Here is a 42,925-nt window from a genome sequence, read left to right as displayed (position 1 = left end):
GTTGGGGGGGCGGGGGAGTGGTGGGGGCCGTGGTCGGTGCCAGGTGGTGGTGAGCCGACATCGGGGTTCCAAACCTCCCCGTCGATGTGAACTCTTGGGGGAGATTAGCCTGTTATCCCCGGGGTAGCTTTTATCCGTTGATCTCCGGCTGGAAGACAAGCCAGCGCGTCGGGTCACTAGGCCCGCCTTTCGGCTCTCATTGCCCCTAGAAAAATCCAGGAGCAACGCTCTGAAAAATAACTTTCAGAGGCTTGGCTTGTAGGCCTCGCAGTTAAGCCGGCTTATGCCCTTGCACTAACTTCTGCGTTTCCATCGCAGAATAGCCGACCTTTGGACGCCTCCGTTACCTTTTAGGAGGCGGCCGCCCCAGCCAAACTACCCACCTGACACTGTCCCCCACCTTTGGCGGGGTTAGACTCACCAACCAAGAAGGGTGGTATTTCACTGGCGGCTCCCCCTCGCCCAGAAGCAAGGGATCATAACCTCCCACCTATGCTACGCATCTAAGTCGGAAAGTCAATATCAAGCTATAGTAAAGCTCCACGGGGTCTTTCCGTCCTGCCGCATGTAGCCGGCATCTTTACCGGCAATGCAATTTCACCGGGCCCCTCGAGGAGACAGTGCCCAAGTCGTTACGCCATTCGTGCGGGTCGTAACTTACACGACAAGGAATTTCGCTACCATAGGACGGTCACAGTTACCGCCGCCGTTTACCGGTGCTTCAAGCAAAGGCTTCCTTCCCCCGCCTTTGGCGGGAGAAAGTCACCCTCGCCCTTGACGAACCGGCACTGGGCAGGCGTCAGCCCCTATACCTTGCCTTGCGGCTTCGCAGGGACCTGTGTTTTTGGTAAACAGTCGCTTGGGCTCTTTCGCTGCGCCCCCGCCAAAGACGGGGGAGGCCTTATTCCGAGGTTACGGCCGCTTTCTTGCCGAGTTCCTTCTCGAGGGTTATCCCGTTCCCCTGAGGCTTCTCGCCTCACCCACCTGTGTCGGTTTGCGGTACGGTTTCCACGCTGCATAAGTTATGGAAGTTTTCCGGTCCCTGATTATCCTTGCAGCAGAACTCCAATACCTGCCACAAAGCATCTCAGAGCGTCCCTCCAAAACAACAGCGTGGAAGGGACGGAATATTAACCGTCTGCCCTTCCCTCGCCCCGCCAAAAGCAGAACGAGGTTAGGACCGCCTAACCCTCCGTTGACGAACATTGCGGAGGAAACCTTGGGTTTTTGGGGTCCGCGATTCTTGCGCGGATGTGCGCTACTCATGCCCACATTCTCACTTCTTGCCGCTCCACTCCGCCTCGCGACGAAACTTCGCTGCGACAAGAACGCTCGCCTACCACCTTCCTGCCAAAAGCAGGAGGTCCGCATCTTCGGGAGGAAGCTTAAGCCCCGTTACATTTTCGGCGCCTCTTCCCTCGAACAGTGAGCTATTACGCTTTCTTTAAAGGATGGCTGCTTCTAAGCCAACCTCCTGTCTGTCTGAGGAAAGAAACTACCTTTACCACTTAGCTTCCGTTTAGGGCCCTTAGATGGCAGTCTGGGCTGTTTCCCTCTCGAGCATAGAGCTTAGCCCCTATGCTCTGATTCTTCCGCCAGATCCCTTTAGTATTCGGAGTTTGATTGGAGCAGATAGGTCAACCCCACCTACTCCATCCAGAGCTCTACCCCCAAAGGGATTTTTACGGAAGACTAGCCCTAAAGCTATTTCGGCGAGAACCAGCTATTTCCGGGTTCGATAGGCATTTTACCCCTACCCCCAAGTCATCCCATCCGTTTGCCGCCGGATTGGGTTCGGGCCTCCCCCCCGCCAAAGGCGGGGGATCACCCTGCTCAGGGGTAGCTCACCCGGTTTCGGGTCTACCTCCAAGGACTTAACGCCCTATTCAGACTCGGTTTCCCTACGCCTCTCCCCACTCAGTGGGATTAAGCTTGCCCTTAAAGGTAACTCGTGGGCTCATTCTCCAAAAGGCACGTGGTCATCCCGCCTTGGCGGGACTCCCACTCCTTGTCAGCAGATGGTTTCAGGTTCTATTTCACTCCCCTCACCGGGGGACTTTTCACCTTTCCCTCACGGTACTAGTTCACTATTGGCAGCAAAAGTATTTAGCCTTAGGGCTTGTCCGCCCCTGATTCCTGCCGGATTTCTCGTGTCCGACAGTACTTGGGATACCTCCAGATTTAATCGCAAGATTTCGAGTACGGGGCTATCACCCTCTTTGGCAACTCTTTCCAGAGCTTTTCCCCTATCTTCGATTAAACCTTTTGAGGTCCCACAACCCCCCATCCCGCCAGAGGCGGGACGGAGTTTAGGCTCTTCCCTGTTCGCTCGCCGCTACTAAGGGAATCTCTTTTGATTTCTTTTCCTCCGGTTACTTGGATGTTTCCGTTCGCCGGGTTCTCCCCCCTGCTAAAAGCAGAGGTACTCTGCCTCAACAGCAGAGTGGGTTTCCCCATTCGGGAATCCTCGGATGAAAGTGTGTTTGGCCACTCCCCGAGGCTTATCGCAGCCTACCACGCCCTTCGTCGACTTTTGCTACCAAGGCATCCACCATCTGCCTTGCGCTTTGCCCTAAAGGAATTAGGGCAGGATCATCTACTCTCTTTTCAAAGTGCTTTCTGCTAAAAAAATCTGGCCCCAGAGAGACCAGACTTAGGCATACCTTCAAAAACTTAAAAATACACCTAAGTGGCCTCCTTAAATTTTACTTTTATCATAAAAACCTCTGTTAAAAATTCTACCCCCCTTTCTTTTTCCTGTCAAGAGATTATCCCTGAGAAAATTCTCTCTAAATGCACCCGGTGTTTTGCGTATCTTTTTTCTATTTCCCCAGAGTCTAAAGGTGACAAGAAACCAACCTTTATACCCTTCTTGTTGGCAACTCTTAGTTTTGGCAAAATTTGATATTTTTGGCAATAATAGGCATCTGTAAAAAAAAGATATCCTCTAAGTCCTAAAAACAAAGCCAGCAAAATAAAGTGAAAAGCTCCTCCCACAGCCTCTTTTTTAGAGGAGAGCTCCTGTACAAACACTCTCCATCCCACTTTATAAGGATTAACTATTTTTAACGAGGGAAGATCAATTTGAGCAAGAAGACGCCGATCTTCAAAAAACCTTCTCTCCCGCAAAGAAAAGAAAACAGCTCTTGATAAAGAAAAAGGTAGTGAGAGTAAAAACTTTTTCAAATCTTGTTTTTGTTTTTTCGACGGTTCTCCTGAGCGAAAACGCAAGTTCAAAGCAATACCCTTTTTGTTAACCGATCTATACTGCTTAAAAAATGGAACTCCTAGCCACAAATCATCTTCACCCAATTCTACCTTTGCCCCCCAAGAACGCAAAAGCGCAAAAGATTTTTTGTCTCTAACAATAATTTTATCAAACAAAAAAGCCATTCTTTTTGCCACCCAAATATCAAACCTGCTCCTGAAAGGACCCCACTGCATACCGCTACCTATAACTTTAAGCTTGAAATTAACTCTTTTGGCAAAAACAAGATTAAAGTACTCTAAATAAAGAAAAGAACGGCTAAAAGAATTCAAATAAGCTCCCCCTAAAAACCAAACTATATCTAAAGAACGGTAAAAACGAATCTCAGGAAAAGACCAAAAAGGAAACAACAACTTTAAACCTATTTTGAAAACTAAAACAATTTTTCTAAAACGCCTAAACCAAAAAGCGGATTGAGACAAACGTCTCTCTTCTTTCTCCCACTGGTGTACCAAAGAAGCTGCAGAAGAAAATAAAGGCAGAGTGTAAGGAAAGTTAAGCTTCCAAAAACTCTTTTGTCCTTTATGGATATAAACTTCAAGTTTTCTCTTTTCCTTTTTTTTCAATTCTTTTAAAAAACCTAAAGCCCCAAACAATAAAAGATCATCACCAAGATTAAAACTATTATATGCACCTCTAAGAAATATCTTGACCTTATTATTGCTGTTCATTTACAAACCTTTTTACAAGATTGGGGGGAGACAAACTCCCCCCAATCTATTCATTCTAATTTTTGCTTTAACTCTAAATCTCCTCATCTTCCTCTTCTTCTCTCTCTTCCTCTGTCATTTCTTTCTGAAAAACACCCAAAACTCTCTTGGCATAATCCTGTCCTCCAAATCCGAAAGAAAGACCAACAGCAATAGCCAAAGCGGCTACCAACCCTTGAAAGAGAATGAGCAAAAGCTCTTGAGCAATACCCAACTGGATCAAACCAGCAACAACAACAAAAACAACCACAGCCCAATAAGTAATACTGCTCAAAAGCTGTGCATGAGGAAGCTCTGAAGCATTCATCGCTGCCCTAACTGTGCCCCGCAAAAAATTAGCCAACACCAAACCAATCATTAAAATAACTAATGTGCCAACTACATTAGGCACATAAGCCAAAACCTGATTAAAGAGATCTGCCACACTGCTCAAACCAAGCACCTCAAAAGTAGCCAAAAAGACTACTGCCAAAACCACCCAGAAGACTAAGCGAGCCGCCAAAGCAGTTAGATCCAACTGAATTTTGGATTTCTTGCGCAAATCCTCAAGCTTAGTCACCTCCCAAACAGGATCAAGCACTCCTCTTAAAACAGGGTCTACCAACCGTTGCAACAACCAAGCCACCAACCAGCCAACAGCAAAAACAACTACAGCACCAAAAAGACGGGGAACAAAATCTCCCAAACGGACAAAAACCTCTTGATAAGCCTCTTGCAATGCTGAACTCCAAATACTTACCATTTTGCCTCCTTCTTAGTTTTTAAATCCTTCTTTGGCAAAAATCCCGTTTCTTAAAAACTCAAAACGGGATTGCTTAATTATTAGCATACAAAAATTCAAGACAACTGCCAATACAGAGATTGTGGAAAACTATTAATCAGAAGGATAAGAGCCGAAAGGATAAAAAACAAAATCCAAAGACCCTACCAAAGCTAAACAACCTAAAACAATTAGCGCCAAACCCAACAACTTCCAAAACCAATAAGTCCCCCCTCCTCCTAAATAACGCTCTGCTAGTTCATTGTGTCCAAAAAGGCGAACAAAATAATCACTTTTTACTACAAACAAAACTCCAACCAAAACAGCAAGACAGAAAAAAAGAAAACGCCAAACAATTATCATTTACTCTTCTTAAAAATTAAAACTCCCTTTTTGAGATCAACTTTTATTTTATCTCCTTTTTTAAACTTGCCCCTTAAAAGTTCCTCAGCCAGATGGTTCTCTATTTCTGTTTGAATCAACCTCCTTAAGGGACGGGCTCCAAAAGTGGAGTCATATCCTTTTTCAGCCAGATATTTTTTAGCTGCTCTGGAAATCTCAAGCTCTATTCTCTGACCTTTTAAAATCCTTTTAGTCGTCTCCAACTGCAAATCAACAATTTCCAAAATCTCTTTTTTGCCTAAAGGATGGAACAAGATAATTTCATCTAAACGATTAATAAATTCTGGACGGAAATAATTGGTGAGAATTTTATCAATTTTTGTTTTAGTTTCAGCAAAAACCCGCTTTTTTTCTGCTTCTGTTTTAGCAGCCACCTCTTTTTCAGTTTGGGTTTTAATAAGATCAGATCCTATATTAGAGGTCAGAATTATCAAAGTATTTTTAAAATCCACCTTTCTGCCTTGACCGTCAGTTAATTGACCAGAATCTAAAACCTGAAGGAGGATATTAAAAACTTCAGGATGAGCTTTTTCAATCTCATCAAAAAGGACTACTGAATAAGGCTTGCGTCTAACCTGCTCTGTTAATTGCCCCCCTTCTTCATACCCTACATAACCGGGTGGGGCACCAATCAAACGACTGACCGCATGTTTTTCCATATATTCAGACATATCCAAATGGATTAGGGCTTCTTCATTATCAAAAAGAACTTCAGCTAAGGTGCGTGCTAACTCAGTTTTACCTACTCCTGTAGGTCCCAAGAAAAGAAAGCTGCCAATTGGCCGCCGCCTGTCTTTTAGCCCTACCCTTGCCCTTCTGATAGCATTAGCCACTGCCTGCACAGCTTCTTTTTGATCAACTAAACGTTGGTGAATTTTTTCTTCTAAATTTAAAAGCTTCTTTTTTTCACTCTCCCTGAGTCGAGATACAGGAATACCTGTAGCTCTGGAAATAACCTCAGCAATCTCCTCAGCAGTAACTACCGGATAACCTGAAGCTTGATCAAGATTATGCTTTTTTTCTAACTTTTGCTTTTTCGCTCTCAATTCCTGAACTTCCTTTTTAAGACGAGCAGCTTCACGAAAATCCTGAGCTGAAACCGCCTGGTCTTTTTCCCTTTCTAAATCCTTAATCTGTTTATCAAGTTTTCTAATTTTTTCAGGCTCTATAGTCATCTTTAACCGCGTTCTTGCAGAAGCCTGATCCAAAAGATCAATAGCTTTGTCAGGCAGAAAACGGTTGCTTATATACCGATCTGAAAGTTCAGCTGCTGCTACTAAGGCACTATCAGTAATTTTAACCTTATGGTGGGCTTCATACTTTTCCCGCAAACCCTTAAGAATCTCTATTGTCTCACCCACTGAAGGCTCAGGCACCAAAATTGGCTGTAATCGTCTTTCCAGTGCCGCATCTTTTTCAATATATTTACGATACTCATCTAAAGTAGTAGCACCAATGAGATGCAGTTCTCCTCTGGCTAAAGCCGGTTTAAGCATATTAGCTGCATCAATAGCACCACTTTCTCCTGCAGCTCCAGCACCAACAATCATATGAAGTTCATCAATAAAAATAATTAAAGAATCAGAATTGGCCCTGATCTCTTCAATAATCTTTTTCATCCTTTCCTCAAACTGCCCCCTGTACTGAGTACCAGCTAAAATAGCGGAAACATCCAAAGCTACCACCCTTTTGCCTTGTAAAGTGGGAGGCACTTCCCCTTTAGCAATTTTAGTAGCCAAACCTTCAACAATAGCTGTTTTTCCTACGCCGGGCTCACCAATAAGAACAGGATTGTTTTTAGTGCGACGGGACAAGATCTCAATCGTAGTCTCAATCTCTTTTTCCCTGCCAATCACCGGGTCTAATTTACCCTCCTTTGCCTCCTGCGTCAGATCACGGGAAAACTCGTCTAAAGAAGGGGTGGGGCTTTTAACCGCCTCCTTATGCTCACCTTCGCCAATAAGGGAGCGAACTCGACGCAGTATTTTTTCATAACTCACTCCCAAATCAGATAGAATTTGGCCAGCCACGCCCTCTTTTTCACGCCCCAAAGCCAAAAGTAAATGCTCAGGACCAACATAGGAATGACCTAAATCATAAGCCTCTTTATAGGCCAATTCTAAAACCCTTGTAGATCGAGGAGCCAACTCTACCACCTCCTTTCTGCCTTTACCTCTGTGTTTTTTAATAAATCCTTTAATCTCCTCTTTGAGTTTCTTTTGGTCAACTATTTTGCTCAAAATCCTCTGAGCTACTTTATCTTCTAAAACAGCTAACAAAAGATGCTCTGTATCTGCTTGAGTTTGACCATTGTTGCCAGCTATTTTTTTCGCTCGCTCTAATACCTCTTTTAATCTTTCGGAAAAGAATCCTTCAATATCATACTCTTCTTTGCGGCTGGGAGAACCAAACGAACCGCCAAAACTGTCGCCAAAAAAATTAGAGAATAAATCTGAAAAATCAAAACCAAAATCAAAACCATTATTTCCCCTTATTTCCGCCGCGCAATCTTCACAAAGATACTCAGTCTTTACCTGACCATTAACAATACGAGTGATTTTGACTCGCGCCTCTTTTTTTCCGCAACGTTGACACTTCATAAAGGTTTTATTTTAACACATTTTACTCAGGCTTTATAGTTCTTGATTCTTGAGACTTGAGCTTAGGTAAAACAACCCTTAAGCGACCGTCTTTTAACTCTGCTTTGCTTTTGTCAGGATCTATTTCAGATGGCAAAGCTATTCTTCTGGAAACCTCTGCCGCTGTAGCTTCATTATAATACACACCTTTTGCCTTTTCTCTTTTCTCTTCTCTTCTCTTAGCTCTGACCAAAACTTCCCTGGGCATTACTTCTACCTCTGTTTCATCTTTTTTAAAGCCGGGAAGATCAACTAATAACTCCAAAAAACTCCCTTTATCAACTAAATTAACTCTAGCCACAAACCCCATCTTCTCCCACACTTCTGGCCAAGACAAAGCAAAGAAGTCTTTGAAATGAGGAAAGTGAAAATCAAAAAATTTTTCAAAATCCCTTCTTCGCATAAAACCCTCCTTATTATTTTGATTAGTTTGTTTTTTTATTGCTAAAGGATACTGGGAAGCAATATTGGGGAAAAGATCCCGCCAAGAAGTTTGAAAAAAATTTTCTATCTTGGCTAAAAGGACCAAAGAAGGCTTACACTTCCCTGTCTCTAAAGAATGCAATGTTTGTCTTGAAATACCCAACTTTCTTGCTAACTTCTCTTGAGCTAAATCCTTAGCTTGGCGTCTTTTTTTCAATTCATCAGCCATCAAATGCTATTGTAAAGTTTTCTTTACATTTTTGTCAAGAGAAAATCATCCCCTACTCTACAAAACCCCTTGACAAAATCTTGAGTACTGCCAAACAACTCTTACCTCCCAAACTTCTTAATCATCCACCCAAAGTATTTATTCAGAACTTTAAGGATAAGGTCATAGACTGATTCTTTGGGTTTGGCAGTAATAAAGACTAGGCTGTCAGAAAGGGATCTGTTGTTAGCTTTGTCTTTGGAGAAAAAATTTAAGACTACAAATCCTTTGTTCGAATCACAATTTTGGCACCAGCTTTGAGCTGACCCTGAATAATTTTTTGAGCCACTAATGATTCTATCTTTTCTCTAATCACCCTTTCTAGCTCTCTGGCGCCAAATTCAGGTTTAAAACCTGCTTTAGCTAATTTTTGCAACACTTCTGGTGCCACCTCTAGCTCAATCCTCTTGGAACGGTAAATCTCTTCCTTTAGCTTAGCCAATTTTAATTCAGCAATCTGGTAAATCTCTTTGGGACCGAGAGGTTTAAAAACTATCACTTTGTTAAAACGATTCAATAACTCTGCCCTAAAAACTCTCTCTTGAATTAAGTAATCAACGAGTTTCTTGCTAACTTCCTTATAATTCTTGTATTTTTTAAGCAACTCTACCAAATAGTTAGAACCAGCGCTTGAGGTAGCTATGATAATATGGTTGGTAAAATAAACCTTTTGGCCAAAAACATCAGTCAAAAAACCTTCATCTAAAACCTGTAAAAACAAATTCAAAATATCAGGATGTGCCTTCTCGAATTCATCTAAAAGTATTACTCCTGAAGGGTTTTGTTTCACTGCCTCTATCAACTCACCAGGAAAATTAGTCTCAAAATGGCCAATAAAGCGGTAAACATCTTTTTTGTTTTGAAATTCGCTCATATCAAATCTAACCATCGCCCCTTCAGAACCAAAATAAGCTTCAGTTATAGCTTTGGCGGTTTCAGTTTTGCCTACTCCTGTAGGCCCTAGAAAAAGAAAGCTTCCCATTGGCTTGCGTTCCTGCTTTATGCCTGCTCTCCTAATTCTGATAGCTTCAGCTAAAAGCTTTATTGCCTCTTTTTGGTCAACTATACGCTCGTGCAAAATCTCCTCTAAATGTAAAAGTATTGTTTTTTCTTCTTCCCTTACTTCACCTACTTTAATCTTAGTTATCTCTTCAAAAAACCTACTTACTGTTTCCTTGGTAATAAAAACAACACCCCTGCCAACAGCTTTTTGAGAAATCTTTTCTAAAAGATGGATAGATTTTATAGGAAAAGGCTCCTGCCAAAAATAACGCTCTGAAAGCTCTATTATTTGACGCAAAGCCAAATAGCTAAAAAAGAGCTGACTTTTACTCTCCAAAGTCAAAGCTGCCCCTTCCAATATCAAAAAATTCTCAATGTAATTTGGCTCCTTAATCTCAATAAAATTAAGACTCTCCATCAATGATTGGTTTTGGACAATATAATGCTCATAATCCCCAGGTGAAATAGAAGCAATTATTTGAAAAGCAGGGTGCTTAAGATAGGGCAAAATCAAATCTATTAGGTTGGCTTTACCCAAAGCTCTGCCGCCTCCGCAAAGAACAGAAAAATCATCAAAATAAAGAATTACATCACCGGCTCTAAAGACATCATTTAAAATTTCCCCAAATAAAGACCTGATGCCTGCCTCATCTTTACCTGAGGTCAAAACCTGTTCCATCTTAATCTCCAAAATACGCTTATAAGCTAAAGAAAAAGGACAGATCCCCTTTTTCAAATCTTGAGCCAAGGCAATCACTAAGGAACGTTTGCCAATTCCCGGCTTGCCCACTAAAAGCACATTCCCTTTTCGGCTCTGAATCAAAACATTTTCAAGCTCTTCTTTTAGCTCTCTGTGAGCTAAGGTTTCCCACTCAGCCGTCTTGAGATAAGCCAAATTTACAGCAAAACGATCCAGTATTGGCGAATAACCTATAGTCCAGTCACGGGCAATACCACCAGTAAATCTAACCTGAAAAATCTTTTTGCTTTTTTTATTTTTAAACCAACGATAAAGCAAAATCAAATCTTTTCTCTCTATTCTCTGACGATGTAGGATAGAAGCTGTCAAAGGGAAGATTTCTAAAAGAAGCAAAAAAACTATTAGCTCATCCACCCGTTTTTCTCCTAAAGAAAAAGCCAAAGCCAAACTCTCTTCTAAAAGATTTTTTAAAGCAAAGCGAGGCTCTTTCTCTTTGAGTAAAATCTCTTTTAGCCACGAAGGGGAAAGCTCCAAACGCTGCAAAAAAAGCAAAACCTTTTTTTCCTGCATCAGCCTTAACATCAACTCCGGCACTCTTATATTTTCAGATTCTTCTCTGAAGATACGATAGAGATTCAAATTAAGATAATCTACAAGATTAGCTGAATGAAAATGAACCTTTCCAATATAATTTTTCAAAAAGCCATAATAACCAAGATAACCCTCTAAAAGAACAAAAAACAAAAGGGCAAGCAAAGCTAAACCAAGATAAGTATCAGAAGGCCAAAAACAGATTCCTATTAAGAGATAAAAAATCCCCCCTGCTCCAATAAAAGTAAGAAGATAAATTAAAAATCTAAAAAGCGGTTTCTGGATCTGTTTCTCCACCTTGTCTAATAAGGAAAGGTAGGAACGATTAAAATTTATGTGGTTATCTTTAGGCAACATAAAGTCCTTTAGCTAAATAAAATAATGCGGCAACACCTAAGAATAAAACAATTAAAGGATAAAAGAGCCAAAAACAAAGAACACTGATTAGCGCCACAACCCACAAAACCATAACAACAACAAAACCTAAAAAAACAGCTGAACGCAAAAACGCCCCTATTAAGCGAGAAATCAAATTGCCCACCCAAACATATATCCGTATATTCAAGGGAGCATTTTCAACAAAAACTTCATCTCTTTTCCAAGGAGCAAAAAAAGTACGAATAATTATAGGAATAGAAAAGCTGTCTAAAAGCTTTAGGTAGAGAATTTTAAAATAAAAAACTATCTCTCTGGGAACAGTTTTATACCAAAAAAACCAAAATCCAAAGTAAGAAGTTTCCATTAATGCCCCTCAATATAAATTATAACACAAAAAAAGAAACTAAGAATATCAAAAAACCTAAAAGAGGGGTTGGAAAATTCTGAGATCCTTTAAAACTATCTATTTAGCCCTTTCTACCGCCTCTGGGCTCTCAACTAATCAACCCACAGCTTAGCTTTGAGCCAAAGTCAAGCTGTAAGGCTGACAACTTTCTTGGAAAAACCCAAGGTCGACTATCTAAAACTAAGGAGGAGGTCCAGCCGCAGATTCCCCTACGGCTACCTTGTTACGACTTCGTCCCAGTCACTTCGCTTGCCATGACCCCGCCACTTTTAGGGTCTAGAGAAAACTAAGACTTTGTACCATTCTTTTTGCAAGACTCAAGATCCTAAAAAACACCTAAACCCCAAAAGTGGCGGGGCTTCCGGCACTCGAAGCTTCCGTGACGTGACGGGCGGTGTGTGCAAGGCCCGAGAACGTATTCACCGTGACGTGGCTGATTCACGGTTACTAGCGATTCCAGCTTCACGGGGTCAGGTTGCAGACCCCGATCCGAACTGGGGCTGGCTTTAAAAGATTAGCTCCGCCTTACGGCTTCGCTGCCCTTTGTACCAACCATTGTAGCGCCTGTGTCGCCCAGGGCATAAGGGCCATGCTGATCTCTCGTCATCCCCTCCTTCCTCCTGCTTGCGCAGGCAGTTCCCTTAGACACGTATAACTAAGGGTGAGGGTTGCGCTCGTTCGAGGACTTAACCCAACACCTCACGGCACGAGCTGACGAGGACCATGCAGCACCTGTCCTGCCTGAAGGCTCCTCCCTTTCGGGAAGAACATACGGCAAGATTTCAAACCCTGGTAAGGTTCTTCGCTTGTCGTCGAATTAAACCAGGCGCTCCACCGCTTGTGCGGGCCCCCGCCAATTCCTTTGAGTTTTAGCCTTGCGGCCGTACTCCCCAGGCGGGACGCTTAACGGGTTACCTGCGCCACGAAGAGGGCCGACTCTCCCCGCAGCTAGCGTCCATTGTTTACGGCGTGGACTACCCGGGTATCTAATCCGGTTCGCTACCCACGCTTTCGCGCCTCAGCGTCAGAAACAGAATAGCAACCTGCTTTCGCTTTCGGCGTTCCTCGCGATATCAACGGATTTCACCCCTACACCGCGAGTTCCGGTTGCCTCTTCTGTCCTCTATCCTGCCAGTTTTTCCCGCTAACCCAAGGTTGAGCCTTGGTATTTAACAAGAAACTTGGCAGGACGCCTACGCGCCCTTTACGCCCAATAAATCCGGGTAGCGCTCGCCCTCCACGTATTACCGCGGCTGCTGGCACGTGGTTAGCCAGGGCTTTCGTCCGCAGCTCAAGATTTGCTTACGGACTAGTAAGGTTTACAACCCGAAGGCCTTCATCCCTTACGCGGCGTCACTGCGTCAGGCTTTCGCCCATTGCGCAATATTCCCTGCTGCTGCCTCCCGTAGGAGTCCGAACCGTGTCTCAGTTCCGATGTGGGGGAACAGCCTCTCAGCCCCCCTACCCGTCATTGCCTTGGTGAGCTATTACCTCACCAACAAGCTGATAGGACGCGGGCCTCTCCCTGTCCGACACGGAAAACCGCATCTTTAGTGAAGATTTTAACCTCCACACTATCGGCTATTAGCCCACCTTTCGGTGGGTTATGGCCGTGACAGGGGCAAGTTCCCACGCGTTACTCACCCGTCTGCCGCTACCCCGCCAAAGACGGGACCGCTCGACTTGCATGCATTAGGTACGCCGCCAGCGCTCACCCTGAGCCAGGATCAAACTCTTCTCAAATAGAAGAGACATCCTGGTACTTAAGGGGAAACCCTCACCTTAATCGGCAAAAAGGCGCTGGCGGCGACCGCCAGCCCTGTCTGCCGACAGGCCTGCCTACCGTCAGGCAGGCAGGGCTCACCCTGAGCCAGGATCAAACTCTTCTCAAATAGAGCCCAGAAGCGATAGAAAGAACTAAACAAAAACATTGCTGTTTATTTTTTAAAGGTACTTATTTAGAGAGCAATACTTATTGTAAACCAAAGAGAAACTCTGTCAAGAGAAAAATCTTCCATTCTCGGCAAGTTCTTAAGATAAACTATTTGCCTTGTTTTTGCCCCATTGCCCACAAAATTTTCTCTTTTAAAGATTTTTTCTTCTCCAATTTGTACCATTGGCGAAGATATCTTGGAGCTATTCTTCCTCCTGCTTGCGTTAAGGACCAAATAAAAGCTTTTTTTACCTTCACAGATGAGCCGGGATACAAACGAAGAAGCTTTTTTAATAAACTCTTTTGGTTATATTTCCCCAACAGCCAAATATACTCAGCTTTAATCTTTTCTGCATATTCTTTCTCCAATACAAATTGAAGCCGCGAAAGAGATTTGGGAGAAATCTCAGCCACAGCCCAAAGAATAATCTCTAAAACCAACTGAGAGCTTTCTCTTTTTAAAGCCTCAATCAATTCTCCAACGGCGCGACGAGACTTCACTTTCCCTAACACCCAAGCTGATTCTCTTCTCACAAAGAGAGAAGAATCTTCATGTAAAACCCTAATTAAATACTCCTCCCCTGCTTGCTTTAATCCTCCTAAAGCCCAAACCACCATCTGTCTGACTTTAACGTTCTCATCACTTAAAAGCGCTTCTTTTAAAGCTGATAAAGCTTCGGTATTGGCAATTTCCCCTAAAGCAAAAGCTGCTTCCTTTCTCACTTCCGCATCCGGATCAGTTAATAAAAGATTGCGCAAAGCCTCCAAAGCTGTTTTAGAAGAGTCAAAATGGGACATAACCCAAACTGCTTTTTTTCGCAAATCCGAATCTTGACACTGAAAAACAAAACGCGCTAATTCAGAAACAGCCTCCTTCTCTGGATAATGAACAAAGGCAGAAATTAACTCAGAAAGAACCTCTTTGTCGTCTTCAGCAAAGAGAGCCTTTTTTAAAAGAGGAAGCACTTTGGGATTTTTTATTTTTGCTAACTCCCAAGCTGCTGCCAGACGTTCTGATTTCTTAGAAGAGTTCAGTTTTTGCTTTAGTAAAGTAATAACTCTAGAACTAATTACTCCGCCTAAATCTTTAGGTTTAGGCTCCAGCCCCTTTTCTTCAGGCAAAAAGCCAAAATCTTCAAAAGGAGAAAGAAAATTAGACATTACAACTTTATTATAGCACCTTAATTTTATTATAGCACCTTAATTTTTGAGACAAAAGCGAAATTAAACAACCCTAATTTTTTGTCCTGAACGCAATGTCTTTAGAATCGCCCCTATTCGTTGGGGAGTAGTTTTGGTCCGACTTCCCTCTAAGAAAAGGGTCAACTTCCCTTCCTTAAAAACCACAATTAAAGCATCACTAATCCGAGAAAGAGCAAAAGCGCTTTGCTCTATTTTGTCTAAATAACGAGGGCCTGTTTGAGGCAAAACACAATTAACCGCTACTACCTCTTCACCCTCAACAATAACAGCCTTGCTTTTAAATAATGAATCAGGGGCAAAAAACTGGCTCAAAACTAAAGCATCAACTTTAGCCCTAATCAACTCCCCTGTTTCCTTAAAAGCCTTTAGGTCATCTTTACGTTTAAAAACCAGTATGCCACAAAGTTTATTGCGCAAAGCAAACTCCAAAAAATCTCCAATCTCTTTGGCAACAGAAGAGTAAAGAGGCGCGGAGCTGCTTTTTTTAAAAAAACGCCTTATCTCTTCCTGATAAATTAAAACTACTACCCAGATTTCTAAAACAAAAACGAGTAAAAAATAAATAAACATTGACTCAAAAAAAAGACCTGTCCAAATAGTAGCTCCAAAAAGAAAGACTGTAGCCCAAAAAAGGGATCTTTCTAATCCTAAAAATATCAACCAAAAAATTACCAATGCTCCCAAAATATAGATTTTAAACCAAAAAAATAACTCCATAATTTAGATTTTTTTCTCTATAGCGAAAGCTACAATTCTATCCCCTATTTTAACTGTTGTTTTACTTTCTAAACCTAAACCGAATTTGGCTCCTATCTCTTTTATCTCTTTTTTATCTTTAGTGAGAATTTTTAGAGATTTTACTTCACCCATCCCTATAGCTTTATTGTCTCTAAAAATTTTGACCTTATCACCAACTTTAATCAAACTTTTTTTGAGCTGCGCCCCTAAAATCTGAACCTTGCCTCCTTTAAAAAGCTTGATTACTTCCGCCTCACCGGTTTTGACTTCTTTTTCTTTAGGTGCAGAAATATCAGCAAGAATTTTTTCTAACTCATTAAGCAAATCGTAAATAACATCAAAAGTGAGAATTTTTACCTGCCGCTGTTCAGCCAGCCGCTGAGCAGCTAAATCAGATTTTACCCTAAAGCCCAAAATCAAAGCAGAGGAAGCCAAAGCTAAATAAATATCAGACTCTGAGATATTTCCTACCCCTGAATGAACAACCTTAACCTTAACTTTATCAGATTTAAGTTTTTCCAACGAAGACATTAAAGATTCAAGACTTCCCTGAACATCAGCCTTAAGAACAATAGGGAGAATTTTTTCTCCTCTAACTTTTGAGTAAAGACTCTGGGCAAAACCCCTTTCTCTCATCTCTCTTTCCCAAGCCTCAGCTCTATCTTTGGCTTCTTTTTCACCTTTTACCACTCTAACTTTGGAACCGGGCCGAGGAAGAGATTTAAAACCAAAAACCAAAGCCGGTTCTGAAGGCAAAAGCTTCTCCTTCACCTCTTTTCTCTCATTTTCTATACGTTTTATCCTACCCCAGGCACCTCCAGCCACAACAATATCTCCCTTTTTAAACTGGCCCTGTCGACAAATTATGCTTGCTACCGATCCTTTGCCACGCTCTATATGGGATTCAATCACCACTCCTTCTCCCATACCCTCGTATCGAGCCTGAATATCACTTAGATCAGCGGTTAAAACTATCAGCTCTAAAAGCTCATCAATATTTTTCCCTGTCTTAGCTGATATCTCTACCAATGGGGTTGTTCCTCCCCACTCCTCTGGTAAAAGCCCATTTTCTGCTAACTCTTTTTTTACTTTTTCGGGATCAGCTCCTTTTTTGTCAATTTTGTTTACAGCCACCACAATAGGAATCCCGGCTGATTTGGCATGATCAATTGCCTCAACAGTCTGAGGTTTGACCCCGTCATCAGCAGCGACAACCAAAACCGCCAGATCAGTTACTTTTGCCCCCAAAGAACGCAATTTAGAAAAAGCCTCATGACCCGGAGTATCAATAAAAGTAATCTGGCGCCTCTCTCCCTCTGAATCAATCTCTGCTTGGTAGCTGCCAATATGCTGGGTAATGCCTCCTGATTCCCTCTGAGCTACTTTGGTTTTGCGGATATAATCAAGCAAAGAAGTCTTTCCATGATCAACATGACCCAAAATCACTACAATGGGCGGCCGCGGCTCACCCCTTTCAACTACTTCCTCTTCTTCTTTTGCCTCATCTTCTAACAACCCAACCTTTTTACCAAAATCTTCAGCTATTAGCGAAGCAGTTTCAAAGTCTAAACTTTGGTTTAGATTAGCAGAAACACCTTCTTTTAAAAGCTTTTTTAAAAGATCAGTAACCGGAATCTTCAACAAACCAGCCAAATCCTTAACCCGAACAGAAGAAGGCAAAAGAACTTCTTCTTTGTCTTTTTTTGTCTTTTTTTCCCCTTCCATTTTTTTTACTTTTATAGGCGCCTTTTTCTTGGGAAGCAAAGCCTGAATAATTTCCTGAGCAACCTCCTTTTTAAAAAAGTCAGCTTTAGGGTCTAAGCCTTTAATTTCCAAATGCCGCAAAGCCCGACGGAGTCGGGGCCCTTCTATTTTTAACTTTTTAGCAATTACAGAAAAAGGAACAGCCATAAAAAAATTAGCTTTAGCAAAGCTTTACAAATTATAAGGGAAAAGAGAACAAATAACAAGTAAAAGCCCTCAACTAAAACCTGTCCTGATTTTACAGCCTATTCTAATCTTACCACTGCACTACTACCGGAGTACCTATATCTGCCCAATTATAAACCCAAACTGCGTTTTCGTCAGCCAAACGAATACAACCATGAGAGACCATTCTTCCTAAAGAACGAGTGCTCTCTTTGACTCCATTGATATAAGGAAGAGCATGGATGCCGTTTTCTGTATTTCCTGCATAATAAATACCTAACCAGTAAGGCATAGCCCAATACTGCCCATTGGCTCCACCATAGGCCATACGATATTTGTCCAAAACTTTAAAACTGCCGATTTTAGTAGGGGTAGAAGGTTTACCAGTAGAAGTAACAAACTTTTTAATTAACTCTTCCCCTTCGTAGCAATAAAACATCTGCTCTGAAACATCAATGACAATCTTTTTGGAGTTTAGAATCTCTATTTGAGGAAAAGTCTGATAAGCTAAAGCCTGCTTTTGGCTGTAGTATGTATTTTGCGCTGCAGTAGAAACTAGACCAAAGTCCAAAGAGCTATAGTTTTTTAAACTATCAGCTGACAAAACCTGAAAATAAACCAAAGAAAAAAAGGCAGCCAATATAACAGTTAGACCCAAACTCAAAAACAACCCTTTACGCCAAATAAGAGGATAAAAATGAACCAGAGCTCCAGAAACATCAGCTGTATCTGAAACCAAACCGCCCAAATTTCTCCCTCCTTTCTCTATCACAACTCCTATATTATAGCACAAAACAACCCAATAATCAAGCAGGACAAAAATAAAACTCTAAAACTCAAGGACAAATTCCCTGTCTAAATCTAAACTCTGCCAACCACCAATCCCCTCTCCTAACTTTTTGATTGGCTTATCTGATTCAATCTGGTATAAAAATTTAGTTGCTTTCTGGCCTGGTTGTTTTTGGAAAAGCACACCCCATTTTTTTTGAACTAATTGAGGCAAGGTATATTCAAAAACAAAATGCATTTTTTCTCCGGGATTAAAGTGAAATTTGAAAAAGAAAATAGTCTTGTCTCCCTCACTGCTCTCTTTAATCTGATTTGTAAACTCCTCCTTGCCTTTTAAAACACGTTTTAGCATTACTCCTTTAGGTAAAACTACTTCTACCAAATCTTCTACATCTCCCTCAATAAAACCACCATTTAATTCCTTCCATTCTCCCTCATGAGAAAAGGTGAGCTCCAAACGATTCTTGACCAATCCTGAAGAAAAAATATGTGAATAAAGAGCTAACTCACGTTTAATGCTTAAAGAACTTTTTCTGCCGTTAAGATTAGTATTATAAACCGCTATATAATCATAAGGATAGGAATTTAGGCGACCACCCCAATTATACTCTTCTACCAAATCCTGAAGCCCTTTTTCTTCAAAATATAAGAGAACCTGTTTTTTATTTAAGTTCTCCAAAAGAGCCTGCGCTATCTTAATTTTGGTTTGCAAATCAGCTTTCTTGAGTTTTTCTAAAAGTTTAGGAGCTAAATCTCTCAAAATCTGTTTGGGATCTTTAGTGCGATCCCCCCTTTTAAAAGGATTGTCTACCTCAACTTTATACTCAATAACCTCTCTAAAGTTGTCAGCGCTAACATTGACTCCATAATCAGGCATAGAAATAGGACCAACAATATCCAAAAAAGAAATAACTAAATCAGGAGTTAAAGCAATTAAACCATCTACTTGATTTTGCTTATGAATGTTTTCATACACCCATATTGCTCTTTGAGCATTAGTTTTAAAGTCTAAAGAAGTTGGGGTATTGCGCAAAACATACCAATCCCATTTTTTTTCAGGAAAAATTTTCTGGTCAGGATAAAGAGAAAGAGGTACAGAGTTGGCCAAAACCGGCTTTTTTAATTCACTATGCCCTCGCAATAGATAGTCTAAATAGTAAATATCTTTCACAAATAAAGAATAATCTTTTCCGTTTAGTTTAAGCTCGCCGTAAGTACCAGAAAAACCACCCCAATTTCTCGCCTCTTTGTTGTTGGGAAAAAGAAGCAAATAATGCCGTTCTTGATCTAATCCAAAAAACCAAGCCAAGCTATTAAAATGTCTGTTAGCAAACTCTAAAACCTCTTCTGCCTTTTCTATCCCTCCTCTTACTTTTCCCTTATAAGGAGCAATCTCTTGGGCTTTTATTAAGCCTATAAGGGTTTTCATCTCTTTTAAATTCCAAACCCCTAATCTAAGATCCCGTTTTAATCTTGTTGGGTTGTCAAAAGAGTAATCAAAAATCGCCTGCTTTAAGATTTCTGCTTTTTCAAAAACCAATAAAGTACGAGAGAGATCAACCGCCTTGTCTTGAAATAAAGGATTGTAAGATAGAAAAACAAAAAATTGGCCTTTTTTCACTAAAGCCTGCTTTAAATCACTAAAGGAGTTCTCTGCCTGTAAAATCTCGCCTAAATCTGTTTGCTCTAAATCAACACCTTGAATAGCTGCTTTTGCCTCCTGTACTTTTTGTTCTAAATAAGGACGGGAGAAATAGAGACCAAAAAAACCAGCCTGCAAATAAACAAACAATCCCACCAAAATAAGCCAAAATAAAAATCCTTGCCAAAACGAAAAATGGAGTTTTTTGCCTGTTAACTCTTCCCACTCTCCTCTAACCTCAGCCCAGTCCACCTCTTTAGCAGATTGAAAAACAGGCCCAATAATGCCATCTAAATGTTTACGGGGCATTGTTTTAGTATAGCAGAGAATAAGCTTCCTCCGAACCGAATTTTTTAGAACAATTTTCCAAAATAGTTCCCAGCTACTTCATGCTTAACGTTTGAGAACCTCATCTAAAAGCTCTTTCCATTTTTGTTTAAAAACTTCAACATCAAACCTCTCTGACCACTTCCTTATTTTTCGAGGATTAAAACTTTGGCTCCTAAATTCTTTCACTGCCTTTCTTAAAGCCTGAGGGGTTTGGGGCTTAAAGAAAAGCCCTGTCTCCCCCCCTCTAACAGTCTCCAAAGCCCCGCCTTTAGCAAAAGCAATGACCGGTCTGCCTGAAGCTTGAGATTCTAATGGCACCAAACCAAAATCCTCTTCCTGAGGAAAGATTAAAGCTAAAGCCGAAGAGTAAAGCCTCTTTAATTCCTGATCAGGAACAAAACCCAAAAACTCAATGTTTCTTGCGCCTTGAGCCATTTTTTTAAGCTTTTTATACTCTGAACCAGTACCAACCACCTTTAACTTAAAAGGAAGTTCTTTGAATGCCTCTACCGCTATTTCTGTTTTTTTATGAGGCTCTAAACGGGAAACAAGCAAAAAGTAATCTTTTGGCTGAGAAATAAAGTAGTTATCTGTCCTCACTGCTGGATAAATTACTTCGGCTTTGCGTCTGTAAAACTTCTTAATACGATGGGCAACATTATATGAATTAGCTACAACAATATCCGGCCTTTGCGCTGCTAAAAAGTCCCACTCTCTTAAAGAGGTGAAAAGGCGCTGGGGCAAAAAACGAGGCTTTTTTTGTAGCCAAAGAAATCTCGTCGGCGTGTGTATATAAGCAATATGAAGTGTATCTTGAGGAACAATTATTCCTTTCATGAATTGGTGGGTACTGGAAATAACCACATCAAAACCTGAAAAATCCAAACTTTCAGCTATCAGAGGCATCAAAGGAAAATAAAAACGATAAAACTGCCGCCACAATGGGTAGCGTTGCAAAAAAGAAGGATAGATATTCGGCTTATTCTTTAAAACAGATATCAATCTCTCTCTATCCAGCAAAAAAGTGAATACCGGTACATCACCGAATTCTTCCAAAAAATCAATTAATACCCTTTCTGCTCCCCCCATTTTAATTAAGTACTCATGGACCAAGGCAATTTTCATAGAAATGAATTTTAGCTAGTTTAATCTTGTCTTCTTTTAGGCTGCTCCTTTGCCAACAACCGCCACCCAGATAGTTTTTAAAATAATAATAATATCTAGACAAAAACTCCAGTTATGTACATAGTAAGTATCCAGGCGAACCTCCTCTTCAAAATCCAAATCAGCTGCTCCTGAAATTTGAGCCAAACCGGTCATCCCCGGCTTAATAGTTAAAATTTCCTTGTGGTGATTTTTGTATTTAGCCACTTCTTCAGGAAGATGGGGTCTGGGGCCAACCAAGCTCATTTCTCCTTTAAGAACATTAAAAAGTTGGGGCAACTCATCAATATAAAAACGACGCAACCACTTTCCTAATCTGGTTATACGAGGATCATTTTTGATTTTAAAACAAGGACCCCGACGCTGATTTAACTTAAAAAGTTTCTTTTTTAAAGCCTCGGCATTAGCCACCATAGTTCTAAATTTATACATTGTAAACTCCCCATCCCGACCCATTCTTGTCTGAAGAAAGAACACTGGACCTTTGGAATCAAGTTTAATAGCTAAAGCAACTAATAAAAATAAAGGGGAAAGAACAAGAAGCAGGACCGCGCTGACTAACATATCAAAAATCCTTTTAATAATCCGCCCCCATCCTTCCAAAGGGGTTTTTTTAACACTCAAAAGCGGCACGCCGCCATAAGAATCAACCTCTACTTTAGCAATAGAAATCTGATATAAATCAGGAATAAAATGAAGATTTATGCCCCTTTGCCGAGCCAACTCTTCTAAAAACTCGGCCAGCTCTGTATCCATTTCCTCCTTAGCCTGAACGATATCGTTTATTTTTAATTTCTCTATTTTAAGCCTTAATTTGCGCAAATCAATGTCTTGGGACACAATCTCCATCACTTTATAACCTAAATGGGGAAAATGATTAAAGACTTCTTGTAAGCGTTGAGCCTCTTTGCTATTGCCAATAATCAAAACCCGTCTCTGGCCAAAACCCAAACTCAAAAGATAAATCCTAACCAGACGCCACAAAAACCTCTCTGTAAAGACCAAAATAAAACTTACTGCCCAAAGGTAAATAAGAAGCAGGCGGGAAAAATCGGTCCGCTTAGCCATAAAAATAATACTCAAACTCAAAACCACACTGACTAAAGTACCAAAAAGAATGCGGACAAACTCAGGCCAAAATCTGCCCTTAAAATCAATGGTGTAAAGCCCCAAAGAAGCAAATACAACTACCCATAGAGGCACTAACAAAAAAAGAAACTCCGAGTACTCTTCAAAAGGCATTTTAAATCCATAACCCAAAGCTGTGGGTGAAAAGCTGAAACGTAAAAAATACGCCAAAAGAAAAGCAGAAGTCAAAGCAATAATGTCCAAAAACAAAGGCACAAAATAATAAACTAACTGCTCTTTTTTTCTTGTCATTTATGTTTTTTAAATTTCCAAACTATATCTATTATAAAATAGCGTAAAATCTGGATATCGTGCAAGAAATAACGACGCCAAAGCCAGGGCTCTTTAAGCAAACGCCAAAACCACCCCAAACCTAATTTAATTAAAAAATCAGGTGGTCTTTTTTTAAAACCAAGCAAAAAATCCACCGCCCCCCCTATCTCTATTACTGAGTGAGCCTTTATTTTTTTCCTATTCTTTAAAATCCAGTTTTGCCCAAAAGGAGCTCCCCAACCCACCAAAACTATATCTGCCCCACTTTTGTTTATCTGCGTAATTATTTCCTTGCTATCAAAAGAGCCTTTAACAACCTGCCTGTAAGGAATTGTTTGTCCCTCTATTCGCGAATACAATGAGGGAAAGTTTTTCTTTAGAAAGTTTTGCAGAAAAGAAAAAGTGTCTTTTTTGTCATTAGTAAGCAAAAAATAAAGCTTTTTTTTAGAAAAAGCAGCCCGACGCAAAAACAAGGGCAAAAAATCCCACCCCGGAATAAGAGAAAAACTATTCCCCAACAACTGCCACAATATGTTAAAAACCCGGCTATCATTTACAACAAAAATGTCAGGGCGAGAAAGAGATTTGTTTTGCCAAAAATAAACATAATGCTGGATATTAAAAAAGAAAAAACTCCGCGACCTCTCATTTTTTAATATCTCTGCTATCAACTTTCTCAAACTACCTTTAAACAAATTCCCGCAAAAAGAAAGAGTTTTAGATGTTTTTATTGCCATGCTTAAAAGTTTAGAACAATCCTAATAATACAAGAACTTCAAGAATTTATTAACAAAATTAACCTTTTTGCCATTCTGCGGATATCCAACTTTTTCTTCTTTATGACTTGACGGGCTGAAATAGAAAGCTGCCTGTAATCTTTAAAATGCAAATCCAAAGCAAAACTCAATTTAAAAGCTAAATCCCGAACACTCTTCTTTGTCTTTATAACCCCCTCTTTTCTGCCCCAAGAGTAGTACTCCACCGCCCCTTCATTAGTGCTTATAGTTGGCAAACCACTAGCTAAAGCCTCTAAAACTACCAAAGCACAGGCATCTACTAAAGAAGGAAAAACCAAAAATCTGCTTTTAAGCATTAGCTTATGCTTGTCTTTACCTTCTACTACACCCAAATACTTAATTTTAATCTCAGGCAAAAGCTCTTTTTTTAATTTAGCCAAATATTTTCCCAGTTTTTCTTCCCCTGCCAAAGCTACTCTAATTTCTCTATTTTTATTCTTCAACTTGCCTTTTAATACTCGCAAAGCCTTAATAAAAAGATCAAATCCTTTCTTTTTCTGCAAACGGGAAAGAAAAAGAAAATCAAACTTTTTTTTGCTTGGATAAGGCTTAAAAAAATAGCTATCCACTCCATTTGGCAAAAAAATTACTTTTCTTGCCCTTAAAGACAAAGCATCCCGTCTGGCTTTGGGATTTACAACTATTAAAACTACTTTTTTAACAACAATTTGAAAAAGCTTTTTCTCCCATTTAAACAAATAACTATAAACAAATCTTAGTTCTTTTAAATGAATGTGAGCTGTCATCTTTTTGCGGCACAAAACCCCAAAAATTATAAACCATAAATCCCTTCTAAAAGCCCAGACAGAGCCGGCAAAATTACTAAAATAGACTCTTTTCACCTTAGGAGTCAAAATAAAAACAGCCAAGACCTTCAAAATATCTCGCAACCCCCAGATAAAATTTTTCCAAGAAAAAAACCCTCTTTCTTGAGAAAGGCGAGGTTTGGAAATATCAACTAAATAAAAACCCACCTTCTCTTTCCGCCATACTCGACACAACTCCTTGGCTAAAACTTCCGGACCACCAAAAGGAGGAGGGAAACTAGCTACCCACAAAAAAGTCTGTTTTTGCTTCATTATTTTTATTTAACCTTAATTCAGCCAAAGCCAAAACTACAAAAAAGTAAATAAGCACTTCAGTAAGAGAAAACAAACTGGCTAACGCCCCTTTGATAACCAAAAAGAAAAAGCTATTTGCAGCTACCAAACGCACCCAAGGTGAGTGAGAGGCAAAAAAAAGATGAACTATTTTCAACAAAAGAAAAAGCATTACTATCCCCCCTACTATCCCCCAATCTACTATCGCCTCTGCCCAAGATCCATGAGGGGCAAAATACTTACTCTCCCCAAAAAGAGGATTATTAGCTATATGGCTAACACTATAACCAGAACCTTTACCAAATAACCAATCGCCTTTTTTCATTGTACCAAAAAGCTCCTGCCACATTTTAACCCTTGCCTGAAAAGAACCAACAACAGCCTGTTCTTTATTTAAAACAGGAAGGTACTCTCTAGCAGGAACATAGAAAAAAAGACTGGCAATAAAAACTAGAAAAACAACCCACATCATTCTGTTCTTAAAGAACAATCCGGCTGCAATAAAAAAAGCAACTAAACCTGCCCAGCAGGCTCTGATAAAAGAAAGAAAAATCGCCGCTGTTGAAAAGAGAATCCCTACCCCTCCCCAAGCAGAAGGATAAAGAACCCACAAAGGAAGCAAAACCAAAAGATAATCCGCCATAGCTCCAGCATGAGAAAAAAACCCTGTTGCCCCTGATTTTAAAGCCAGAATATCACCTATCCCTATTTCAACCAACTGCAGACCAAAAACAGCTAAATTCAAAAATACCCCCAAAACACAAGCCTGCCAAACCTTTCTCTCTCTTGTTGGAGTTTTAACTTCATCTAACACCAACAAATAAACCCCTAAATAAAGAACAAAAGAAACCACTATAGAAATCCCGGCCTGAAAAAAATTAGGGTAAAGGCGAAACAAAGAGATAAACAAGAAAAACAAAAAAAAGCCACCTAAAAACTTCTTTTTAATTCTTTGACTTTGACCCCGCATAAAAAATAAAAAACCAAACAGCAGAGCATAAGCCATCTTTAATAAACCGTCAGCATTAAAAGAAAAAGAAGCAAAATCTATCTGCCAACTTTGTCCCAAGCCACTATAAACAGGAAAAAAAGCAAAGAGAAAAAGAAGAAAATAAAAAGGATCTGCCAAAAACAAAAAAAGAGAGAAAAAAGAAGCAAAAACAAAAACACTCTGCGGCCAGGGCCAAAAAACACAGGCAATCACAAGCCAAATTGCTCCAATCAGGAAAACCCCTCTCTTATAAGGAAAGAAATGATTTAATTTTTTGGGCCAAATACTGAGGCTCATTGATAACCAAATGACTTTTTAAATAATAAAGAAGCCTTTCTACATCCTTTTCAGATACAACAAAAGGTTTGATAGCTTTCAGTTTCAAAGGATCGATTCTTCGTACCATCTTTAGTCTATCATAAAAAGCCTGCCCCAAGCAGAATACTGGTTTTAAAAAACTCAAAGCTTCAATAGCAGTAGTAGAGTTTATAAGAATTACCCCTTTGCTTTTTGACAAAAGTTTACCCAAAGGAGCCTTTAAACTTAAGTACGCCCCTTTTCTTTTTTTTGTTAAAGCAATAAGAGAGGAAAAATCTTCGCGTCCTAAATCTTTGGGATGCACCCGAATTACAACTTTTTCCTCAGGAGGGAGATATTTTAAAACTGCTTTGACAAACTCCTCTTTGCTAGAAAAATAAGGGGAGAAAAAAAGAAGTTGCGAATCTCTATCCTGTTGTAAAACAACCAGCCAAAAATCATTAGGAACTTTCTTTTCCTTCCAGTGGATATAACGCCACAAACCTTTTAAAATGGAAAACAAAAAACGGGCTCTCCCCACCCTTGGAGCAAATAACCACTCTCCTGCCAAATCTCTTATTTTTATCTTTGGAACACAATAACTCTGTTGCTGAATCTCTTTATGAAGTCTGGAATTTAAAGATTTAGGTTGCCTGAATAGCCTGCTTTTTCGCAAGGAAGAAAAGAAATTTACACCTCTGCTATCAACCTGTAATGTTTTTGGCAAAAAACCATTTTCAACAAATAAACAAGGAGAACGAGAACACAACATCTGCCCTTCAAAATAAAAACCATTCCATAAAACTATTAGATGAGGCTTGATGCGCTTTAAGAAAGAATCTATTCTACATTTTTTAAAAGCCAAACGCCCCCAAAACCTTTGGCCTAATTTCCCCCCTGCTTGCAGCCATCGAACAACATCAAAACGAGCCATTTTTTTTGCCACTTTCCCTTTTTTATAACCTCTGCCCAGCCAGAAAACTTTTTTGCCTTGAAGTTTTAGACGCAAGTAAACATCAAGCCGCAAAGCCAAGAAAAAACTTTCTTCTCCTCTCAAAAAAGTGGCTGTTTTGGAAAACAACTCCGCTTCTTTGAGAGAACGAACCAAAAATAAAACCTTTTTCATCAAACACTAATATAATACAGGATCCCCAAAAGAACCACTAATATAAAAGTTGCTGCTGCCTGAAAAAGGGGACGCGGAAAAACAGGCTTAGGAGGTAAGGTAGGAGGATCAACAACCTCAATTTTTACTTTATCTAAAATAGAGCCAATACGACTCTGTAGAACCTCTAAAGACTTTTGATTTAGCCGCTGAGCTAAAGAAGCTGAACTGCCACAAGCCGAAAGAGTAACCACAGGCGAACCTTTAACTGCACTAGCAGTGATATCATCAGAATAACCATCATACAGCTCTTCTTCATTAATTTTTAATCCGGCCTGATGAAAAACCTCCCGTATAAAATCCTTAGTTTGCACCAACTCTTTAACCACCAAGGCATTGCGATTTGTAGTCTCAGAGATTCTATAAGAATCCAAAGTTTTATCTTCTAAACGAATCAAAATCTTGGCTTCAGAGCAGTATTTGGCAGGCAAAAAATAAGAAACAACAAAAACAGTAAACCCCAAAACAAAAGCTACAAGAAAAACCCTAAAAATAGGATAAGAACAAAGGTGTTGCCAAAAACTCTTTTTACTCACATTTTTATTATAAAAACAAAAAGAAAGTTAAACCAGCCCTTCTATTTTAAGTGAGCATATAAAGTTTTGATGTCGCCATGATCTACAATCATAAAATGACCAAACCCCCAATCCTGCCTTACATTGGCAATAATCTCTCCATCAGCTGCAGCCCTTACCGGCGCTCCATCATAAGCCACTAAATCCAACCCTCCGGGCCAACCCCTCCCTCTATGGCTAAAAGTACCCCAATAACCTTGAGTAATAACAAAACTACCTAAAGGAAAGGGCCAAGCCAACCTTCCTGATTGTAAATAAGGCAAAGGATCAACATCTTGGTTGCCTATATAAACTCCAAAATGAAGATGAGAACCAGTGGAAAAACCTGTATTCCCCTGATAACCAATAATATCTCCCTGTTTTACATGGCCGTAAGAAACGTAGTTGCCTGAAAAAAGACGAGCTAACTGAGCCTGAACCCGACGAAACTCTTCTTTGGCTTTAGCTAAATACTCCTGATACTTCTCCTCTTGACCTTTAGTAACACTTAAAAGATACTGCTTCTGCTCACTTTGATACTCTAAAGCATTTCTTTGCGAACGCAGTTCCTCTTTAAGATTAGAAAGTTCCTTCTTTTTATTCTGCTGTTGAGATAAATCACTCTCCAGTTTCTTTTTAATAGCTTCTATTTTTGCTACTGTCTCCTCAATTTCTTTCTCTACCCAAGAAATATACTCCATCCTGTCTAAAGCCTGATTAAAAGAGTCGCTGGCTAAAAGCAGTTCTAAAAAAGGCGTATCCCCTGTTTCATACAAAAAACGCAAAGAGTCATCCAAAATACTCTCCTGCTCAGCCAACTTTTTATTATTAGCCTCTATTTCTTGGGAAAGCCTAATAATCTCTTTTTCGGTAGCTGTAATCTTCTCTTCTGTATCTTTAATCTGAGTTTCAACTGTAGCAATCTGTTGGCTTAGAGAAGTTAACTGCTCTTGTAGAGTCTCAGCTTTTTTCTGCGAATTTTCAATCTCCTCTTTATAGCTCTCTATTTTTCTGTTTAATTCATTCAATTTATCTTGAAGCGAAGCCGAAAAAACAAAACCAGGGGTTAAAAGAATAAATAACAATATCAATAAATACCTTTTTGGCATGCCTTTTTTAGAAGAAGAAAACATTGTTTTTTTATTATACCACAAAATCTTTACCAATTTTATCTCAGATATTTCTTTACCCCAACCAAACTGCAAACTACACCGACTAAAACCCCTAAACCTATCTGAAGGGCAAAAACACGAGTTAAACCAAATGAACTAAACTGCAAAAAAGAAGATATTTCATTGAGAATCTCTTTAGGGAAAAGAACACTTAGGGCATATTTTGCCCCCAAAAGAGTTAGGGCAAAAGCTAAAACCGCTCCCAAAACACCAAACATTATACCTTCTACTATAAAGGGCATTACAATATAGTTGGGAGAAGCACCAACAAGTTTCATTATTTCAATCTCATTACGGCGCGCGTAAACAGCTAAACGCAAAGTATTGAGAACCACATAAACAGCCACTAAAGCAAAAACTATACTCAAAGAAATGCCTACTTTTTTTACTGCTTTTGAATATGTAATAATCTTATCTACTACCAAGCGGTTATAACGAACTTTAGAAACATCACTCTTTACTTCCTCCTGACTAAAATACTCTACTACTCTAGAGGCATACTCAGGTAAAACAAGTTTAATCTCCAAACTTCTGGGCAGAGGATTGTTTCTCTCTGAAACAATATCTTTTAAACGTTCATCCTCTACCGTAGACAACCATTTTTCTAAAGCTTCTTTTTTGGTAATATAATTGACACTTTTTACTTCATCCCAAACAGAAAGCTCATTTTTTATCTCCTCTATTGTTTCTTCTTTAGCCGAATCTTTAAAATAAACGATTACATCCACCTTTTGATTAACTCCCTCTACTGTTTTTTGTAAAAGAAAATTAAAAGCTACAAAAGTAGAAATAATCAAAAGAGCAATAGCTAAAACAATAATAGAAGCTGAAGAAAGCACCCAGTTGCGCCAGAAGTTTAGCCAGCCAAATTTTAGAACTCTAAACCAATTATACATATTGTTTATCTTAAGTGATAGGTATGCTTATGAGCGCTGACTACCCTTCCCCTGTCTAAAAGAATTACTCTTTTACGCAATCGATCCACTATCTCTTTATTGTGAGTAGCCAGAAGTATCATTGTCCCCCGCTTATTAATCTCCAACAGCAAACGCATTATCTCCCAAGATGTTTTGGGATCCAAATTCCCGGTGGGCTCATCAGCAATTAAAAGCTTGGGACCATTCACAATAGCTCTGGCAATAGCTACTCTCTGCTTCTCACCTCCGGAAAGACTATCAGGAAAATGAGACGCTCTTTCCTTCAGTCCAACCAGATCCAAAACAAAAGGCACTCTCTCTCTAATTTCTTTTGGTGGCGCATCAGCAACCTCTAAAGCAAAAGCTACATTCTCGTAAACAGTCCGGCGGGACAAAAGTTTAAAATCTTGAAAAACAACCCCTACTCGGCGGCGGTAAAAAGGAATTTCAGAAGCTCTAAGCTTAGTTATGTCTCTACCAGCAACAAAAACATGACCCCGTGTAGGTTTTTCTTCACAGATTAAAAGCCTTATTAGTGTAGATTTTCCCGCTCCTGAAGAACCAATAAGACAAACAAACTCCTTATCAAAAAGATCAAAATCTACATTAAGCAAGGCTTCAATATTTGGGGAATATATTTTAGTCAAGCCTCTTATTTTAACAATAGGTTTTTTTTCCACAGTTATTAATTATAGCACAAAGATTTAAACACTTAGCAAACTACTTTTTAACAAAATAAACACAAAAAGAGATATTTTTTAAAAAATAAGCTTTTTTAAAAGAAGACCAGCTGCCTTTAAAAATTCCAAATTTGTTTCTGTCACCACAAAGATAACTAAACAAAAGGGCTAATCTTTTCCACTTCTTATCTGGAGTAATCCAACAAGGATAAGGATCAACAATAATTGCCTCCGGATAAAAACCATATCTTTGCAAAAAAGAACACATAGCCAAAAACTGCTTTTTAGGAATTAGATGAGGATGAATCTCTACCATAATTTCAGGAATTGCTCTAAGCACCTTCTTACCTCCTAAAAAAACCTTTGCTTCCATACCTTCTGTGTCTAAACGCAAAAGATGAGGTAAGGGCTTGTTTCTTAAAAAACTATCCAAAGTTACTGTTCTGACCTTTTCTTTTGAAACACCTTCTCGCTTCTCAGTTTGAGAGTAGCCACTTAAAAAAGAAGCGTTGTGCCGATCTTTAATACACATAATCCCTATACCGTCTTGCGGAGCTAAAGCTAAACGATAAGGAAAAATTATTTTTTGCTTTTTGTTATTGGTAATATTTTTTTGCAACAAAGCAAAACTTCTGCTTACAGGCTCAAGAGCATAGACACGACCTCTTGGACCTACTTTTTGGGCTTCTAATAAAGGGTAAAAACAAAACTCGATCCAGCATCTAAAATAATTTTTTTAGAATCCAGTTTTTTCCAAAGGTAAGCAGAGGAGTAAATCTCATAATTGCCATAAAGAAAAAAATCGCGGCTCAACCCCCTATCTTTTGGATCTAACTCTAAAGAAAAACCATTGATTTTAATACTTAACTGCCCCCTAAATAAGTGCCAAAAATAAGAAAGTGTGCGCCCTGAAGGAAGAGAGAAAAAAAGAAAACGCAAAACTTTAAAACCTAAATGCCACCAACGCCGCGCCCTTTTCTCTATAAAAGAAAAAACCTTAAGATCAGAGGAGCTCATTTCTTTCTCTTAATCTTCTGCCCTGTTTCCTTTTCCCACTCTTCTGGCCTATTAATATAAAGTTGGAAAAGTCGCTGTTCTTCAGCAGAAAGAGGTTTGCCTAAATGACATTTCTTATACTTCTTTCCCGAACCACAGGGACAGAGTTCATTGCGGCCGATTTTAAATGACGGAGTTTGACCTTGAGAAGATCTATCTTGGTTTCTGTTTCCATCTTTATTTTGACCCTGAAGTTCAGAGAAAGTACCTGCAGCCTGTTGTTCGCTTGGAGCCTCATAAATCAACGTTTTACCTTCCTCCTCTTCAGGAAGTTGGGGCACAGCTCTTAAAACCACTTTAGCTAATTGTTCCTTTAAAGACTCTTTAAGCTCGCTGAACAGCTTGAACCCCTCTTTTTTATACTCCACTAAGGGATCCCTTTGACCATATCCTCTCAAACTCACGCTTCGGCGCAGATCTTCCATAATAGTTAAGTGATCTACCCATAGAGAATCTACTACTGATAAATAAAACTGCTTTAACATCTGGATCCAAACCTCTCCGTATTTTTGTCGGCGTTCCTTAAAAATACTTTTTGCCTGTGCCAAAAGAAGAGAAAAAAGTCCTGTTTCGTCCCTTACTTCCTTAACTTTAAGCAAAACCTTACTTTCTCCACCAAAAACCTGTTCTATTTCTCCTAAAGCCTGTTTTTTGTCCACAAAATAAAGAGCGGATAGATACAAAAGAAACTCTTTAAGCAAAGAAAAAACCTTTTTTTCTATTTCGTCCCCTTTAGCCAAAAGGATAGCTCTGCGTTCCTTGTAAATCCTCTCTCTCTGTTTATTTAAAACATTATCAAACTCAAGTAGGTGTTTGCGTAAATCAAAGTTAAAGGCTTCCACTTTTTTCTGCGCTGACTCAATTGCCCGAGAAACCAGACGGCTTTCGATTGGCTCATCTTCAGGTATCTTAAGCATAGTCATTAAGTTTTTAATCCGCTCTCCGCCAAAGATGCGCATCAGTTCATCCTCTAAAGAAACAAAAAAGATTGATTCTCCCAGGTCTCCCTGACGACCAGCCCGACCACGCAACTGATTATCAATCCGGCGAGACTCGTGACGCTCAGTGCCCACCACACAAAGGCCGCCTAGTTTTTTAACTTGGGGACCCAAAATAATATCTACACCTCTACCAGCCATATTGGTAGCAATCGTCACTGCTCCTTTTTGACCAGCTTTAGCAATAATTTTAGCTTCTCTTTCGTGGTGTTTAGCATTTAAAACCTCGTGCTTTATTCCCTCTTGTTTTAATAATTGCGAAAGATATTCTGATTTCTCAATAGAGAGAGTGCCAACCAAAAGAGGCTGCCCTTTTTGATGACGCTGTTTGATCTCTTTAACTACAGCTTTAAACTTGCCTTTTTCACTCTTATAAACCCTATCAGCCCAATCTTTTCTAATCATTGGTCTATGAGTGGGAATAACGACCACTTCCAAATTATAAATCCTTCTAAACTCTTCTGCCTCTGTAAGAGCCGTACCTGTCATTCCTGCTAAATGCCTATAAAGACCAAAGTAGTTTTGAAAAGAAATTGTAGCTAAAGTTATACTTTCACGTCGTATCTTTACCCCTTCTTTAGCCTCAATTGCCTGATGTAATCCTTCAGAATAACGCCTGTCAGGCATTAATCTTCCAGTAAACTCATCAACAATAATCACCCTTCCATCTCTCACAATATAATCCTTGTCACGATGGTAAAGTGCCTTGGCTTGTAATGCTTCATAGAGATAATGAAGCATAGCCGCACCACCGTATTTCTTAGTTGCTAAAGGGTTATAAAGATTTTTGACGCCTAATATTCTTTCCACCTTCTTTGTACCCCGATCAGTCAAGCTAACTGCCCTTTCTTTTTCGTCTAACTCATAATCTTTATCTTTTTCCAACTCTTTAACCAACCGGGCAAAAAAAGTATAAAGATCCTCCGCCTCTTCAGCTGGAGCAGAAATAATCAAAGGAGTGCGGGCCTCATCAATTAAAACAGAATCAACTTCATCAATAATGGCATAATACAGTTCTCTTTGCACAATATCTTTATGTTGGCGAGCCATATTGTCACGCAGATAATCAAAACCAAACTCATTATTAGTGCCATAGGTGATATCACAAGCATAAGCTTCTTTTCTGGAAGCAGGACGCAAGTGTTTAACATCAACAAAAACCGTTTCTTCTCCTCCCTTAGCCTCCTTTTCTCCATATCCGGGATCATAGACAAAAGCCCCTCCCTGCTGTTGGATTACTCCCACTGAAAGACCCAAAAAGTTGTAAATTGACCCCATCCAAGAAGCATCTCGGCGAGCCAAATAATCATTAACTGTAACCAAATGCGCCCCTTTTCCTTTTAAAGCCATTAAAGTTAAAGGTAAAGTAGCAGCCAAAGTTTTACCTTCACCTGTTTTCATCTCTGCGATCTTGCCTTCATAAAGAACAACCCCCCCCATTAGCTGCTCATCAAAATGTCTTTGGCCTAAAGTACGCCAAGCTGCTTCTCTTACTAAAGCAAAAACATAAGGCAAAACATCTCTATCTTTTCCTTTTTTGATCTCTTGCGCAAGCTTTTTGACCTTAGCAGGAAAATCTTTATCTTTAAGCTTTTTAACCTCTGGCTCAAATCTATTAATTTCAGCTACTATTTTTTGTAAACGACCTATCTCTCTTTGATTTGCCCACTTTTGATAAAAATCAAAAATCCTCATCGCTCAAACATTAACAAAAAGAATTAATTTTATCAATCACAAACTATTGACAGCCAAAAGCCTCTTTGCCAAAATGAATTTATTATTTTTTTAGATAGAGAAAGCTTATGTTCAAAAAAAGAATTGGCAAAAGATTACTCTCATTAACCCGCCGGGCACAAATCCTTTTGACCCCAGCCGCCTATCAGCGGCTTAAAAAAAGGCTGGAAAGACTCAAAAAACGAGAAAGAAAGAAAATTACTGAGGAGATAAAGGAAGCTCAATCATTTGGGGACATATCTGAAAATGCAGAGTTTGAGGAAGCCCGAAGCCGCCAGGCTTTATTGGAGCAAGAAATTGCTGAATTAAAAAATATCCTTGTACAAGCAAAAATTGTAAGACGAGCCTCTAATAAGGGAATTATTACTATTGGCTCCAAAGTCAAAATTCAGTTTGGCGCTCAAACTCAAGAATATGAAATTGTAGGCGACAGAGAAGCTAATCCTAATGAAGGAAAAATCTCTTACCGTTCTCCTTGGGGACAGGCTCTCTTAGGTAAAAGCAGGGGAGAAATCGCAGAAATCAAAACCCCAAAGGGAATTAAAAAAATAAAGATATTAGAAGTAAAATAAAGCCTTTTTTAATCTCCCCTTGAGTTTGTGCTCTTAATCTCTTACAATTATTTAAGCTCTAATTTAAAGAAGAATTTATGTGGGCAGAAAAAATAGCTCAACAGCTTTTAGAAAAAAAACTCAAATCTTATAACTTTACTACTGGAGTAACTCCATCAGGTCCTTTTCATATAGGTCACCTAAGAGAAGTTTTAACTGCCTCAATAGTGTCTTGGTTTGTTGAACAAGAAAATAAAAAAGCTAATTTTTATTTTATCTTAGACGATTTTGATCATTTGAGAAAACTCTACCCTTTTTTACCCCAAAAATTTGAAAAATACATTGGCCAGCCTCTTTTCCTTATACCTGACCCTAAAGGATGCCACCAAAACTACGCCGAACATTTTTTTGAACCTTTTAAAAAAACTCTTAAATACTTAAACCTTCAACCCAAAATTTTTCGTGCCTCTGAACTTTACAAAAAAGGCGCTTTTGATCCTTATATTGAAACCGCTCTTAAAAATAAGGAAAAAATAGCTGAAATTCTCAAGAAAGTAGCCAAAACTAAAATCCAAAAAAATTTTTCGCCTTTTAAACCATTATGCCCCAAATGCCATAGCCTTGTAGATACAGAGGTGGTAAAAACAGATTTTGCCCAAAAAAAAGTGCAAATACTCTGTCACAAATGCGGCTTTAAAGGCAAAACAAACTATACCTCTGGCGGAGGAAAACTAATGTGGCGACTCCATTGGCTGGCTTGGTGGCAGTATTTCAATACTAGCGCTGAACCATTTGGCAAGGAACACGCCTCTGTTGGCAGCTCTTATGATACAGCCAAAGTTCTAATGAAAGAGATTTTTCAAAAAGAAGTTCCCCTTGGCATACCTTATGATCTTATCTATCTTAAAGGAGTCAAGGGGAAAATATCATCTTCAAAAGGAAATGTGGTCAGCGTCAAAGATTTAACAAACACTCTCCCACCTGAAATTATCAAATACATTATTTTAAGGGTTTTGCCACAAAAACCAATATTTTTCGATCCTCGTGATGCTCTGCGTCTTTCTGAAGAAATAGCAGCTGACATCAGACGTTTTCAAAAAAACAAACTTTCTAAAGACAAAATAAAGCTCTACCAATATATATTTAACACTCCAAACCTTAAAAAAATTACCTTTGTGCCTTGGGGACACTTTATTCTGGTAGCCCAATTAACTCAAAAGGCAACCCAAATCCAAAAAATACTAAAAAAGAGTGGTGCAAAAATCTCTCTTAGAGAGATAAAAAAATTAATCCCCAAAGCTTTAAACTGGGTTAAAAAATATGGTTCTAAAAATGAAAAAATAAAGCTCTGCTTGTCAAAACCCCCCAAACTCTCAACCCAAGAAAAAAACTTCCTTCTTGATTTTGCCTCTCAATGGCAGAAGAAAAACCTAAATGATTCAGAACTGCAAAATCTTATTTATGAGAGTTTAAAAAAACACAACCTGCAGGCAAAACAAGGTTTTGCTCTAATTTACAGGATATTTCTCAACAAAAAATCTGGACCAAGAGCCGGCTTGCTTTTAAACCTTATTGGCAAAGAAAAAGCCCTCTCTTTTATTTCTCAAATTACAAACAGCTAAGATTTACTCAAAACGTAAAGCGTCCAAAGCTCTAATTTTAATAGCTCTACGAGCAGGGTATATAGCTGCAAAAAGACTAATAACCAAAGAAACACCGACAACAAAAAAGGCAAAATACCATGGAGTAGCAAAGAAATTAACAATATTACCCATCTCACCTCTACCCCATAAACCAACTATTAAATTTAATATCTTGCCCAAAACAACCCCCAATACCACGCCAATAACTCCACCACTAACACCAAGAATAATGCCTTCTGTTACAAATAGCCCTCCCACCTCTTTGGCTCTCATGCCCAAAGCCTTCATTAATCCTACTTCTCTAATTCTTTCTAAAAGGGAAACCGTTAAGGTGTTAAACATACCTAAAGCTGCAACTACTAAAGCTACACCACCAAAAACACCTAGAAAAATGCGGAAAAGTTGGAAGGTGCGATCTACCTGCGCTAAAGTATCACCAACATAATCAGTTTTAAGACCCATCGCTTCAATCTGTTTCCGCAAAGAATTGATCTTCCTTACATCAGAAACTATTACTTTTGCCAAGGTATGATTCTGCAAACCTTTATCCCAAAGAAAATCAATAGGCAGATAAAACTCTGCTCTCTGCTCCTCATTGGTTAAAACCTCTTTTATCTTGAACTTTTCTCCGCTAATCGTCTTTTTTGAAGCATCATTGCCCAAAAGATCAGCTGATAAAACCATCTGCAACTCCACTTCCTGCCCAATCATCTCCCCCGGCGACTTCCCAAAAAGATTAGAAACAGCTTTAGTAACAATAATCTCTCTTCTTCCCCATTCCTTTTCCTCATTGGTGATTTTTTGGGTTTTCAAATAGTCATACTTAACACTATGAGCTAAAGCCTCTACTAACGAATGGTTATGTTTTAGTCTGGAAGCAATATCTACTACTGGATAAACATTTTCTACAGCATCCATCTTTTCTATCTCTTTTAGATTATCTACAGAAAGAGGCAAGGCGCTGCCCCCTGGAAAAACATCAATAGTTTTCAAATCCTCCAATGTAGCCAACTCTTTTTTAACCAAAAACTGCAAACCATAACCCAAAGAAACTAGGAAGATTATAGCGGCAATACCTACCGTCATACCCCCTAAAGTTACCAAAGAACGCATTTTAAAAACAGCCAGATTTTTGTAGGAAATTTTAAGAATTGAGGAAAAACGCATACACAAACAATTAGTGTTTTACTGGCAATTTTGCTTTAGTCAACTTCTCAAACTCTTCAGGATTAACTAAACGGCCATCAATCATATATTTTACTTCATCTGCTAACTTAAGATAATCTTGGTTGTGAGTAACTAAAACTACAGTTCTTTTATGCCGCCGTGCTAAATCAAGCAAAAGCTCCATAATCTCCATACCTGTTTCCCAATCCAAATTACCTGTAGGCTCATCAGCAAAAATTATCCATGGAGAAGCTACCAAAGCCCGTGCTAAACCAACCCGTTGCTGCTGACCACCTGAAAGTGAAGTAGGACGATAGTGAGCAAACTTTTCCATATGCACTTCTTCTAAAACATTTTTGGCTCTAGCAAGAGCATAACCTTCACTTTCGCCCATAATAATTAAAGGAAGAGCTACATTTTCTATAACGCTCAAACTTCTTACCCAATAAGGCATCTGATAAATCATTCCAAAACGCCTGGCTCTAAATTTTGCTCTCTCGTCATCATTTAAAGCATAAATATCTTCCCCTCTGACAACCACCTTGCCTTTTGTGGGAGGCTCTAAGCCAATGGCCACATTTAAGAGAGTTGTCTTGCCGCAACCAGAAGGGCCAAAAATTAAAGTTAATTTTCCTCCTTTTATTTCTAAGTTTATCCCTCTTAAAACCGGGGTTTCTACGCCACCAACAAAAAAGCTCTTAAAAAGATCTTTTGTTTTAATAACAACATTATGTTCCATATCTTTTTTTAGATTTTGGCGCATAAAAACTTTTATGGTTATTATAACACAACAAAAGAATAAATCTGTGGAAAACCACTTCTTATTCTTAGCCAAACTTCTAACCCTCTGTTAAAATCTAAAATCTGCTCTGCTGTGAGACTAAAAATATTAACTACATTAACTATTTAAACCAGTTAATATAGGGTATAAGATCGCTTTTAATCTACTTTTCCTCTATTTTGTTTTGCCAAAACTCTAAAATCTCTTTAGCAATTGGCTCAGCTACTTTGTACCCTTCTCCTCCGTGTTCCACCATTACTGTAACCACGATTCGAGGGTCTTCATAGGGAGCAAAACAGGTAAACCAAGAATGGGGCTCACCCGAACCAGTCGGATCTTCAGCTGTGCCAGTTTTACCAGCAGAAGTGATACTAAGTGACTGCAACTGATTAGCTGAACCAGAAATTACCGCCTGCCTCATCCCCTCCCTTACTATCTCCAGATTACTTTCAGCCACTGGCAGTTTCTCTCCTTCAGGTGTAATTGTTTTTATTTTTTTACCTTGGGCATCCAAAATCTCTTTAACTAAATGCGGCTGATAAAGCCAACCACCATTAGCAATAACCATGGTATAGCGAGCCACCTGCAAGGGCGTAACCAATAAATCCCCCTGACCTATAGACAAATGGTAAGTATCCCCCAAATACCAAGGTTCTTTTTTTGTTTTTTCTTTCCAGTCAGGAGTCGGAATAAGACCTCCTAATTCCTGAGGTAAATCAATCCCGCTTTTCTGCCCTAATCCAAAAAAGCGAAAATACTTAGTTAGTCTTTCTGCGCCAAGCCCTCGAAAATCCTGATAACCTCCGCCAACAATATAGAAAAACACATTACAAGAGACAGCTATGGCTTTACGAACATCAACTATCCCATGAGTCTTCCAATCTTTGTAATGGTAAACAATAGAAGGATCATATTGGTTGGGAACTGTAAGTTCGCCTTGACAAAGAAAACTGCTCAAAGCCCCCACAATTCCCTCTTGAAGAGCGGCTGCTGCCACTACTGGTTTAATAGTAGAGCCAGAGGGATATAATCCTGAAATAACCCGATTAAAAAGAGGGTGGTCTAAAGAAGTCAAAACTTGTTGCAACAAGCTGTTAGTATGGTCCAAAAATAAATTATTGTCATAATCAGGCAAAGAAACCATAGCCAATACACCCCCGGTCTTGGGATCTAAAGCAACTACTACCCCTTTTTTTAAGTTTAAATCTTTAAGCTTGCGCTCTAAAATCTCTCTGGCTTTGAGCTGAAGATCCAAATCAAGATAGAGTTTGAGATTAGCTCCGGGCTGAGCCTCCTTTTGAGCCAAAATCTTTTGAATTTTGCCTAAAGCATCCACTTCTACCTCTTTGCCCCCGGGATACCCCCTAAGCTCATCCTGATATTCCTTTTCTAAACCTGCCTTACCTACCCACTCATAAAAAAGATACTCCTTGTCTTTATAAACAGACCACTCCTCATCTGTGATTTTGCCCAAATAACCCAAAATATGTGAAAGCCCAGCTGTGTATTTTCTTTTAAACCTTTCTTCAATTTTGACACCTTTTAGAAGAGACCACTTTTCCTGTAGAATTAGGGCTTTAGTTCTTTCAATGTCAAGAAGAAAGACTATCTCTTCTTTGATATTTTTATCTAAAGCCTTTTCTACCTCTTGAGCAATATCTAAATTCAACTCTTCTTTTATCTGATTATACACATTTCTTCTTTCTTCTGGATTCTGGGAGAAATCCAAAGGACTAATTACCAAACTAAAAGCTGCCTCATTAAAAGCCAACTTTTTATCATTTCTATCTAAAATAAGTCCCCGAGGCGGGACTATATAGACGCGACGCAAACGATTACCTGAAGCTAATTCCTGAAAGTAAGCAGATTGAGCAATCTGAAGGTGAAAAACCCTGAACAAAAGAAAAAGGAAAAACAATAATAATAAAAAAACCAAAACTTCAAATCTGACTTTTTTAATCTTCATTCTTTCAAAACCATCAACTAAATTTGGTTCAAACTCAGAAAAAATATCTCTCTTTTTCATAATCAAATCTCAATCTGAACTTTTTTCTCTCTTGTCAAAAACCCTTCCTGCTCAAGCAAAGGTTTTATTTTTTCCCAAAACACAAGCAACAATACCACAAACAAAGACGAAAACAGAAGAGCTCTTAGCCACCATCCCACAAACAAACTTTGGCTCAACCAGAGAAAGAAAAAAAGAAAAAAACCTTCTCCAACCATAATCCACAACCACTTGCTCCAAAAACTCCAGTGTCTAAAAATATTTTTCTGAACCCATAAAGTAGAAAAAAAGAACAACCAGCTCATTGAGGTAAAAAAACCAAAAGGCAAACTTGAGGCCAAATCTATAATCAAAGAGATAATCAAAAAAGAATAAACTTCTCTTGCACCCCAACTAAGCCAAATAATTAAAAAAAACCCTGCTACAAAAAATTGAGGATAAACATAAGCTTGACAGATAACTATCAATATAATAAGCAGGCTGTAAAATAAAAACTTTTTAGCCATATTTTATCTTTTAACCACAAACACTACTTCTAAATTATGAAAATCTATTAAAGGTTCCAGCAAAAATTTCTGCGATACCTCAGAAGTAGAAGAGATTTTCTTGATGATCTTCCCCACTATCAAATGAGGAGGAAGAACCCCGCCTAAACCAGAAGTTAATACTATTCCTCCTTGATTAATTTGAAATTCTGTAGGAACGCCTTCTAAAATTAAACCATTGCTGAGATAACCACGGATTATCCCTTTGGCTTCTGCATTATCGCTTAAATATACATTGGCTACTAAACGGCGACTCAAAATTGTCTCTACAACTGCAGAATGAGGATATGCTTCTACAACCTTTCCTACCAAATACTTCCCCCATACCACTGCCTTATTTATTTCAACACCATCATCTTTGCCTTTAGTCAAAAGCAAGTATGCTCTTCCTCCTTCCTGAAAAAAACCCTGTACTTGTGCAGGAATAGTCTCTAAAGAGGGGTAAAGTTTAAGAAGTTCAGCACACTTATTAAAAGCCGAAAGCTTTTGTTTTAAGTCTTCATTCTCCTGCCTGAGAGTCAAAGTCTCTTCTTTGAGTTTCAAGTTTTCATTTTTGATTTGGGAAAGATTAAAAAGATCACCGACCCTACTTAAGCCTAAATAAAGATGGGAAAAATAGTTCGCTGGATAAGACCACAGTTCCAAAGAAGCTTGCCTCAAGTTTTGGGTTAAGGAAAAATGGGGGGTTAAAAATTCAATCAGCCAAAAACAAACTATCACTATAGCCACTCTAAAAGCAATCTTCTTCCATTTATTATCCATAGTTTTAACGAATTTCTGAAGGCAAAAGCACCTCTTTTAGTTCCTTCAAACTCTCCAAAACTATACCACAACCTCTGACTACACACCCCATTGGATCATCAGCAATATAAACTTTTGTTTCTGTTGCCTTTTCTATAAGCTTGTCTAATCCCCTAAGCAGTGCCCCTCCTCCAGCCAAAACAATTCCTCTTTTCATTATGTCAGAAACCAGTTCAGGAGGAGTCTCTTCTAAAGTACTTTTTATAGCAGATATAATTGATAAAAGACTCTTAGAAATAGCCTCTCTTGTTTGATCGCTATTTATAACCATTTCTTTAGGCAAACCAGAAACCATATCCCTACCCCTCACCACCATTTCCTCTATTTTGCCTGTAGGCAAAGCTGAACCAATGGAAACCTTTACCTCCTCAGCGGTGCGGTCTCCAATAAGCAGATTCATCTTTTCCCGAGCATAGTCAATAATATCCTCATTCATTTCATCACCAGCAATCCTTAATGACCTTGAAGCCACAATTCCTCCCATTGAAATAACCGCTACCTCAGTTGTACCACCACCAATATCAACTACCATTGATCCCTCAGGATCCTGCACTGAAAGCCGGGCCCCAATTGCTGCTGCCATTGGTTCTTCAATTAAATAAACCTCTCTGGCTCCAGCATTCATTGCTGCTTCCTCTACCGCTCTTCTTTCTACCTCAGTTACTCCATAAGGGATACCAACCACAACTCTAGGGCGAGAAAGCAAAGAAAAACTTTTATAATGGACTTTTTTAATAAAATAAGAGAGCATCTCTTCTGTAGTTTCATAATCAGAGACAACACCATCCATTAAGGGCTTAATGGCAACAATATGGGCTGGGGTTTTGCCCACCATTTTTTTAGCTTCATCACCAATAGCTAAAATCTCTTTGGTTTTAAGGTTAAGAGCTACAACTGAAGATTCTTTAATAACCACTCCTTTGCCCTTAACATAAACCAAAGTATTACAAGTGCCCAAATCAATACCAATATCATTGGAAAACCGGCCAAGAATTCTATCTATCATCGGTTTAAATTTAGATAAGAAGAAAACTATTGTCAAACAACAATTAACCATTTTGTTATTACCCCAACCTCTTCCCTTTGGCCTTTTTTAAAAATTAACTTTTGCCCTTTGCCGCAGATTGGTAATTTAAAAGAGATCTATTTACCTCCTAAACTTCTTAATCATCCACCCAAAGTATTTATTCAGGACTTTAAGGATAAGGTCATAGACTGATTCTTTGGGTTTAGCAGTAATAAAGACTAGGCTGTCAGAAAGGGATCTGTTGTTAGCTTTGTCTTTGGAGATAACT

At 39.1% G+C, this 42,925-nt stretch carries 33 protein-coding genes and 2 rRNA genes; 2 read left to right on the top strand and 33 right to left on the bottom strand.

What is annotated here, in order from left to right:
* The 27 genes from J7K05_02375 to secA all read right to left on the bottom strand — a co-directional run.
* Nucleotides 1-2,572: ribosomal RNA gene (locus J7K05_02375) — 23S ribosomal RNA — on the bottom strand; the annotation flags it as partial.
* Between the two features lie 188 nt (nt 2,573-2,760).
* Entirely contained in the window at nt 2,761-3,939 is a 1,179-nt protein-coding gene (locus J7K05_02370) for a polysaccharide pyruvyl transferase family protein (protein MCD6195015.1), read from the bottom strand.
* A 73-nt stretch (nt 3,940-4,012) separates the two neighbouring features.
* Nucleotides 4,013-4,720, bottom strand: coding sequence for a hypothetical protein (locus tag J7K05_02365; protein MCD6195014.1), 708 nt, complete (start codon nt 4,718-4,720; stop codon nt 4,013-4,015).
* A 132-nt stretch (nt 4,721-4,852) separates the two neighbouring features.
* The gene (locus J7K05_02360) at nt 4,853-5,101 is read right to left on the bottom strand and encodes a hypothetical protein (protein ID MCD6195013.1); all 249 of its coding nucleotides are present in this window, start codon (nt 5,099-5,101) and stop codon (nt 4,853-4,855) included.
* Nucleotides 5,098-7,740, bottom strand: coding sequence for an AAA family ATPase (locus J7K05_02355; GenBank protein ID MCD6195012.1), 2,643 nt, complete (start codon nt 7,738-7,740; stop codon nt 5,098-5,100). Before J7K05_02355 ends, J7K05_02360 begins: the two co-directional genes overlap by 4 nt.
* A gap of 22 nt (nt 7,741-7,762) precedes the next feature.
* Entirely contained in the window at nt 7,763-8,431 is a 669-nt protein-coding gene (locus tag J7K05_02350) for an Hsp20 family protein (GenBank protein MCD6195011.1), read from the bottom strand.
* Nucleotides 8,432-8,687: 256 nt separating this feature from the next.
* Entirely contained in the window at nt 8,688-11,120 is a 2,433-nt protein-coding gene (locus J7K05_02345; GenBank protein MCD6195010.1) for an ATP-dependent Clp protease ATP-binding subunit, read from the bottom strand.
* Nucleotides 11,110-11,505 carry a hypothetical protein gene (locus J7K05_02340; GenBank protein MCD6195009.1) on the bottom strand — a complete coding sequence of 132 codons (396 nt, stop codon included), beginning with the start codon at nt 11,503-11,505 and terminating at the stop codon, nt 11,110-11,112. The genes J7K05_02345 and J7K05_02340 overlap by 11 nt, the downstream gene beginning before the upstream one ends.
* 223 nt (nt 11,506-11,728) lie before the next feature.
* A 16S ribosomal RNA gene (locus tag J7K05_02335) occupies nt 11,729-13,290 on the bottom strand.
* A 298-nt stretch (nt 13,291-13,588) separates the two neighbouring features.
* Nucleotides 13,589-14,641: a HEAT repeat domain-containing protein gene (locus tag J7K05_02330; GenBank protein ID MCD6195008.1), complete on the bottom strand. Its 1,053-nt coding sequence runs from the start codon at nt 14,639-14,641 to the stop codon at nt 13,589-13,591.
* A 63-nt stretch (nt 14,642-14,704) separates the two neighbouring features.
* Complete coding sequence (locus tag J7K05_02325; GenBank protein ID MCD6195007.1) at nt 14,705-15,400, bottom strand: diadenylate cyclase; 696 nt, start codon at nt 15,398-15,400, stop codon at nt 14,705-14,707.
* Nucleotides 15,401-15,403: 3 nt separating this feature from the next.
* Entirely contained in the window at nt 15,404-17,332 is a 1,929-nt protein-coding gene (locus J7K05_02320) for a translation initiation factor IF-2 (GenBank protein MCD6195006.1), read from the bottom strand.
* A gap of 109 nt (nt 17,333-17,441) precedes the next feature.
* Nucleotides 17,442-18,122 carry a L,D-transpeptidase gene (locus J7K05_02315; GenBank protein ID MCD6195005.1) on the bottom strand — a complete coding sequence of 227 codons (681 nt, stop codon included), beginning with the start codon at nt 18,120-18,122 and terminating at the stop codon, nt 17,442-17,444.
* A gap of 57 nt (nt 18,123-18,179) precedes the next feature.
* Nucleotides 18,180-20,090, bottom strand: a complete 1,911-nt coding sequence (locus J7K05_02310) for a DUF4012 domain-containing protein (protein ID MCD6195004.1) — start codon at nt 20,088-20,090, stop codon at nt 18,180-18,182.
* An 84-nt stretch (nt 20,091-20,174) separates the two neighbouring features.
* A complete protein-coding gene (locus J7K05_02305; GenBank protein ID MCD6195003.1) occupies nt 20,175-21,236 on the bottom strand; it encodes a glycosyltransferase in 1,062 nt (353 codons plus the stop codon).
* A gap of 36 nt (nt 21,237-21,272) precedes the next feature.
* Nucleotides 21,273-22,655, bottom strand: a complete 1,383-nt coding sequence (locus tag J7K05_02300; protein ID MCD6195002.1) for a sugar transferase — start codon at nt 22,653-22,655, stop codon at nt 21,273-21,275.
* Complete coding sequence (locus J7K05_02295) at nt 22,652-23,413, bottom strand: WecB/TagA/CpsF family glycosyltransferase (GenBank protein MCD6195001.1); 762 nt, start codon at nt 23,411-23,413, stop codon at nt 22,652-22,654. Before J7K05_02295 ends, J7K05_02300 begins: the two co-directional genes overlap by 4 nt.
* A 38-nt stretch (nt 23,414-23,451) precedes the next feature.
* Entirely contained in the window at nt 23,452-24,552 is a 1,101-nt protein-coding gene (locus J7K05_02290) for a glycosyltransferase family 4 protein (protein MCD6195000.1), read from the bottom strand.
* Entirely contained in the window at nt 24,518-25,861 is a 1,344-nt protein-coding gene (locus tag J7K05_02285) for an O-antigen ligase family protein (GenBank protein ID MCD6194999.1), read from the bottom strand. The genes J7K05_02290 and J7K05_02285 overlap by 35 nt, the downstream gene beginning before the upstream one ends.
* A complete protein-coding gene (locus J7K05_02280) occupies nt 25,812-26,987 on the bottom strand; it encodes a hypothetical protein (protein MCD6194998.1) in 1,176 nt (391 codons plus the stop codon). The genes J7K05_02285 and J7K05_02280 overlap by 50 nt, the downstream gene beginning before the upstream one ends.
* Nucleotides 26,987-27,562 (bottom strand): hypothetical protein, encoded by a 576-nt coding sequence (locus J7K05_02275; protein ID MCD6194997.1) that lies wholly within the window; start codon nt 27,560-27,562, stop codon nt 26,987-26,989. Before J7K05_02275 ends, J7K05_02280 begins: the two co-directional genes overlap by 1 nt.
* A gap of 41 nt (nt 27,563-27,603) precedes the next feature.
* Entirely contained in the window at nt 27,604-28,713 is a 1,110-nt protein-coding gene (locus tag J7K05_02270; protein MCD6194996.1) for a peptidoglycan DD-metalloendopeptidase family protein, read from the bottom strand.
* Nucleotides 28,714-28,748: 35 nt separating this feature from the next.
* On the bottom strand, nt 28,749-29,648 hold the full coding sequence (locus tag J7K05_02265; protein ID MCD6194995.1) for an ABC transporter permease: 900 nt from the start codon (nt 29,646-29,648) through the stop codon (nt 28,749-28,751).
* A gap of 5 nt (nt 29,649-29,653) precedes the next feature.
* Entirely contained in the window at nt 29,654-30,334 is a 681-nt protein-coding gene (gene ftsE / locus J7K05_02260) for a cell division ATP-binding protein FtsE (GenBank protein MCD6194994.1), read from the bottom strand.
* A gap of 55 nt (nt 30,335-30,389) precedes the next feature.
* Nucleotides 30,390-31,064 (bottom strand): FkbM family methyltransferase, encoded by a 675-nt coding sequence (locus J7K05_02255; protein ID MCD6194993.1) that lies wholly within the window; start codon nt 31,062-31,064, stop codon nt 30,390-30,392.
* The gene (locus J7K05_02250; GenBank protein MCD6194992.1) at nt 31,037-31,366 is read right to left on the bottom strand and encodes a hypothetical protein; all 330 of its coding nucleotides are present in this window, start codon (nt 31,364-31,366) and stop codon (nt 31,037-31,039) included. The genes J7K05_02255 and J7K05_02250 overlap by 28 nt, the downstream gene beginning before the upstream one ends.
* Nucleotides 31,363-34,098: a preprotein translocase subunit SecA gene (gene secA, locus J7K05_02245; protein ID MCD6194991.1), complete on the bottom strand. Its 2,736-nt coding sequence runs from the start codon at nt 34,096-34,098 to the stop codon at nt 31,363-31,365. Before secA ends, J7K05_02250 begins: the two co-directional genes overlap by 4 nt.
* A gap of 107 nt (nt 34,099-34,205) precedes the next feature.
* On the opposite strand from secA, the gene greA reads away from it, so the two are divergent.
* Both greA and lysS read left to right on the top strand, forming a co-directional pair.
* A complete protein-coding gene (gene greA / locus J7K05_02240) occupies nt 34,206-34,709 on the top strand; it encodes a transcription elongation factor GreA (protein MCD6194990.1) in 504 nt (167 codons plus the stop codon).
* 77 nt (nt 34,710-34,786) lie between these two features.
* Complete coding sequence (gene lysS, locus J7K05_02235) at nt 34,787-36,310, top strand: lysine--tRNA ligase (GenBank protein MCD6194989.1); 1,524 nt, start codon at nt 34,787-34,789, stop codon at nt 36,308-36,310.
* Nucleotides 36,311-36,313: 3 nt separating this feature from the next.
* Here the strand turns inward: lysS and J7K05_02230 are convergent, their stop codons facing one another.
* The 6 genes from J7K05_02230 to J7K05_02205 form a co-directional block, all read right to left on the bottom strand.
* Entirely contained in the window at nt 36,314-37,498 is a 1,185-nt protein-coding gene (locus J7K05_02230) for an FtsX-like permease family protein (protein ID MCD6194988.1), read from the bottom strand.
* A 10-nt stretch (nt 37,499-37,508) separates the two neighbouring features.
* Nucleotides 37,509-38,261 (bottom strand): ABC transporter ATP-binding protein, encoded by a 753-nt coding sequence (locus tag J7K05_02225; protein MCD6194987.1) that lies wholly within the window; start codon nt 38,259-38,261, stop codon nt 37,509-37,511.
* Between the two features lie 181 nt (nt 38,262-38,442).
* Entirely contained in the window at nt 38,443-40,305 is a 1,863-nt protein-coding gene (gene mrdA / locus J7K05_02220; GenBank protein MCD6194986.1) for a penicillin-binding protein 2, read from the bottom strand.
* 2 nt (nt 40,306-40,307) lie between these two features.
* Nucleotides 40,308-40,790, bottom strand: a complete 483-nt coding sequence (locus tag J7K05_02215) for a hypothetical protein (GenBank protein MCD6194985.1) — start codon at nt 40,788-40,790, stop codon at nt 40,308-40,310.
* A gap of 3 nt (nt 40,791-40,793) precedes the next feature.
* On the bottom strand, nt 40,794-41,591 hold the full coding sequence (locus tag J7K05_02210) for a rod shape-determining protein MreC (protein ID MCD6194984.1): 798 nt from the start codon (nt 41,589-41,591) through the stop codon (nt 40,794-40,796).
* Between the two features lie 4 nt (nt 41,592-41,595).
* On the bottom strand, nt 41,596-42,636 hold the full coding sequence (locus J7K05_02205) for a rod shape-determining protein (GenBank protein MCD6194983.1): 1,041 nt from the start codon (nt 42,634-42,636) through the stop codon (nt 41,596-41,598).
* Between the last annotated feature and the right edge of the window lie 289 nt (nt 42,637-42,925).

This window comes from bacterium (assembly GCA_021157605.1).
Classification (GTDB): Bacteria; Patescibacteriota; UBA1384; order JAGGWG01; family JAGGWG01; genus JAGGWG01.
The sequence above is the reverse complement of the archived record's forward strand: the minus strand, read 5'-3'. Positions and strand labels throughout refer to the sequence as shown.

Bases quoted from the DNA above. Each gene is read 5' to 3' on its own strand.
- lysS (MCD6194989.1), top strand. From the start codon at position 34,787: ATGTGGGCAGAAAAAATAGCTCAACAGCTTTTAGAAAAAAAACTCAAA.
- J7K05_02320 (MCD6195006.1), bottom strand. From the start codon at position 17,332: ATGGCTGTTCCTTTTTCTGTAATTGCTAAAAAGTTAAAAATAGAAGGG.
- mrdA (MCD6194986.1), bottom strand. From the start codon at position 40,305: ATGAAAAAGAGAGATATTTTTTCTGAGTTTGAACCAAATTTAGTTGAT.
- J7K05_02205 (MCD6194983.1), bottom strand. From the start codon at position 42,636: ATGATAGATAGAATTCTTGGCCGGTTTTCCAATGATATTGGTATTGAT.
- J7K05_02310 (MCD6195004.1), bottom strand. From the start codon at position 20,090: ATGCCCCGTAAACATTTAGATGGCATTATTGGGCCTGTTTTTCAATCT.
- secA (MCD6194991.1), bottom strand. From the start codon at position 34,098: ATGAGGATTTTTGATTTTTATCAAAAGTGGGCAAATCAAAGAGAGATA.
- J7K05_02345 (MCD6195010.1), bottom strand. From the start codon at position 11,120: ATGTTGCCTAAAGATAACCACATAAATTTTAATCGTTCCTACCTTTCC.
- greA (MCD6194990.1), top strand. From the start codon at position 34,206: ATGTTCAAAAAAAGAATTGGCAAAAGATTACTCTCATTAACCCGCCGG.
- J7K05_02325 (MCD6195007.1), bottom strand. From the start codon at position 15,400: ATGGAGTTATTTTTTTGGTTTAAAATCTATATTTTGGGAGCATTGGTA.
- J7K05_02210 (MCD6194984.1), bottom strand. From the start codon at position 41,591: ATGGATAATAAATGGAAGAAGATTGCTTTTAGAGTGGCTATAGTGATA.
- J7K05_02300 (MCD6195002.1), bottom strand. From the start codon at position 22,655: ATGACAAGAAAAAAAGAGCAGTTAGTTTATTATTTTGTGCCTTTGTTT.
- J7K05_02285 (MCD6194999.1), bottom strand. From the start codon at position 25,861: ATGAGCCTCAGTATTTGGCCCAAAAAATTAAATCATTTCTTTCCTTAT.
- J7K05_02350 (MCD6195011.1), bottom strand. From the start codon at position 8,431: ATGGCTGATGAATTGAAAAAAAGACGCCAAGCTAAGGATTTAGCTCAA.
- J7K05_02305 (MCD6195003.1), bottom strand. From the start codon at position 21,236: ATGAAAATTGCCTTGGTCCATGAGTACTTAATTAAAATGGGGGGAGCA.
- J7K05_02290 (MCD6195000.1), bottom strand. From the start codon at position 24,552: ATGAAGCAAAAACAGACTTTTTTGTGGGTAGCTAGTTTCCCTCCTCCT.
- J7K05_02250 (MCD6194992.1), bottom strand. From the start codon at position 31,366: ATGAGCTCCTCTGATCTTAAGGTTTTTTCTTTTATAGAGAAAAGGGCG.
- J7K05_02265 (MCD6194995.1), bottom strand. From the start codon at position 29,648: ATGTATAATTGGTTTAGAGTTCTAAAATTTGGCTGGCTAAACTTCTGG.
- J7K05_02215 (MCD6194985.1), bottom strand. From the start codon at position 40,790: ATGGCTAAAAAGTTTTTATTTTACAGCCTGCTTATTATATTGATAGTT.
- J7K05_02280 (MCD6194998.1), bottom strand. From the start codon at position 26,987: ATGAAAAAGGTTTTATTTTTGGTTCGTTCTCTCAAAGAAGCGGAGTTG.
- J7K05_02330 (MCD6195008.1), bottom strand. From the start codon at position 14,641: ATGTCTAATTTTCTTTCTCCTTTTGAAGATTTTGGCTTTTTGCCTGAA.
- J7K05_02370 (MCD6195015.1), bottom strand. From the start codon at position 3,939: ATGAACAGCAATAATAAGGTCAAGATATTTCTTAGAGGTGCATATAAT.
- J7K05_02230 (MCD6194988.1), bottom strand. From the start codon at position 37,498: ATGCGTTTTTCCTCAATTCTTAAAATTTCCTACAAAAATCTGGCTGTT.
- J7K05_02225 (MCD6194987.1), bottom strand. From the start codon at position 38,261: ATGCGCCAAAATCTAAAAAAAGATATGGAACATAATGTTGTTATTAAA.
- J7K05_02355 (MCD6195012.1), bottom strand. From the start codon at position 7,740: ATGAAGTGTCAACGTTGCGGAAAAAAAGAGGCGCGAGTCAAAATCACT.
- J7K05_02360 (MCD6195013.1), bottom strand. From the start codon at position 5,101: ATGATAATTGTTTGGCGTTTTCTTTTTTTCTGTCTTGCTGTTTTGGTT.
- J7K05_02295 (MCD6195001.1), bottom strand. From the start codon at position 23,413: ATGGCAATAAAAACATCTAAAACTCTTTCTTTTTGCGGGAATTTGTTT.
- J7K05_02365 (MCD6195014.1), bottom strand. From the start codon at position 4,720: ATGGTAAGTATTTGGAGTTCAGCATTGCAAGAGGCTTATCAAGAGGTT.
- J7K05_02270 (MCD6194996.1), bottom strand. From the start codon at position 28,713: ATGTTTTCTTCTTCTAAAAAAGGCATGCCAAAAAGGTATTTATTGATA.
- J7K05_02340 (MCD6195009.1), bottom strand. From the start codon at position 11,505: ATGGAAACTTCTTACTTTGGATTTTGGTTTTTTTGGTATAAAACTGTT.